The sequence below is a fragment of the Blastococcus sp. SYSU D00820 genome (assembly GCF_054050695.1).
Map to the genome: position 1 here is coordinate 1 of NZ_JBJGZW010000005.1, position 56,020 is coordinate 56,020.

54 protein-coding genes and 1 tRNA gene (1 of these 55 cut by a window edge) are annotated in these 56,020 nt (G+C 75.1%); 26 read left to right on the forward strand and 29 right to left on the reverse strand.

Translation table 11 applies throughout. The features are described from left to right. Positions 1–127 precede the first annotated feature (127 nt). Entirely contained in the window at positions 128–979 is an 852-nt protein-coding gene (gene ygiD / locus ACI79R_RS07870; protein ID WP_456573042.1) for a 4,5-DOPA-extradiol-dioxygenase, read from the reverse strand. After that, entirely contained in the window at positions 976–1,530 is a 555-nt protein-coding gene (gene soxR, locus ACI79R_RS07875) for a redox-sensitive transcriptional activator SoxR (protein ID WP_456573043.1), read from the reverse strand. The genes ygiD and soxR overlap by 4 nt, the downstream gene beginning before the upstream one ends. A 41-nt stretch (positions 1,531–1,571) precedes the next feature. Between soxR and ACI79R_RS07880 the strand changes: the two genes are divergently transcribed. The 3 genes from ACI79R_RS07880 to hflX all read left to right on the forward strand — a co-directional run bounded on the left by ACI79R_RS07880 (position 1,572) and on the right by hflX (position 4,573). Next, entirely contained in the window at positions 1,572–2,273 is a 702-nt protein-coding gene (locus ACI79R_RS07880) for an SDR family NAD(P)-dependent oxidoreductase (RefSeq protein WP_456573044.1), read from the forward strand. Beyond that, a complete protein-coding gene (locus ACI79R_RS07885; protein ID WP_456573045.1) occupies positions 2,270–3,295 on the forward strand; it encodes an S-adenosylmethionine:tRNA ribosyltransferase-isomerase in 1,026 nt (341 codons plus the stop codon). The genes ACI79R_RS07880 and ACI79R_RS07885 overlap by 4 nt, the downstream gene beginning before the upstream one ends. 126 nt (positions 3,296–3,421) lie before the next feature. Beyond that, positions 3,422–4,573: a GTPase HflX gene (gene hflX, locus ACI79R_RS07890; protein WP_456573046.1), complete on the forward strand. Its 1,152-nt coding sequence runs from the start codon at positions 3,422–3,424 to the stop codon at positions 4,571–4,573. Positions 4,574–4,575: 2 nt separating this feature from the next. Here the strand turns inward: hflX and ACI79R_RS07895 are convergent, their stop codons facing one another. After that, positions 4,576–5,298 (reverse strand): (2Fe-2S)-binding protein, encoded by a 723-nt coding sequence (locus ACI79R_RS07895; RefSeq protein ID WP_456573047.1) that lies wholly within the window; start codon positions 5,296–5,298, stop codon positions 4,576–4,578. 99 nt (positions 5,299–5,397) lie between these two features. On the opposite strand from ACI79R_RS07895, the gene acs reads away from it, so the two are divergent. The 3 genes from acs to ACI79R_RS07910 all read left to right on the forward strand — a co-directional run bounded on the left by acs (position 5,398) and on the right by ACI79R_RS07910 (position 8,936). Beyond that, the gene (gene acs, locus ACI79R_RS07900) at positions 5,398–7,362 is read left to right on the forward strand and encodes an acetate--CoA ligase (RefSeq protein ID WP_456573048.1); all 1,965 of its coding nucleotides are present in this window, start codon (positions 5,398–5,400) and stop codon (positions 7,360–7,362) included. Positions 7,363–7,486: 124 nt separating this feature from the next. Next, entirely contained in the window at positions 7,487–7,990 is a 504-nt protein-coding gene (locus ACI79R_RS07905; RefSeq protein WP_456573049.1) for a phage holin family protein, read from the forward strand. Between the two features lie 16 nt (positions 7,991–8,006). After that, a complete protein-coding gene (locus ACI79R_RS07910; protein ID WP_456573050.1) occupies positions 8,007–8,936 on the forward strand; it encodes an alpha/beta fold hydrolase in 930 nt (309 codons plus the stop codon). A gap of 170 nt (positions 8,937–9,106) precedes the next feature. Here ACI79R_RS07910 and ACI79R_RS07915 read toward each other — a convergent pair whose 3' ends face one another. From ACI79R_RS07915 to nth, 5 genes are read right to left on the reverse strand one after another with little or no spacing between them, the layout of a single operon-like run. Continuing rightward, a complete protein-coding gene (locus tag ACI79R_RS07915; protein WP_456573051.1) occupies positions 9,107–10,285 on the reverse strand; it encodes a MarP family serine protease in 1,179 nt (392 codons plus the stop codon). Between the two features lie 2 nt (positions 10,286–10,287). Next, on the reverse strand, positions 10,288–10,773 hold the full coding sequence (locus ACI79R_RS07920; RefSeq protein ID WP_456573052.1) for a cupredoxin domain-containing protein: 486 nt from the start codon (positions 10,771–10,773) through the stop codon (positions 10,288–10,290). Beyond that, positions 10,770–11,573 carry an NUDIX hydrolase gene (locus ACI79R_RS07925; RefSeq protein ID WP_456573053.1) on the reverse strand — a complete coding sequence of 268 codons (804 nt, stop codon included), beginning with the start codon at positions 11,571–11,573 and terminating at the stop codon, positions 10,770–10,772. Before ACI79R_RS07925 ends, ACI79R_RS07920 begins: the two co-directional genes overlap by 4 nt. Next, entirely contained in the window at positions 11,570–12,175 is a 606-nt protein-coding gene (locus ACI79R_RS07930; RefSeq protein ID WP_456573054.1) for a TlpA family protein disulfide reductase, read from the reverse strand. The genes ACI79R_RS07925 and ACI79R_RS07930 overlap by 4 nt, the downstream gene beginning before the upstream one ends. Beyond that, the gene (nth, locus tag ACI79R_RS07935; protein WP_456573055.1) at positions 12,172–12,966 is read right to left on the reverse strand and encodes an endonuclease III; all 795 of its coding nucleotides are present in this window, start codon (positions 12,964–12,966) and stop codon (positions 12,172–12,174) included. The genes ACI79R_RS07930 and nth overlap by 4 nt, the downstream gene beginning before the upstream one ends. A gap of 204 nt (positions 12,967–13,170) precedes the next feature. Here nth and ACI79R_RS07940 point away from each other — a divergent pair, with 204 nt between their 5' ends. Continuing rightward, on the forward strand, positions 13,171–13,410 hold the full coding sequence (locus ACI79R_RS07940; RefSeq protein WP_456573056.1) for a hypothetical protein: 240 nt from the start codon (positions 13,171–13,173) through the stop codon (positions 13,408–13,410). Between the two features lie 173 nt (positions 13,411–13,583). Continuing rightward, on the forward strand, positions 13,584–14,258 hold the full coding sequence (locus ACI79R_RS07945) for a Crp/Fnr family transcriptional regulator (protein WP_456573057.1): 675 nt from the start codon (positions 13,584–13,586) through the stop codon (positions 14,256–14,258). A gap of 250 nt (positions 14,259–14,508) precedes the next feature. Here ACI79R_RS07945 and ACI79R_RS07950 read toward each other — a convergent pair whose 3' ends face one another. From ACI79R_RS07950 to ACI79R_RS07960, 3 genes are read right to left on the reverse strand one after another with little or no spacing between them, the layout of a single operon-like run. After that, positions 14,509–15,300, reverse strand: coding sequence for an NUDIX hydrolase (locus ACI79R_RS07950; protein ID WP_456573058.1), 792 nt, complete (start codon positions 15,298–15,300; stop codon positions 14,509–14,511). Next, the gene (locus tag ACI79R_RS07955) at positions 15,297–15,773 is read right to left on the reverse strand and encodes a RidA family protein (RefSeq protein WP_456573059.1); all 477 of its coding nucleotides are present in this window, start codon (positions 15,771–15,773) and stop codon (positions 15,297–15,299) included. The genes ACI79R_RS07950 and ACI79R_RS07955 overlap by 4 nt, the downstream gene beginning before the upstream one ends. Positions 15,774–15,783: 10 nt before the next feature. Beyond that, positions 15,784–15,957, reverse strand: coding sequence for a hypothetical protein (locus tag ACI79R_RS07960; protein ID WP_456573060.1), 174 nt, complete (start codon positions 15,955–15,957; stop codon positions 15,784–15,786). Positions 15,958–16,098: 141 nt separating this feature from the next. Between ACI79R_RS07960 and ACI79R_RS07965 the strand changes: the two genes are divergently transcribed. From ACI79R_RS07965 to ACI79R_RS07975, 3 genes are read left to right on the forward strand one after another with little or no spacing between them, the layout of a single operon-like run. Next, positions 16,099–17,091, forward strand: coding sequence for an ArsA-related P-loop ATPase (locus ACI79R_RS07965; protein ID WP_456573061.1), 993 nt, complete (start codon positions 16,099–16,101; stop codon positions 17,089–17,091). Further along, complete coding sequence (locus ACI79R_RS07970; RefSeq protein WP_456573062.1) at positions 17,088–18,359, forward strand: ArsA family ATPase; 1,272 nt, start codon at positions 17,088–17,090, stop codon at positions 18,357–18,359. Before ACI79R_RS07965 ends, ACI79R_RS07970 begins: the two co-directional genes overlap by 4 nt. Before the next feature lie 41 nt (positions 18,360–18,400). Next, a complete protein-coding gene (locus tag ACI79R_RS07975) occupies positions 18,401–20,794 on the forward strand; it encodes a transglycosylase domain-containing protein (protein WP_456573063.1) in 2,394 nt (797 codons plus the stop codon). 20 nt (positions 20,795–20,814) lie between these two features. Here the strand turns inward: ACI79R_RS07975 and ACI79R_RS07980 are convergent, their stop codons facing one another. Continuing rightward, positions 20,815–21,282 (reverse strand): GatB/YqeY domain-containing protein, encoded by a 468-nt coding sequence (locus ACI79R_RS07980; protein ID WP_456573064.1) that lies wholly within the window; start codon positions 21,280–21,282, stop codon positions 20,815–20,817. 53 nt (positions 21,283–21,335) lie between these two features. On the opposite strand from ACI79R_RS07980, the gene ACI79R_RS07985 reads away from it, so the two are divergent. The 5 genes from ACI79R_RS07985 to ACI79R_RS08005 all read left to right on the forward strand — a co-directional run bounded on the left by ACI79R_RS07985 (position 21,336) and on the right by ACI79R_RS08005 (position 26,721). Next, a complete protein-coding gene (locus tag ACI79R_RS07985; RefSeq protein WP_456573065.1) occupies positions 21,336–22,247 on the forward strand; it encodes a metallophosphoesterase in 912 nt (303 codons plus the stop codon). A 59-nt stretch (positions 22,248–22,306) separates the two neighbouring features. Further along, positions 22,307–22,383 (forward strand) — tRNA-Pro (locus ACI79R_RS07990). A gap of 99 nt (positions 22,384–22,482) precedes the next feature. Continuing rightward, positions 22,483–23,808: a hemolysin family protein gene (locus ACI79R_RS07995; RefSeq protein ID WP_456573066.1), complete on the forward strand. Its 1,326-nt coding sequence runs from the start codon at positions 22,483–22,485 to the stop codon at positions 23,806–23,808. After that, a complete protein-coding gene (locus ACI79R_RS08000) occupies positions 23,805–24,896 on the forward strand; it encodes a hemolysin family protein (protein WP_456573067.1) in 1,092 nt (363 codons plus the stop codon). The genes ACI79R_RS07995 and ACI79R_RS08000 overlap by 4 nt, the downstream gene beginning before the upstream one ends. Positions 24,897–24,900: 4 nt before the next feature. After that, positions 24,901–26,721 carry a prolyl oligopeptidase family serine peptidase gene (locus tag ACI79R_RS08005; protein ID WP_456573068.1) on the forward strand — a complete coding sequence of 607 codons (1,821 nt, stop codon included), beginning with the start codon at positions 24,901–24,903 and terminating at the stop codon, positions 26,719–26,721. Between the two features lie 43 nt (positions 26,722–26,764). Here ACI79R_RS08005 and ACI79R_RS08010 read toward each other — a convergent pair whose 3' ends face one another. Both ACI79R_RS08010 and ACI79R_RS08015 read right to left on the reverse strand, forming a co-directional pair. Continuing rightward, a complete protein-coding gene (locus ACI79R_RS08010) occupies positions 26,765–27,814 on the reverse strand; it encodes an aspartate-semialdehyde dehydrogenase (protein ID WP_456573069.1) in 1,050 nt (349 codons plus the stop codon). Beyond that, the gene (locus tag ACI79R_RS08015) at positions 27,811–29,079 is read right to left on the reverse strand and encodes an aspartate kinase (protein WP_456573070.1); all 1,269 of its coding nucleotides are present in this window, start codon (positions 29,077–29,079) and stop codon (positions 27,811–27,813) included. The genes ACI79R_RS08010 and ACI79R_RS08015 overlap by 4 nt, the downstream gene beginning before the upstream one ends. Before the next feature lie 73 nt (positions 29,080–29,152). Here ACI79R_RS08015 and ACI79R_RS08020 point away from each other — a divergent pair, with 73 nt between their 5' ends. Then, positions 29,153–30,745 (forward strand): phospholipase D family protein, encoded by a 1,593-nt coding sequence (locus ACI79R_RS08020; RefSeq protein WP_456573071.1) that lies wholly within the window; start codon positions 29,153–29,155, stop codon positions 30,743–30,745. A gap of 9 nt (positions 30,746–30,754) precedes the next feature. Here the strand turns inward: ACI79R_RS08020 and ACI79R_RS08025 are convergent, their stop codons facing one another. Further along, complete coding sequence (locus ACI79R_RS08025; RefSeq protein WP_456573072.1) at positions 30,755–31,537, reverse strand: hypothetical protein; 783 nt, start codon at positions 31,535–31,537, stop codon at positions 30,755–30,757. Positions 31,538–31,973: 436 nt separating this feature from the next. On the opposite strand from ACI79R_RS08025, the gene ACI79R_RS08030 reads away from it, so the two are divergent. From ACI79R_RS08030 to ACI79R_RS08045, 4 genes are all read left to right on the forward strand, one after another. Then, positions 31,974–32,609, forward strand: a complete 636-nt coding sequence (locus ACI79R_RS08030) for a helix-turn-helix domain-containing protein (protein WP_456573073.1) — start codon at positions 31,974–31,976, stop codon at positions 32,607–32,609. A gap of 177 nt (positions 32,610–32,786) precedes the next feature. After that, on the forward strand, positions 32,787–34,526 hold the full coding sequence (gene leuA / locus ACI79R_RS08035) for a 2-isopropylmalate synthase (RefSeq protein WP_456573074.1): 1,740 nt from the start codon (positions 32,787–32,789) through the stop codon (positions 34,524–34,526). A 52-nt stretch (positions 34,527–34,578) separates the two neighbouring features. Continuing rightward, entirely contained in the window at positions 34,579–35,112 is a 534-nt protein-coding gene (locus ACI79R_RS08040) for an RNA polymerase sigma factor (protein ID WP_456573075.1), read from the forward strand. Further along, a complete protein-coding gene (locus ACI79R_RS08045; RefSeq protein WP_456573076.1) occupies positions 35,105–35,998 on the forward strand; it encodes a VOC family protein in 894 nt (297 codons plus the stop codon). The genes ACI79R_RS08040 and ACI79R_RS08045 overlap by 8 nt, the downstream gene beginning before the upstream one ends. Here ACI79R_RS08045 and mnhG read toward each other — a convergent pair. From mnhG to ACI79R_RS08085, 8 genes are all read right to left on the reverse strand, one after another. Beyond that, on the reverse strand, positions 35,995–36,411 hold the full coding sequence (mnhG, locus tag ACI79R_RS08050) for a monovalent cation/H(+) antiporter subunit G (RefSeq protein WP_456573077.1): 417 nt from the start codon (positions 36,409–36,411) through the stop codon (positions 35,995–35,997). The two genes, ACI79R_RS08045 and mnhG, sit on opposite strands and share 4 nt — an antisense overlap. Then, positions 36,408–36,737, reverse strand: coding sequence for a monovalent cation/H+ antiporter complex subunit F (locus ACI79R_RS08055; protein WP_456573078.1), 330 nt, complete (start codon positions 36,735–36,737; stop codon positions 36,408–36,410). The genes mnhG and ACI79R_RS08055 overlap by 4 nt, the downstream gene beginning before the upstream one ends. Continuing rightward, positions 36,734–37,315: a Na+/H+ antiporter subunit E gene (locus ACI79R_RS08060; protein WP_456573079.1), complete on the reverse strand. Its 582-nt coding sequence runs from the start codon at positions 37,313–37,315 to the stop codon at positions 36,734–36,736. Before ACI79R_RS08060 ends, ACI79R_RS08055 begins: the two co-directional genes overlap by 4 nt. Then, on the reverse strand, positions 37,312–39,024 hold the full coding sequence (locus ACI79R_RS08065; RefSeq protein WP_456573080.1) for a Na+/H+ antiporter subunit D: 1,713 nt from the start codon (positions 39,022–39,024) through the stop codon (positions 37,312–37,314). The genes ACI79R_RS08060 and ACI79R_RS08065 overlap by 4 nt, the downstream gene beginning before the upstream one ends. Continuing rightward, positions 39,021–39,512 carry a Na(+)/H(+) antiporter subunit C gene (locus tag ACI79R_RS08070; RefSeq protein WP_456573081.1) on the reverse strand — a complete coding sequence of 164 codons (492 nt, stop codon included), beginning with the start codon at positions 39,510–39,512 and terminating at the stop codon, positions 39,021–39,023. Before ACI79R_RS08070 ends, ACI79R_RS08065 begins: the two co-directional genes overlap by 4 nt. Next, the gene (locus tag ACI79R_RS08075; protein WP_456573082.1) at positions 39,509–42,388 is read right to left on the reverse strand and encodes a Na+/H+ antiporter subunit A; all 2,880 of its coding nucleotides are present in this window, start codon (positions 42,386–42,388) and stop codon (positions 39,509–39,511) included. The genes ACI79R_RS08070 and ACI79R_RS08075 overlap by 4 nt, the downstream gene beginning before the upstream one ends. A 120-nt stretch (positions 42,389–42,508) precedes the next feature. Further along, positions 42,509–43,168 (reverse strand): response regulator, encoded by a 660-nt coding sequence (locus ACI79R_RS08080; RefSeq protein ID WP_456573083.1) that lies wholly within the window; start codon positions 43,166–43,168, stop codon positions 42,509–42,511. Continuing rightward, positions 43,165–44,349, reverse strand: coding sequence for a sensor histidine kinase (locus ACI79R_RS08085; RefSeq protein WP_456573084.1), 1,185 nt, complete (start codon positions 44,347–44,349; stop codon positions 43,165–43,167). The genes ACI79R_RS08080 and ACI79R_RS08085 overlap by 4 nt, the downstream gene beginning before the upstream one ends. A gap of 145 nt (positions 44,350–44,494) precedes the next feature. On the opposite strand from ACI79R_RS08085, the gene ACI79R_RS08090 reads away from it, so the two are divergent. Then, positions 44,495–45,217 carry a hypothetical protein gene (locus tag ACI79R_RS08090; RefSeq protein WP_456573085.1) on the forward strand — a complete coding sequence of 241 codons (723 nt, stop codon included), beginning with the start codon at positions 44,495–44,497 and terminating at the stop codon, positions 45,215–45,217. A gap of 88 nt (positions 45,218–45,305) precedes the next feature. On the opposite strand, the gene ACI79R_RS08095 is transcribed toward ACI79R_RS08090, so the two are convergent. Beyond that, positions 45,306–47,120: an ABC-F family ATP-binding cassette domain-containing protein gene (locus ACI79R_RS08095; protein WP_456573086.1), complete on the reverse strand. Its 1,815-nt coding sequence runs from the start codon at positions 47,118–47,120 to the stop codon at positions 45,306–45,308. 269 nt (positions 47,121–47,389) lie between these two features. Between ACI79R_RS08095 and ACI79R_RS08100 the strand changes: the two genes are divergently transcribed. Continuing rightward, positions 47,390–48,178, forward strand: a complete 789-nt coding sequence (locus ACI79R_RS08100) for a hypothetical protein (RefSeq protein WP_456573087.1) — start codon at positions 47,390–47,392, stop codon at positions 48,176–48,178. Here ACI79R_RS08100 and ACI79R_RS08105 read toward each other — a convergent pair. Genes ACI79R_RS08105 through ACI79R_RS08125 form a run of 5 tightly spaced genes read right to left on the reverse strand, consistent with a single transcriptional unit; the run spans position 48,175 to position 53,421 of the window. Beyond that, positions 48,175–49,062, reverse strand: coding sequence for a transglutaminase family protein (locus ACI79R_RS08105; protein ID WP_456573088.1), 888 nt, complete (start codon positions 49,060–49,062; stop codon positions 48,175–48,177). The two genes, ACI79R_RS08100 and ACI79R_RS08105, sit on opposite strands and share 4 nt — an antisense overlap. Beyond that, entirely contained in the window at positions 49,059–50,009 is a 951-nt protein-coding gene (locus tag ACI79R_RS08110) for an alpha-E domain-containing protein (RefSeq protein WP_456573089.1), read from the reverse strand. Before ACI79R_RS08110 ends, ACI79R_RS08105 begins: the two co-directional genes overlap by 4 nt. Continuing rightward, positions 50,003–51,631: a circularly permuted type 2 ATP-grasp protein gene (locus ACI79R_RS08115; RefSeq protein WP_456573090.1), complete on the reverse strand. Its 1,629-nt coding sequence runs from the start codon at positions 51,629–51,631 to the stop codon at positions 50,003–50,005. The genes ACI79R_RS08110 and ACI79R_RS08115 overlap by 7 nt, the downstream gene beginning before the upstream one ends. 45 nt (positions 51,632–51,676) lie before the next feature. Continuing rightward, positions 51,677–52,441 (reverse strand): class I SAM-dependent methyltransferase, encoded by a 765-nt coding sequence (locus ACI79R_RS08120; protein WP_456573091.1) that lies wholly within the window; start codon positions 52,439–52,441, stop codon positions 51,677–51,679. Continuing rightward, the gene (locus ACI79R_RS08125) at positions 52,438–53,421 is read right to left on the reverse strand and encodes a methylenetetrahydrofolate reductase (RefSeq protein WP_456573092.1); all 984 of its coding nucleotides are present in this window, start codon (positions 53,419–53,421) and stop codon (positions 52,438–52,440) included. Before ACI79R_RS08125 ends, ACI79R_RS08120 begins: the two co-directional genes overlap by 4 nt. Before the next feature lie 149 nt (positions 53,422–53,570). On the opposite strand from ACI79R_RS08125, the gene ACI79R_RS08130 reads away from it, so the two are divergent. The 3 genes in view from ACI79R_RS08130 to ACI79R_RS08140 are tightly spaced (at most 26 nt apart) and all read left to right on the forward strand, a layout consistent with a single transcriptional unit that may run on beyond the window. Then, positions 53,571–54,584 carry a pirin family protein gene (locus ACI79R_RS08130; RefSeq protein WP_456573093.1) on the forward strand — a complete coding sequence of 338 codons (1,014 nt, stop codon included), beginning with the start codon at positions 53,571–53,573 and terminating at the stop codon, positions 54,582–54,584. A gap of 26 nt (positions 54,585–54,610) precedes the next feature. Continuing rightward, positions 54,611–55,579: a pirin family protein gene (locus ACI79R_RS08135; protein WP_456573094.1), complete on the forward strand. Its 969-nt coding sequence runs from the start codon at positions 54,611–54,613 to the stop codon at positions 55,577–55,579. A 16-nt stretch (positions 55,580–55,595) separates the two neighbouring features. Continuing rightward, positions 55,596–56,020, forward strand: partial view of a PPOX class F420-dependent oxidoreductase gene (locus ACI79R_RS08140; RefSeq protein WP_456573095.1) — the 5' portion only. Its footprint extends 4 nt past the window's final position; only the first 425 of its 429 coding nucleotides appear in the window; its start codon is at positions 55,596–55,598; the stop codon falls past the right edge of the window.

Consider the following 56,020-nt stretch of genomic DNA (forward strand, 5'->3'; position numbering starts at 1 on the left):
CCCCCCCCCCCCCCCCCCCCCGCCCCCCCCCCCCCCCCCCCCCCCCCCCCCCCCCCCCCCCCCCCCCCCCCCCCCCCCCCCCCCCCCCCCCCCCCCCCCCCCCCCCCCGGCGGGGGGTGGGCGCGCCTCAGATGTTCGCGCCGTCCGCGGGCGGCCCGTCCGGCAGCGGCGCGGCGAAACCGGTGCCGGCGGCCGGCCCGGTCGACGCGCCCACCGTGTAGGAGGTCATCGACAGCGATCCGTAGGAGTAGCCGTCGACGAGCACGTCGGTGTCCGCGCCGGTCGCCCCGGCCAGGCCCGCGACGTAGAGCAGCGGCAGGAAGTGGTCCGGCGTCGGGACGGCGAGGTCGAAGTCGCGGTGCCCGTCCAGCCGGGCCACCGACGCGGGGTCGTCGAGCATCAGCTCCTTGGCCCGCTCGTCGAACCGCTGCGCCCAGTCGAACCCGGCGTCGGGCAGCGCGCGGCTGACGCCGCCGAGGTTGTGCACCACGTTGCCGCTGCCGATCACCAGCACGCCGTCCTCGCGCAGCGGGGCCAGCGCCGCCCCGAGCTGGAGGTGGTAGTCGAAGGGCTTGAGCGCGTTGATCGACAGCTGCACGACGGGGATGTCGGCGTCCGGGAAGGCGTGCCGCAGCACCGACCAGGCACCGTGGTCGATCCCCCAGCTGTCGAGGTCGGCGCCCAGCCAGGTGGGCTTCACGATGTCGGCGACCTCCTCGTACAGGGAGGGCAGACCGGGGGCCTCGTACCGGACGTCGAACAGCTCGCGCGGAAAGCCGAAGAAGTCGTGGATGGTCCGTGGCTGCGGCATCGCCGTCAGGGCCGTGGCGTGCACGTACCAGTGCGCGGAGACCACCAGGATGGCGCGCGGGCGGGGCACCGAGGCACCGAACGCGCGCCAGGCCTCGGTGTACCGGTTGCGCTCGAGGGCGTTCATCGGGTTGCCGTGTCCGAAGAACGCGGCCGGCATCAGCGTCATGGGGCCTCCCCCCGTGCTCGTCGTCCTTCCCCGGATCCTTCCCCCCGGGACGCCGCGGGGCGACCGAGAGCACCGGAGCCGGCGTTGCTGGTGGGCGGCACCCGGCGCAGCGCCGGGGGCAGCCAGCGGGCACCGGGGCCCGCGGCGCCGGCGACGTCGCCGGGGTTGGACAGGGCGCAGCGGGACAGCGACAGGCAGCCGCAGCCGATGCACGACGACAGCCCGTCGCGCAGCCGCTCGAGGGCGGCGATCTGCTCGTCCAGCCGGTCCCGCCATGCCTCGGACAGCTGCGCCCAGTCCTGCGCGGACGGCGTCCGGCCCTCCGGCAGCGTGTCCAGCGCCGCCCGGATCTCGGGCAGCGAGAGCCCGACGTTCTGCGCCGCCCGCACGAAGGCCAGCCGCCGCAGCACCGACCGCGGGAAGCGGCGGGCCCCGCCGGGGGTCCGCGTGCAGTGCACCAGCCCCTGCGCCTCGTAGTAGCGCAGCGCCGACACCGCGACGCCGGACCGGGCGGCGACCTCGCCGATCGTCATGAGCTCCACGGCGCCCACCCTCTTGACCTCAAGTCCACTCGAGGCAAGACGGTACGGCCATGGACACCCCCACCGCACTGGTCACCGGCGCCTCCCGCGGCCTCGGCCGGGCGCTGGCCACGGCGCTCAACGGCCGCGGATGGCGCCTGGTCGTCGACGGCCGGGACCCCGCCCGGCTGGCGGCCGCCGTCGCCGCACTGCCCTTCCCCGACCTGGTCACCGCCGTGCCGGGCGACGTCGCCGACCCCGCCCACCGCGCCGCGCTCGCCGCCGCCGTCCCCGGCCGGCTCGACGCGCTCGTGAACAACGCCTCCGAGCTGGGCCCGAGCCCGCTGCCCCCGCTCGCCGACCTCCCCCCGGCCGCGCTCGAGCGGCTCCTGCTGGTCAACACCGTCGCCCCGCTGGCCCTGGTCCAGGCCGTGCTGCCGGCCCTGCGCCGCGCCGGCGGCCGGGTGCTCGACATCAGCAGCGACGCCGCCGCCGAGGCCTATCCCGGCTGGGGCGGCTACGGCGCGTCGAAGGCCGCGCTCGACCTGCTCAGCGCCGTCCTGGGGCAGGAGGAGCCGGAGCTGCGGGTGTACGCGGTCGACCCCGGCGACATGCGCACCGACATGCACCAGGCCGCCTTCCCCGGTGAGGACATCGGCGACCGGCCGGCGCCGGACACCGTCGTCCCGGCGCTGCTGCGGTTGCTGGAGGAGGACCTGCCCGGTGGCCGGTACCGCGCGGCCGACCTCGTGCCGGCGGGAGCGGTCCGGTGACCGCGTTCGTCCTCCCGCCGGACGCCGAGGCGACGGCGCCGCCCGAGCAGCGCGGACTGCCCCGCGACGGCGTCCGGCTGATGACCGTCCGGCCCGGCGGCATCGCGCACCGCGTCTTCCGCGACCTCCCCGACGCGCTGGAGCCGGGTGACCTCGTGGTGGTCAACACCTCCGCGACGCTGCCGGCGCGGCTGGACGTCCTCCGCCTGGACGGCCGCAGGGTGCCGCTGCACGTCTCCACGACGCTGGACGACGGCGACTGGGTGGTGGAGCTGCGCCGTCCCGGCAACACCGGGCCCGACCTCGGCGTCGAGCCCGGCTCGGTGGTGGGCCTGCCCGGAGGCGCCGTCCTGCGGCTGCTCGCCGGGTACCCGGATCCCGCCCGGGCGTCCCGGCTGTGGCGGGCCCGCCCCGATCCGCCGACCGACCTGCCGGCCCTGCTCGCCGCCTCCGGCCGGCCGATCGGCTACCGCTACCTGCGGGGCGAGGTCGCGCTGGCCGACGCCCAGAACGTGTACGCCACCGAGCCGGGCAGCGCGGAGAACGCCAGCGCCGGCCGGCCGTTCACCGACCGGCTGCTGGTGCGGCTGATGGCCCGCGGCGTCGCCGTCGTCCCGCTGGTGCTGCACGCCGGCGTCTCCAGTCCCGAGCTGCACGAGCCGCCGGCGCCCGAGCGCTTCGCCGTGCCGGAGGCGACCGCACGGCTGGTCACCTCCACCCGCGACGCCGGACGCCGGGTGGTCGCGGTGGGCACCACCGTCACCCGGGCGCTGGAGGCGGCCACCGGCGAGGACGGCGGAACCCGCCCGGCCGCGGGCTGGACCGACCTCGTCCTCGGCCCCGACCGCCCGGCCCGCGTGGTGACCGGCCTGCTCACCGGCCTGCACGCGCCCGAGGCCTCGCACCTGCGGCTGCTCGAGGCGGTCGCCGGGCCCGCGCTCGTCGAGCGGGCGTACGCCGCCGCAGTCGCCGAGCGCTACCTCTGGCACGAGTACGGCGACACGATGCTGTTCCTGCCCTGAGCGTCCGGTGGCATCCGGCGTCGCCGCCGGGCAGGCTGGTCGCACGGAGGCCCCGGGCACGCCCGGGACGGGCCAGGACGGCCCCCACCGCTCCGGACCCGGGCCCGGCGCCCGGTGGAGGCGGACATGCCAGGCACGTGGCTGCTCGGGACCCGACCCGACGAGGCTGGGCACGACGGGGACGGCGACCGCGCCCGGGCCGTGCTGCTCGGGCTGCACGCCGGCGGGGACAGCGGCGGTCCGGATCCGCTGGACGAGCTCGAGCGGCTGGCCGACACCGACGGCGTCGACGTCGTCGGGCGGCTGGTGCAGGCCCGCCAGCACCCCGATCCGGCCACCTACCTGGGCGCCGGCAAGGTCGAGGAGCTGGCCGGGCTGGTCCGGGAGAGCGACGCGTCGCTCGTCATCGCCGACGGCGAGCTCTCCCCCGGCCAGGTGCGCAACCTGGAGGACCGGCTGGGCGCCCGGGTGGTCGACCGGACCGCGCTGATCCTCGACATCTTCGCCCAGCACGCGCGCAGCAGTGAGGGCAAGGCGCAGGTGGAGCTCGCCCAGCTGGCCTACCGGCTGCCCCGGTTGCGCGGGCAGGGCACCTCGATGTCGCGCATCGGCGGCGGTCGCCAGGCCGGCGGCACCGGCGCCGGCGTCCGCGGCCCCGGCGAGATGCGGCTGGAGACCGAGCGGCGGCACCTGCGCCGGCGCATGGCGTCGCTGCGCCGGCAGGTGCAGGAGACCGCGCGGCGGCGCGAGCGCACCCGCGGCCGGCGGCGCGGCAACCGGGTGCCCTCGGTCGCGCTGACCGGCTACACCAACGCCGGCAAGTCGGCGCTGCTCAACCGGCTCACCGGGGCCGACGTCCTCGTCGAGGACGCGCTGTTCGCCACGCTCGACCCGACCGTCCGCCGGGCCCGCACCCCCGACGGCCGCGAGTACACCCTCACCGACACGGTCGGCTTCGTGCGGCACCTGCCGCACCAGCTGGTCGACGCGTTCCGGTCCACGCTGGAGGAGGTCGTCCAGGCCGACCTCGTGCTGCACGTCGTGGACGCCGGCGCGGCCGACGCGATGGCGCAGGTCACCACCGTCCGGGGCGTGCTGTACGAGATCGGTGCGCGCGACACCCGCGAGCTGCTGGCCCTCAACAAGGTCGACGTCGCACCGCCGGAGTGGCTGGCCGGGCTGCGGGCGGCCTATCCCGACGCGGTGCCGGTCTCCGCCCTCACCGGAGAGGGGATCGACGACCTCCGCGCGGCCGTCCAGGCCGCGCTCGGCGCCTGAGCTCAGCGCATGCGCCCGGCGGTGTCCTCCAGCAGCACCTGGCGCTCGACCGGATCGCGCCGCGGGCAGGAGGTGCACATCGGCTCGGCCGGCAGCCGGTAGAGCAGGCAGCACGAGGCCCGCCGGGTGAACCGGACCGGCGGCGCGCCCACGTCGACGTACCGCGGCCCCGGCAGCGGCGGGCCCACCGCGGCGGCCAGCGGCGCGGCCACCGCGGTTGCCGCCGCGACGTCCCCGACCGCCCGGCCGAGGGCGAGCAGCCGGTTGGCCAGGGAGTCGGTGGCGATCGCCCACAGCGGCCGCTCCCGGGTGCCGCCGGCCTCGGCCACCGCGGCGACGACCGCGGCCAGCGTCGTCCGCAGGTCGGCGGCGAGGTCGCCGCGGTCGGGCGCCGCCGACTCCGCCGCCACCGGCGTGCTGCCGGCCAGCAGGGCGAGGGAGAGGTCGTCGAGCCGCGCGGACAGCGGCCGGCCGGTCACCAGCCCGGCCAGCGGCGGGGTGAGCAGCACCGCCGACGCCGAGTACCACCACACCGTCGCGAGCACCCGCCGGTCGCCGGTGCGGTAGCGGACGGCGAGGTCGGCCAGGCGCTGCGCCGTCCACCCCGGGTCGGCCAGGGACGTCGCCGGGACGACGACGGCCGACGGCGGCACCCGCAGGCCCAGCGCCGCGGCGCCCGGCACGCGCCCCGCCACCGCCGCCTGGGGGCTCGCCGGACCGGTCACCCCGGGATTCTCGCCGACCGTCGGAAGACCGGGCAGACGGGGAGGGCGCGGGGGCCATACGGTGTGGTGCGGAGCACTGGACATCGGGAGGGACACCGCATGAGCGAGTCGACCGGGGTGGAGGGCCGCCGGTTCCCGGCGCCGGAGGCGCTGGCCGCGCAGGCCAACGTCGGCCCCGAGGTGTACGAGGAGGCCGGCCGCGACCGGCTGGCCTTCTGGGAGTCCGCCGCCCGCCGGCTGAGCTGGGCCCAGGAGTGGGACCAGGTCCTCGACTGGAGCAACCCGCCGTTCGCGAAGTGGTTCGTCGGCGGGAAGCTCAACGTCGCCTACAACTGCCTGGACCGGCACGTCGAGGCCGGCCACGGCGACCAGGTCGCCTACCACTGGGAGGGCGAGCCGGGCGACACCCGCACGCTCACCTACGCCGAGCTCACCCAGGAGGTCTGCCGGGCGGCGAACGCGCTGCTCGAGCTCGGGGTGCAGGCCGGCGACCGGGTGGCCATCTACATGCCGATGATCCCCGAGACGGTCATCGCGATGCTCGCCTGCGCCCGGATCGGCGCGGTGCACATGGTCGTGTTCGGCGGCTTCTCCGCCGACGCGCTGGCCAGCCGGATCACCGACGCCGGCGCCGTCCTCGTCATCACCGCCGACGGCGGCTACCGCCGGGGCGCGCCCAGCGCGCTGAAGCCGGCCGTCGACGACGCGCTGACCCGCACCGAGGGCGTGCGCAACGTGCTGGTGGTCAAGCGCACCGAGCAGGACGTCGAGTGGACCGAGGGCCGCGACCTGTGGTGGCACGACGTCGTGGCCGAGCAGTCGCCGGAGCACACGCCCGAGGCGTTCGACGCCGAGCACCCGCTCTACATCATGTACACGTCGGGCACGACGGCGAAGCCCAAGGGGATCCTGCACACCTCCGGCGGCTACCTGACCCAGGTCGCCTACACGCACTGGGCCACGTTCGACCTCAAGCCCGACACCGACGTCTACTGGACCGCCGCCGACGTCGGCTGGGTCACCGGCCACAGCTACATCGTCTACGGCCCGCTGGCCAACCGGGCCACCTCGGTCATGTACGAGGGCACCCCCGAGACGCCGCACCGCGGCCGCTGGTGGGAGATCGTCGCCAAGTACCGGGTGTCGATCCTCTACACCGCGCCGACGGTGATCCGGACCTTCATGAAGTGGGGCGAGGACGTCCCCCAGGGCCACGACCTGTCCAGCCTGCGGGTGCTCGGCTCGGTCGGTGAGCCGATCAACCCCGAGGCCTGGCTCTGGTACCACGAGCACATCGGCGGCGGGCGCTGCCCGATCGTCGACACCTGGTGGCAGACCGAGACCGGCGCGCACATGATCACGCCGCTGCCCGGCGTCACCGACCTCAAGCCCGGCAGCGCGCAGACGCCATTCCCCGGCATCTCGGCCAAGGTCGTCGACGACGAGGGCAACGAGCTGCCCGACGACACCACGGGCCTGCTGGTGCTCACCGAGCCGTGGCCCTCGATGCTGCGCACCATCTGGGGCGACGACGACCGCTACGTCGACACCTACTGGTCGCGGTTCGGGAACAACGTCTACTTCGCCGGCGACGGCGCCAAGAAGGACCCCGACGGCGACATCTGGCTGCTGGGCCGGGTGGACGACGTCATGAACGTCTCCGGGCACCGCATCTCCACCACCGAGGTGGAGTCCTCGCTGGTGGCGCACCCGACGGTGGCCGAGGCCGCGGTCGTGGGCGCCAGCGACCCGACCACCGGGCAGGGCATCGTCGCCTTCGTCATCCTGCGCGGCAGCGCCGAGCACCAGGGGGAAGGGGCCTCCGGCGACGACCTGGTGCAGACGCTGCGCAACCACGTGGCCCGCGACATCGGCCCGATCGCCAAGCCGCGGCAGATCATGGTCGTGCAGGAGCTGCCCAAGACCCGCTCCGGCAAGATCATGCGCCGGCTGCTGCGCGACGTGGCGGAGAACCGCGAGCTGGGCGACGTCACCACGCTGACCGACGACTCGGTCATGAACCTGATCAAGGAGAAGCTGCCCGCCAGCCCCTCCGACGACTGAGGCGGAGGCCGGGAGCGCAGGTTTCCTGCGCTCCCGGCCTCCGCTCACCCGACCGGGGCGCGCGCTCCGGGCCGGCATCCGGCACGATCATGGGGTCCGCACCGTCGAACTGGAGGAAGCCCCCGTGGCCCACAGCGCATCGTCGTCCCCGTCGCAGGGCCGGCCCGCCGGCGCGGAGGAGCCCTCCATCGGCACGCTCGTGCAGAGCGCGATGGCCGACGTCTCCACGCTCATCCGCAGCGAGATCGAGCTGGCCAAGGCCGAGATCGGCCGCTCGGCGAAGAAGGCCGGCGTGAGCGTCGCGCTGTTCGCCGTCGCCGGCGTGCTGCTGGCCTTCGCCGGCATCTACCTGTTCGTCACCCTGGCCGAGTTCCTCACCTGGCTCGGCCTCCCCCGCTGGGTGTCCTACCTGATCGTCACGGTCGGACTCGCCCTCATCGCCGGGCTCGCCGCACTGATCGGCCTCCGGATGATCAAGCGGATCGACAAGCCCGAGCGCACCCTCGAGTCGCTGCGCGAGCTGCCCGACGTCATGCACCGCGAGGCCCCCGGCGCCCGGCGCCGAGACCTGCCCACCATCAGCAACGGCAAGGTGGAGCGGCGCTCCCCCGACACCTACCTGGTCTGACCGGTCCCCTCCCCCGGTGACCTCGCCCGAGGAGGGGCGGCCCGACGCCACCAGCGTCCTGCTGCCGGGCCCCTGGCAGCACCGGGACCTGTCGGCCAACGGCGTCCGGCTGCACGTCGCCGAGGCCGGTGAGGGCCCGCTGGTGCTGCTGCTGCACGGGTTCCCGCAGTACTGGTGGACCTGGCGCGCGCAGCTGCCCGCGCTGGCCGCGGCCGGCCTGCACGCCGTCGCACCCGACCTGCGCGGCTACGGCGCCAGTGACAAGCCCCCGCGCGGCTACGACCTGCCGACGGCGGCCGCGGACATGGCGGCGCTCGTGCGCGCGCTGGGCGAGCGCGACGCCGTGGTCGTCGGGCACGACTGGGGTGGGCTGGTGGCCTGGACGATGGCCGCCCTGCACCCGCGCAGCGTCCGCCGGCTGGTGGTGCTGTCGATGGCCCACCCCCGGCTGCTGCGGGCCGGCATGCGCGATCCGCGGCAGCGGCGCGCCTGGCGGCACTTCCTGGGCGCGCAGATCCCGCGGCTGCCCGAGCGCCGGCTCACCCGGGCCGACGACGACCCCGTCGCCGACCTCATGCGGCGCTGGGCGGGCCCGGACTGGACGCACACCGCCGGATTCGCCGAGGCCGTGGACCGGTACCGGTCGGCCGCCCGCATCCCGCAGGCCGCCTACGGCTCGATGGAGTACTTCCGGTGGGCCGGCCGCTCCCAGCTGCGCCCCGACGGGCTGCGGTACGCCCGCCGGATGTCCGCGCCGATCACCGCCCCCACCCTGCAGCTGCACGGCGAGCTCGACGCCTGCGTGCTGCCCTCCACCGCCGAGGGCTCGGGGCGCTACGTCGCCGGCGCCTACGAGTGGCGGTCCCTGCCCGGCGTGGGCCACTTCCCCCAGGAGGAGACCCCCGACGAGGTCAACGCCGCCCTGACGCGGTGGGCCACGGCCTGACCGCCGTTCGCGCGCGAATGGCGGTCCCGCGCCGAGCCTGCGAGGCGTGGGGGGCGACGGCGGCCCCGTCGCAGGGTCCCGCGCCGAGCCTGCGAGGCGTGGGGGGCGACGGCGGCCCCGTCGCAGGGTCCCGCGCCGAGCCTGCGAGGCGTGGGGGGCGACGGGGTCCTTTATTCGCAGGCGCCCGTGGCCACCGGGTCGGTCGCCGTCTGGCCGGCCGTCGCCGCCCGCGAGACCTGCTCGTAGGTCAGCGCGTAGCCGGTGAGCGGGTCGTCGACCGACGAGGCGAAGACCACTCCGAGCACGTGGCCGTTGCGGTCGAACAGCGGCCCCCCGGAGTTGCCGGAGCGCACCTCGCCGCGCAGCACGTAGACGTCGCGCAGCACGGTCTGGTGGTTGCGGAAGTCCGGCCCACTGATCTCCGTGCGGTCGCGCACCCGCGCCGGGCCCACGAACAGCCCGCCGCCGCCGGGATAGCCCATGACGATCGCGTCGGCGCCCTGGCCGACCGGGTCGGCGGCGAAGGTCAGCGGCACCTGCGGCAGGTCGGGCACGGCGAGGACGGCGACGTCGGTCTCCTCGTCGACGTACACCGGGATGGCCTCGTACTCCTCGCCCTCGGCGAGCACCACCGGGTCCACGACGCCCGCCAGCACGTGGGCGTTGGTCATGACCCGCTCGGGCGCGTAGACGAATCCCGAGCCGTCGATCTGCCGCGAGCACGAGGGCGCCACGCCGCTGACCTTGACCACCGAGCCGCGGACCTGGTCGACCACCGGACTGCCGGCCAGCGCCGGGTCCGGCGCCGGCACCTCGGGCACCTGGGTGGGGGTGAGCGGGTCCAGCACGTCGGGCAGGCCGCGCCGGGCGATGGCCTCCCGCAGCGAGTCGTACACCGCCCGGACGACGTCGGGAACGCTGCGGTCGACCGCCTGCACCAGCGCGGACTGCCGCACCTGGCTGGCCACCTGCGGGAACGGCGCGCTGGCCAGCGGGGTGGCGACCATCCACGCGACGAGCAGCACCGCGACGGCGGACAGGCCGGCACCGGCGATCGAGTCGACGACCTTGGCCGGCTCCCAGGTGACCCGCGAGCGCACCGCCCGGCCGACCGCGCCCGCCAGCAGCTGGCCGAGGAGCGCCCCGGCGAGGACGACGACCAGCGCCGTGAACACCTGGGCCACCGGGCTCTCGACGCTGTCGACGACCGGGCCGGACAGCTGGGCGCCGAGCACCGCACCACCGAAGAAGCCCAGGAAGGACGCGGCCGAGGCCAGCAGCCCCTGGCGGAAGCCGGAGAAGGCGAACGCCAGGGCGAGGGCGATGAGGGCCAGGTCGACGAAGGACATCGTCAGCCGGCGACCGTCATCGTGCCGACCTGCTGCAACTGCACGTGGAAGCTGCACTCGAAGGGGTGGTCGCCGGTCGCGGTGACCTCGAACTCGATGGTCTGGCTCTCGCCCGGGGAGAGGACCGGGATCTGCTCGGGGATCTCCTCCGGGCCCTGACCGGGGGTGAACCGGAAGTTGTGCGTCATCTGCTCGGCGACGTTGCGCACCGTCAGCCGCACCCGCCCGGGGGCGACGGTGAACGAGTCGGGCACGAAGACGTAGTCGTCGGGGGTCTCGATGGTGACCTCCTGCACGCCCTCGGCGTCGGTGGTCACCGTGCCCAGCGACGGGTCGGCCGAGGCCTGCGCCCCGGTGTCGCCGCCCACCTGGTCGGCGTCCTCCCCGCAGCCGGCGAGCACGCCGCCGGCCAGCAGGCAGCCGGCGAGCAGCGCCGCACCCCGCCGGTGCACCCGCCGTCGCCCGCTCGTCGTCGCCGCTGCGGTCATCGCCCGGGAACCGTACGCGTCCCGGGGCCGTCCGGCGCGCGGTCGGCGACGGTCGGCGCGGCGGCGTCCTCCTCGCCCCCGGCGTCGACCGAGCCCGGCAGCGGCCCCGGCCGGCGGGCGCCCTCGGAGCGCCGCGCCATCTCGGCGATGTCGCGCGGCAGGGGCCGGACGTCGTCGCGGTTCCACGGCCGGGCGAGCCCGGCGGCCTCGAGGACGGCGTCCAGGAGCCCGGCGGTGAACCCCCACACGTACATCCCGGCCACCTCGAAGGCCGGCCCCAGGTAGCCCGAGGGGTGGCGGCTGCGGAAGCGGTTGGCCGGGTCGACGAGGTCGGCCAGCGGCACCCGGGCCACGCGGGCGACCTCGCGCGGGTCGCCGACGAGCACGTCGCGCGGGTCGTCCCACCAGGCGACGACGGGGACGACGACGTTGTCCGACGGGCCGAGGAACAGCTCGGGCAGCGTGGTCAGCACCCGCACCCCGTCGGGGTCGATGCCGGCCTCCTCCTGCGCCTCGCGCAGCGCCGTGCCGACCGGGTAGTCGTCGCCGGGGTCGGCGCCGCCGCCGGGGAAGGCCGGCTGCCCGGCGTGGGTGCGCAGGTGCGCGGACTTCTCGATGAGCAGCACGTCGGCGCCGTGCGGCCCCTCGCCGAACAGGATCAGCACCGCCGAGCGGCGGGCGGTGGCGGTGCGCTGCTGCATGCGGTGCCGCAGCGGGAGCTCCCCGGCGGAGGCGACCAGCCGCTGCAGGTAGGCCGGGAGCTCGCCGCCGGAGGGCGGCAGCACCGGTGCGGTGCTCACAGCGTCACCCCCAGGTGCTCGGCCACCAGGTCGCGGAACTCCTGCACCGAGTCGACGGGCCCGGCCTGGACATAGGCGATGCCGCCCTCGGCGTCGAGCAGGTAGGTGTAGGGCAGGCCGACCAGCCCGAGCTCGGCCATCAGCGCGCCGTCCTCGTCGAACGCGGCCGGGAAGGTGGCCCCGGCCTCCTCGGCGAAGGCGTCGGCCTGCGGCGCGCCGTCCCGGCTGATGACGCCGACGACGCCCAGCCGGTCGCCGGCGACGTCGGCCAGCTCCTGCACCAGCGGCAGCTCCTCGCGGCACGGCCCGCACCAGCTGGCCCACAGGTTGACCACCGTGGGCACGCCGGGGGCGCGGGCGAGGTCGAGGGTGCCCCCGCCCGGGCAGGGCAGGGTCATCGCGGGCAGCGTCTCGGCGCCGTCCGCGGGCCGGTCCGGCTGCTCGGGGCAGGCCCCGAGCGCGGTGTCCTCGGGAAAGCCCTCGGCCGTCGGCGCGGCCGACGGGCCGGCGGTGCCGCCGTCCCCGGTGCCCGTGCACCCGGCGAGGACCACGGCGAGCACGACGGCGGCGAGCAGGGCCGCCGCCCGGCGGGCGGTGCTCACTCGGTGTCCGAGGCGGCCGGGGTCTTGACCAGCTTCAGCGCCGCCTCCGGATCGGTCGGCCCGATCCCGTACGACGGGCACCAGCGGGCCAGGCCGCACGCACCGCAGGCGGCCTTCTTCGCGTGGCAGACCCGCCGGCCGTGGAAGATCACGCGGTGGCTGAACATGGTCCACTCCCGCTTGGGGATCAGCTCGGCGATCTCCGCCTCGACCTTGACCGGGTCCTCCTCCGCGGTCCAGCCGAAGCGGCGGACCAGCCGGCCGAAGTGGGTGTCGACGGTCAGCCCGGGCACGTCGAAGGCGTTGCCCAGGACGACGTTGGCGGTCTTGCGGCCCACGCCCGGGAGCGTGACGAGGTCGGCCAGCCGGCCGGGGACCTCGCCGTCGAACCGCTCGACCAGCGCCTGGGACAGCCCGAGGACGGAGTTGGCCTTGGCCCGGAAGAAGCCGGTGGGCTTGAGGATCGCCTCGAGCTCCTCCCGGTCGGCGCCGGCGAGGGCGAACGCGTCGGGATAGCGGGCGAACAGGCCCGGGGTCACCTTGTTGACCATCTTGTCGGTGGTCTGGGCCGACAACACCGTGGCGACCAGCAGCTCGAAGGCGTTGGTGAAGTCGAGCTCGCAGTGCGCGTCGGGATGGATCTCCGCCAGCTCGCGGGCCATGCGGCGGGCGCGGCGGGTACGCGCGAGCGGCGTCTCGTCGGGGTCGAACGGCACACCGCCGCGGGCGGCGGTCCGCCGGGCCGGTGCCGGGCGGGGCGGGACGGGACGCGCGTACACCGGCGAGGACACGCGATCGAGGGTAGGCGGAGCGGCTGACGGTGCCGGGGCCGTGTCATCATCGCGGCGGACCGCTCCGTCCTCCGGTGCACTGCGGGCGGGCCGCTGCGGGTATGTCCGCGACCGGCGTCGGACGGTGGGCGATGGCGCCCGCCGCCGGCGGACGCCCTGCCGATCGCCCTCGAGACGGGCCGAGACGAACACGAGGAGGTTGCGGTGGTCGCCCTCATCGTCATCCTGTTCCCCCCGCTGCTCATCGCCTTCCTGCTGGTCATGGAGCGGGTCGAGGAGCCGCTGCGCCGGCCGACCAGCGGTCGCGAGGTCGCCGAGTTCATCGACACCGCCTCCCCCGGCGAGGTCGACACGCTGGCCCGCTCGGGGATCCGCCGGGCCATGACGCGCTGGCGTCGACGCCGCCGGTCGCGGGTGCAGAAGGCCACGCCGCCGGTGGTCTGAGGGGTCGCCGACGACCCGCCGTCCTCACCCTTCGGGGTCGGCCGCCGTCCCACCGATCGGGTGATCGTGGGCACAGCCCCCTAGACTCACCGATGATCGACTCCCGGCGGACGCCGTGCTGGAGTCGCCGTGGGTGATCGGTGCGATACCGAGAATGGTCGAGAGGACGCGTAGTGGACGAGGTGCTGGCCCAGTCCGGGCTCTTCCAGGGGCTGTCGGAAGAAGCCGTGGCCCCGGTCGCCAGCCGGCTGGAGACGCTGTCCCTGCCGCGGGGGCGGGTGGTCTTCAACGAGGGTGAGCCCGGCGACAGCCTGTACATCGTCATGTCGGGCAAGATCAAGCTGTCCAAGCGCTCCCCCGACGGCCGCGAGAACGTGCTGGCCGTCATGGGCCCGTCCGACCAGTTCGGCGAGCTGTCGGTGTTCGACCCCGGCCCGCGCACGGCGACCGCCACCGCGGTGACCGACGTGAAGCTGGCGAAGATGCCGCAGACGGTGCTGCGCCCGTGGATCGAGAGCCACCCGGAGATCGGCGAGAAGCTGCTCCAGGTGCTGGCCCGGCGGCTGCGTCGCACGAACGACTCCGTCGCCGACCTGATCTTCACCGACGTCCCCGGCCGCGTGGCCAAGGCGCTGCTGCAGATGGCCGACCGGTTCGGCAGCCGGGAGAGCGACGGCCTGCGGGTCAAGCACGACCTCACGCAGGAGGAGCTGGCCCAGCTGGTCGGCGCCTCGCGCGAGACGGTCAACAAGGCACTGGCCGACTTCGTGCACCGCGGCTGGATCCAGCTGCAGGGCAAGTCGGTCGTCGTCCTCGACGAGGAGCGCCTGCGCCGTCGCGCGCGCTGAGCCGAGTTCCCCGACACGAACACCGTGCGCCGGGTGCCCGGTCCCGACGAGGACCGGGCACCCGGCGCACAGTGCTTGCTGCCCATGGCCGGTCGGAGGGCCGAGGGCAGCTCAGCCCGAACCGGGGACGGCACCTGGCCGCGGTGTGCCGGTCGTCCGAGCGCGGGGCCCGGAGGGCTCCCGGTCGGAGGGCCGAGGGGAGCTCAGCGCGAACCGGGGACGGCACCTGGCCGCGGTGTGATCCGGAGGATCACGATGGAAGCGGCACGACCAGGCGGATCCGGGTGCCGTCGGGCAGCACCGCGTCGCGGCCCTCGGGGGTCTCCTCGAAGGTCGGGCTGATCGGGTACAGCTGCTCGGGCGGCGAGCCGGCCAGCGCCGCCGCGACGTCGGCGAAGGGCTCGAGCTGGGTCAGCGTGTGGATCGTCGGCGGCAGCATCGGCCGGGTGCCGGCGGACAGCTCGTGCAGCGCCGCGGTCGGCGTCAGCCAGCTGGCCTCGTCGGCCTCGCCGGAGACGTGCCGGGCTTCCTGCCCCGGGGGCAGCGCGGCGGCGAAGAACTTGGTGTCGTAGCGCCGCGGCTCCACCGGCGGGGTCACCCAGTGCGCGAAGGGCCGCAGCAGGTCCGAGCGGACCGCCAGGCCGCGGCCGGCCAGCAGCTCGGCGAGCGAGAGCTCGCGGGTCAGCAGCGCCTGCCGCTGCGCCTCCCACTCGTCGCCGGAGACGTCGAGCACGCCGGCCGGACCGTCGGCCGGTCCGGCCAGCAGGACGCCGGCCTCCTCGAACGTCTCGCGGACGGCGGCGCACACCAGCTCGCGGGCGATCCGCTCGCTGCAGCGGAAGGCGACCGCCCACTCGGCCGGCGACGGGCCGGCCCAGGCGATCTCGGTGTCGCCGTCGCGCGGGTCGACACCGCCGCCGGGATAGGCGGTCATCCCGCCGGCGAAGGGCATGCCGCGGGTGCGGCGGAGGAGGTAGACCTCCAGGCCCGGGTGCCCGTCGCGCAGCAGCAGCACGGTGGCCGCCTGGCGCGGCTCGGTCACGCCCGGAGCTCCACCGTCAGCTCGACCTCGACCGGGGCACCGAGGGGCAGCTCCGCGACGCCGATCGCCGAGCGGGCGTGCTGGCCGGCCGGCCCGAACACCTTGCCCAGCAGCTCGCTGGCGCCGTTGACCACCCGCGGCTGGCCGGTGAAGCCCTCGGCGCTGGCCACGTAGCCGACCACCCGGACCACGCGGGCGACGGAGTCCAGGCCGACCAGCTCGTCGATCGCCGCGAGCGCGTTGAGCGCGCACAGCTTCGCGTCGTGGGCGGCGTCCTCGACGTCCACCGAGCCGCCCACCTTGCCGGTGCGGCGCAGGCCGCCGTCGACGAAGGGCAGCTGCCCGGAGGTGAAGACGAACTGGCCGCTGCGCACCGCCGGCACGTACGAGGCGACCGGCGCGGCCACGGGCGGCAGCCGGATGCCGAGCTCGGCCAGGCGGGCGGTCCAGCTCTGCGTCTCGGGGACGGTCACGACGGCGGCCTCAGCTCGCGGGGCGCTTGAGGTAGGCGACCAGCTGCTCGGCGCCACCGGGCCCGGGCAGGACGGTCACCAGCTCCCAGCCGTCGACGCCCCAGGAGTCGAGGATCGCCTTGGTGTTGTGGATGAGCAGCGGGATGGTCGCGTACTCCCACTTCTGCCGGACCGGTTGGCTCATGGCGCCGACGCTAGCGCAGCCCCGCGACCCCGTCCCCGGGACCGCCGCGCCCCTGCGAGCCGGTCTCCCTGCAGGGCCCCAGCGCGAGCCCGCGAGTGCTGGGCGGGCAGGGAGGTCCTTCTGCCTTCTAGGCTGGCGGGGGTGAGTACCGAACCCTTCCCCGTGCGCTGTCACGTCGTGACCGGCAAGGGCGGTACCGGCAAGACCACGGTCGCCGCCGCGCTCGCCCTCGCGCTGGCCGCCGACGGGCGCTCCGTGCTGCTCGTGGAGACCGAGGGCCGGCAGGGCATCGCCCAGCTCTTCGACACCCCGCCGCTGCCCTACGAAGAGCGCCGGGTCGCCGTCACGCGCGGCGGCGGCGAGGTCCGCGCCCTCGCGATCGACGTCGAGGAGGCGCTGCTCGAGTACCTCGAGATGTTCTACAACCTGCGCCGGGCCGGCCGGGCGCTGCGCAAGATGGGCGCCATCGACTTCGCCACCACGATCGCGCCGGGCCTCCGCGACGTGCTGCTCACGGGGAAGATCAAGGAGGCGGTCACCCGCCGCAAGGACGGCCAGCGCGTGTACGACGCGGTCGTCGTCGACGCCCCGCCCACGGGCCGGATCACCCGGTTCCTCGGGGTCACCGGGGAGATGGCCGAGCTCACCCGCTCCGGCCCCATCAAGACCCAGAGCGACGGCGTCATGGCCGTGCTCAAGTCGCCGCAGACGGCGGTGCACCTGGTCACCCTGCTCGAGGACATGCCGGTCCAGGAGACCGCCGACGCGATCGACGAGCTCACCGCGGCCGGGCTGCCGGTCGGCTCGGTCATCGTCAACATGGCCACCGAGCCGCTGCTGCCGCCCGAGGGGCTCACCCGGGCGGCCGCCGGCGAGCTCACCGGCGCCGACCTGGCGCCGGCGCTGGCCACCGTCTCCCTGCCGGACGGCGCCACGCTGGCCGACGCCCTGGCCGCCGAGGCGGTCGAGCACGCGCAGCGCTGGGCCGCCCAGGACGAGCTCCGCGACGACATCGACGCGCTGGGCCGGCCGACGGTCGAGCTGCCGATGCTCACCGGGCCGATCGACCTGTCCTGCCTGTTCGAGCTGGCCGAGCGCCTGGAGGAGCACGTGCGCAGCGAGGTCGCAGCGTGAGCGCGGACCCCACCGACGCCGGGGAGACCGCGGCGCCCGCCGAGCAGCCGCGGCGGGGTGCCCCGCGGCCGGCCACCGTCCGCCCGGCGCTGCCGATGGACCTCGCCGCGCTGATCGCCGACCCCGAGACCCGCATCGTGGTGTGCTGCGGCGCCGGGGGCGTGGGCAAGACGACGACGTCGGCGGCACTGGCCCTGGCCGCTGCCGACGCCGGCCGCAGCGTCGTCGTCCTCACCATCGACCCGGCCCGCCGGCTGGCCCAGTCACTGGGCCTGGTGGAGCTGGACAACGAGCCGCGGCGGGTCGACGTCCCGGGGGCGCCGGGCGAGCTGCACGCGATGATGCTGGACATGAAGCGGACGTTCGACGACGTCGTCGCCGCGCACTCGACCCCGGAGCGGGCCGAGCAGATCCTGGCCAACCCCTTCTACCAGTCGCTGTCCTCGTCCTTCGCCGGCACGCAGGAGTACATGGCGATGGAGAAGCTGGGTCAGCTGCGGGCCAGCGAGCAATGGGACCTGATCATCGTCGACACCCCGCCGTCGCGGTCGGCACTGGACTTCCTCGACGCCCCCAACCGGATGGGCCGCTTCCTCGACGGCACCATGATCCGGCTGCTCACCGCCCCGGCGCGGGCCGGCGGGCGGGCCGGGATGCGGCTGGTCGGCGCCGGGTTCCTCGTCTTCAGCCGGATCATCAGCAAGATCCTCGGCGGCCAGCTGCTGCGCGACATCTCCGCCTTCGTGGCCGCGCTCGACACCATGTTCGGCGGCTTCCGCGAGCGGGCGACCGCGACCTACGAGCTGCTGCGCCGCCCGGGCACCTGGTTCGTCGTGGTCGCCACCCCGGAGCCGGACGCGCTGCGCGAGGCCAGCTACTTCGTCGACCGGCTGTCGGCCGAGGGGATGCCGCTGGCCGGCCTGGTGCTCAACCGCGCCCACCCGCCGGCCAGCAGCGTGCTGTCGGCCACCCGTGCCGAGGCCGCCGCCGAGGCGGTCGCCGAGGCCGGCGGCCCGCAGGCCGAGCTGGCCGCCGGGGCGCTGCGGGTGCACGCCGAGCGGATGCAGCAGGCCACCCGCGAGCAGCGGCTGGCCGACCGGTTCACCAGCGCCCACCCGGAGGTCGCCGTCCGGGTCGTGCCGGCGGCCGCGGGCGACGTGCACGACGTCGACGGACTGCGGCTCATGGCCGCCGAGCTGACCGGCCCGGACGGCGACACGCCGACCGGGATCCCCCGGACCCGGGTGCTGCCCGCGCGCCGCGCCTGATCAGGCGTCCGACACGCCGCCGGCACGTACATTCGGTAGCGATGTCGACCTCTGCTGCACCCTCGCGCGCGTCCGTCCTGGCCAAGCTGGCCGGGTCGATCGTCCTGGCCGGCGCCCTGCTGGCCGGCATGCTGCTGCCCTGGATCGGCGGCACCGGTCTGGTGGCGCGCAACTCCGCGTCGCTGCTCGACGCCCTGCCGGTCGAGCTGACCGACGCGACCCCGGCCGGCAACAGCCGCGTGCTCGCCGCCGACGGTTCCCTGATCACCGAGTTCTTCAAGAACAACCGCACGGTGGTCACCGCCGACCAGATCTCGCCGATCATGAAGCAGGCCCTGGTCGACATCGAGGACTCGCGCTTCTACTCGCACAACGGCCTGGACGTGCAGGGCACCCTGCGCGCGCTGGCGACCAACGTGGCCGCCGGCAGCGTGCGGGAGGGCGGCTCGACGCTGACCCAGCAGCTGGTCAAGCAGACCCTGCTGGAGACCGCCGACACCGCGGAGGAGCGGGCGGCCGCCATCGAGCAGGAGGGGTCGGCCGGCCTGTCGCGGAAGCTGCGCGAGGCGCGGCTGGCACTGGCCCTGGAGGAGACCTACTCCAAGGACGAGATCCTCACCCGCTACCTGAACATCGTGTACTTCGGGCACGGCGCCTACGGCATCCAGGCCGCCGCCCAGACGTACTTCAGCGTGAACGCCGCGGACCTCACGCTGCCGCAGGCGGCGATGCTCGCGGGTCTGGTGCAGAGCCCGGCCAACGACGACCCGATCACCAACCCGGAGAACGCCCAGGTCCGCCGTGACCAGGTGCTCAAGCGGATGCTGGACCTCGGGCACATCGAGCAGGCCGACCACGACGCGATCGCCGGCACGCCGGTCGCCGTCGTCCCCGGCCAGGCGCCGCCGAACGGGTGCATCGACGCCGCCATCGGCGGCTTCTTCTGCGCCTACCTCGAGCAGTACCTGATCAACACCCTCGGCCTGACCCGCACCGAGCTGGAGAGCGGCGGCCTGACCATCCAGACCACGCTGCGGCCGGACATGCAGGCCGCCGGCGACCAGGCGGTGCTGAACACGCTGCCCATGGGCGACCCGCTGGCCGGCATGTACACGGCGGTGGAGCCGGGCACCGGGCACGTGCTGGCGATGAGCGTCAACCGGCGCTTCGGCTGTGCCGAGCCCGACTGCGAGTCCGTCGTCCTCAACACCGCCTACAGCCAGGGCTCGGGCTCGACCTACAAGGTCTTCACCGCCGCGGCCGCGCTGGAGCAGGGCTACTCGCAGTACTACACGATCACCACCAGCGACCCGTACGTCTCCCGGGTCTACAAGAACGGCTCCCGGCCGTACTCGGTGGGCAACGCGGGCAACTACCCGTCGACCCTGGACATGGAGCGCGCGCTCTACATGTCCTCGAACACCTACTTCCTCGCCCTCGAGGACGCCCTCGGCAGCGTGGAGGCGCCGGTGCGGATCGCCGAGCGCATGGGCATGAACTTCACCGTCGACTCGGCCGACACGATCATCGCCGAGAACCGGGGGTCGTTCACCCTCGGCGCCGAGCCGACCAGCCCGCTGGACCTCGCCAGCGCCTACAGCACGCTGGCCGCCAACGGCACCCAGTGCGACCCGACCCCGGTGACCGCGATCCTCGACCGCGACGGCCAGCCCCTGATGCGCGACGGCGAGCCGGTCGTGTCGGGCGACTCGTGCACGCCCAACGCGATCCCCTCCGGCGTGGCCACCACGATGAACCAGATGCTCCGCAAGGACGTCGAGCCGGGCCACAGCGGCCAGACGGGGTCGCGCGCCTACGTGCCCGGTCACCAGATCGCCGGCAAGACCGGGACCTCGCAGAGCAACTTCTCGGTGGCGTTCGTGGGCTACACCCCGCAGTACACGGCCAGCGTGATGGTGCTCAACCCGAAGCAGAACCAGAACGTCGGCGGCTTCGGCGGCGGCAAGGGCGCCACCATCTGGCACGACGCGATGGCGCCCATCCTCGGCGGCCAGCCCGCCGTGCCGTTCCCCCCGGCCGACCCCGTCACCCAGAACGGCAACACCCGGCAGGTGCCCGGCTGCTCGTCGATCAGCGGCTGCCAGGCGGCCCTCAGCGGCGCCGGGTTCGACTACGACGTCGTCGAGGTCGACAGCGACCAGCCCGAGGGCGCCGTGCTCGGCACCGACCCCGCGGCCGGCACCCGGGCCACCCCCGACCAGGTCGTCACCATCCAGGTGAGCAACGGCTCGGCCTACGTGCCGGCGCCGGACCCGGCCGCGGGCGACGGGGGCACCCCGCCCCCGGCCGACCAGGGCGGCGGTCAGGACGGCGGTCAGGACGGCGGTCAGGACGGCGGCGGTGACGGCGGCGGGGACGACGGCGGCGGCGATCCGGGGAACGGCGGCGGGGGCGGCCCCGGCAACGGCGGCTGATCCCCCGGGCGCCCGAGCCCCTAGCCGAGCTGGCGGCGGACCTCGGCGGCGATCCGGGAGCCCTCGGCGCGGCCGGCGACGGCGCCCTGCGCGGCGCCCATGACCTTGCCCATGTCCTTCATGCCGGCGGCGCCGGTGCGCGTGATGACGTCGGCGACCAGCGCGGCGAGGTCGGCGTCGCCGAGCTGGGCGGGCAGGTAGCCGGCGAGCACGCCCTCCTCGGCCCGCTCGCGCTCGGCCTGCTCGGCCCGCCCGGCGGTGGCGAAGGCCTCCGCGGCCTCGCGGCGCTTCTTGGCCTCCCGGCGGACGACGGCCTGCACCTCCTCACCGGAGAGCTCGCGCGCCTGCTTGCCGGCGACCTCCTCGGCGCTGATGGCGGCCAGCGCCATCCGCAGGGTCGCGGTGCGCAGCTCGTCGCGGGCCTTCATGGCCGAGGTCAGGTCGGCGCGCAGCCGGTCCTTGAGGTTCTGCTCTGCGGGCTCGGGCACTCCCCCAGCCTGACACGGCGCCGTCCCGCCCGGCGCCCGTACCCTCGACAACCGTGCGCTGGTACACCGCTCTCCCCACCGCGGCGATCGCCTCCGGCGCGGCCACCGTGGCCTACGCCGGCCTCTACGAGCGGACCCGCTGGACGCTGCGCCGCTTCGACGTGCCCGTGCTGGCCCCGGGGTCCGCGCCGCTGACGGTGCTGCACGTCTCCGACATCCACATGACCGCGGGGCAGCGCTCCAAGCAGCTGTGGCTGGCCGGTCTCGCCGACCTGCGGCCCGACCTGGTGGTCGACACCGGCGACAACCTGGCCGGCTTCGACGCGGTCGGCCCGACGCTGTCGGCGCTGGACCGGCTGCTGGACCGCCCGGGGGCGTTCGTCACCTCCAGCAACGACTACTACGCGCCGCGGCCGAAGAACCCGCTGAAATACTTCAAGAAGGACCACAAGCGGGTGCACGGCCTCGAGCTGCCGTGGCGCGACCTCCGGGACGGCTTCACCCGCCGGGGCTGGCTGGACCTCACCAACCGCACCGGCGAGCTGACCGTCGACGGACGGCGGATCGTCTTCGCCGGCCTCGACGACCCCCACCTGAAGCGCGACCGCTACGACCGCGTGGCCGGTCCCGCCGACCCCACCGCCGACCTCCGGATCGGCGTGGTGCACGCCCCCGAGCCGCGGGTGCTCGACCGGTTCGCCGCCGACGGCTACGACCTGCTGCTGTGCGGCCACACCCACGGGGGGCAGCTGCGCGTTCCGGGCTTCGGCGCACTCGTGACCAACTGCGGGATCGACCGGGACCGCGTCCGCTGGCTGCACCGCTGGGCGCCGCCGTCGGCGGAGCGGCCGAACGGCACCTGGCTGCACGTCTCGGCGGGCCTGGGCACCAGCCCGTACGCGCCGGTGCGCTTCGCCTGCCCGCCGGAGGCGACCCTGCTCACCCTCACCGCGCGCCCGGCGTGAGGGCTCCCCGGCCCGCCGACAGGGCCGCCGGAGCGGGGCGCTAGACTCGTCTGGCACGCCGGGGTGTGGCGCAGCTTGGTAGCGCGCGTCGTTCGGGACGACGAGGCCGCAGGTTCAAATCCTGTCACCCCGACCACCACTCAGGGGCCGCCGGAAGGCGGCCCCTGAGTCGTTCCGGGGTCCGCGCGGCGTGCCCGGGGTTGGCGACCCCCGCCCGGGGGCACCGCTCCCCCCGATGACCGAGTGGCTGTTCCTCCTCGCCGCGGTGGTGCTCACCGCACTCACCGGCTTCTTCGTCGCGGCCGAGTTCTCCCTGACGACCGTCGACCGCGGCCGGGCCGAGGAGGCGGCCGCGGCGGGTGACCGGCGGGCGGAGTCCGTGGTCGGTGCCCTGCGCGGGCTGTCGACCCAGCTCTCGGCGGCCCAGCTGGGCATCACGCTCACCACGCTCGTCGTCGGCTACCTCGCCGAGCCGGCGCTGGGGCACCTGCTGGAGCGGCCGCTGGCCGCCCTCGGCCTGTCCGGCGGTGCGGTGACCGCGGTGTCCTACGGCCTGGCCCTGGCCCTGGCGACCGTGCTGCAGATGCTGCTGGGTGAGCTGGGCCCCAAGAACCTGGCGATCGCCAACCCGCTGCGGGTGGCCGCGTTCGTCGCCCCCGGCATGCGGCTGTTCACGCGGGCCACCCGGTTCGTGGTGGAGACGCTGCAGCGGCTGGCCAACGCGATCGTCCGGCGGCTGGGCTTCGAGCCGCGGGAGGAGCTGGACAGCGCCCGCGGCGCCGACGAGCTGGCCGCGGTCGCCCGCCGGTCGGCCGAGGAGGGCGATCTCTCCGCCGTCGCCGCCCGGCTGTTCACCCGCTCGCTGAGCCTGCGCCAGAAGTACGCGACCGACGTGATGACGCCGCGGACCCGGCTGTGGACGCTGCGCGCCAGCGCCCCCGCCAGCGAGGTGATCCGGGCGGCGATCGAGTCGGGCAACTCCCGCTTCCCCGTCTACGGCTCCGACCTGGACGAGGTGACCGGCATCGTGCACGTCAAGCACGCGGTCGCCGTCCCGGAGGCCGAGCGGGACGTGCGCACCGCCGGGGAGCTGGCCGTGCCGGTGCTCGCCGTCCCCTCCTCCCTGCAGCTGGAGCGGCTCATGGACCTGCTCCGGGAGCAGGGCCTGCAGATCGCGCTCGTCGTCGACGAGTGGGGCGCCACGCACGGCGTGGTGACCCTGGAGGATATCGTCGAGGAGCTGGTCGGCGAGATCACCGACGAGACCGACCGCCCGCTGCGCACGCTGCGCCGCGTCAGCGAGGACAGCTGGCTGCTGTCGGGCCTGCTGCGCCCGGACGAGGTGCTCGACCGCACCGGCCTGGCCGTGCCCGAGGGACGCTACGAGACGCTGGCCGGCTTCCTCACCGAGCGGCTGCAGCGACTGCCGGCGGTCGGTGACTGCATCGAGGTCGACGGCGCCCGGCTGACCGTCGAGGCCCTGGACGGACGGCGGGTCTCCCGGGTGCGCGCCGAACGGTTGCCCGAGCCCGCCGCCGAGGACGAGGAGGTGGCGGCGTGAGCGACGCGGTGAGCCTGCTGGTGCTGGTCGGACTGCTGCTGGGCAACGCCTTCTTCGTCGCGGCGGAGTTCGCGCTGGTCTCCGCCCGCGTGGACCAGATCGAGCCGCGCGCCGAGGCCGGGTCCGCGCGGGCGGTGAAGACGCTGGCCGCGATGCGGGGCGTCTCCCAGCAGATGGCCGGTGCCCAGCTGGGCATCACGCTGTGCTCGCTGGGCCTCGGCGCCGTCGGTGAGCCCGCCGTCGCGCACCTGATCGAGCGGCCCATGGCGGCGCTCGGCGTCCCCGAGGGGCTGCTGCACCCGATCGCGCTCGTGATCGCGCTGAGCCTGGTGACCGTGCTGCACATGGTGCTCGGCGAGATGGTGCCGAAGAACATCACCATCGCCGGGCCGGACCGGGCGGCGCTGGCCCTCGGCCCGCCGCTGGCGATGTTCACCCGGCTGCTCAAGCCGGTCATCTGGGCCTTCAACACGACCGCCAACGGGTTCGTGCGGCTGTTCGGCGTCCAGCCCACCGACGAGATCGCGGCGAGCTTCGACGAGCAGGAGATCCGCTCGATGATCGCCCAGTCGCGGCGCGAGGGGCTGCTGGGCAGCGAGGTCAGCGAGCTGGCCGCCGGCGCCCTGACCTTCGAGCAGCACGCCGTCGAGGACGTGCTGCTGCCGATGGACCGCGTGGTCACCGTGCCCCGCGCGACCACGCCGCGGGAGCTGGAGCGGATCGTCGCCGAGCACGGCTTCAGCCGCTACCCGATGTGCGCGGAGGACGGCGCGCTGGTCGGCTTCGTGCACGTCAAGGACGTCCTGGGCGTCGAGGAGCGGGACCGGCCGATCCCGGAGGAGCACGTCGTCCCGCTGGTGCGGCTGGCGCCCGGCTCCCCGCTGCCGGAGGTGCTGGCCGAGATGCGCACGCAGGGCGCGCACCTGGGCGTGGTGAACGGCCAGGACGGTCCGGCCGGCGTCGTGGCCCTGGAGGACGTGCTGGAGCTGCTCATCGGCGACGTGCGCGACGCCGCGGTCGAGCTGTCCGGGGCGGCGGACGGCGCCCGGACCGGTGCGGGGGCGGGGGCCGGCGCCGGGGGAAGATGACCCGGTGAGCGCCGAGCCGTCGTCCGTCCCGTCCGCCGCGGCACTCCCGCCCGAGGTCACCGCCCGCTGGCAGGCGCGGTTCCGCGCGCCGCGGGTGAGCCTGCCCGACTGGGCGCTGGAGGCGCCGCACCGCTGCCTCTACGCCTCCGACGTCTCCGGGGTCGTCGAGCAGTACGCGTGGGACCGCACGACCGACGCGCACCGCCAGGTCACCGACCGCGCCAACGGCACGCTGATCGCCACGGTCTCCCCCGACGGCGAGACGATCTGGTGGTTCGCCGACACCGACGGCGACGAGTTCGGCGTCTGGATGGTGCAGCCCTTCGCCGGCGGCGAGGACCGCGTCGCCGTCCCGGAGATCGGCCCGGCCTATCCGGCCGGTCTGGAGATCGGCCGGACGCTGGTCGCCATCGGCCGCTCGACCGACGACGGCAGCGAGCTGTGGCTCGCCCCGGACGGCGGGACGCCGCGGGTGGTCTACCGGCACGCCGACCCGGCCTCCGTCGACGCCCTCACCCTGGACGACGAGCTGCTGGTCATCTCGCACTCCGAGCACGGCGACCCGCGCTACCCCGCGCTGCGGGTGCTGCGGACCTCCACCACCACCGAGGACGCGCCCGCGGTGGTCGCCGAGAAGTGGGACGGCGAGGGCCGCGGCCTGCACGCGCTGGAGTTCGCCCCGCTGCCCGGCGACCGGCGGCTGCTGGTCGGCCACGAGCGCCGCGGCCGCGAGGAACTGCTGGTCTGGGACGTCGCCGCCGACACCGAGACCGAGATCGTGCTGGACCTCCCCGGCGACGTCACCGCCGGCTGGTATCCCGACGGCTCGGCACTGCTGGTCGGCCACGACCACGCCGCCCGCAGCGAGCTCTACCGCTACGACCTCGGCACCGGCGCGCTCGAGCAGCTGGACACCCCGAGGGGCGTGGTCCGCGGGGCCACGGCCCGGCCCGACGGCACCGTCGAGCTGGCGTGGTCGTCGTCCGAGCTGCCCCCGGTGATCCGGCGGGCCGACGGCCCCGTGGTGCTCGCCGCCCCGGGCGAGGAGCCGCCGGCGGCCCATCCGGTCGAGGACCGCTGGGTCCCCGGTCCGGGCGGCGACGTGCACGCCCTCGTCGTCCGCCCGGCGGGGCCGGCGCCGTACGCGACGGCCTTCCTGGTGCACGGCGGCCCCGAGGCGGCCGACGACGACTCCTACCGCGCGCGCCGGGCGGCCTACGTGGACGCCGGCTACGCCGTCGTCCACGTGAACTACCGCGGGTCCACCGGCTACGGCAGCGCCTGGCGCGACGCCCTCACCGGGCGGCCGGGGCCGACCGAGCTCGAGGACGTCGCAGCCGTCTACGACGCTCTGGTCGAGGAGGGCTTCCTCGACCCCTCCCGCGCGCTGCTGACCGGCGGCTCGTGGGGCGGGTTCCTGACGCTGCTGGGCCTGGGCACCCAGCCGGAGCGCTGGGCGGCCGGGATCGCCGAGGTGCCGGTGGCCGACTACCTGGCCGCCTACGAGGACGAGATGGAGGGCCTGCGGGCCTACGACCGCGCGCTGTTCGGCGGCTCGCCGGACGAGGTGCGCGACCGGTACGTGCGCTCCTCGCCGATCACCTACGTGCAGGACGTGGCCGCGCCGGTGCTCGTCGTGGCCGGGGCCAACGATCCGCGCTGCCCGATCCGGCAGATCGACAACTACCTGGCCGAGCTCGACCGGCTGGGCAAGCCGCACGAGGTGTACCGGTTCGACGCCGGGCACGGGTCGCTGGTGATCGAGGAGACCATCCGGCAGGTCGAGCTGGCCCTGGACTTCGCGCTGCGGCACGTCCGGCCGTGAGTGGAGTGCGGGAGCGCAGGAAACCTGCGCTCCCGCACTCCGCTCAGCGACGCGCGATGAGCTCCGCGATCTGCACGGTGTTGAGCGCCGCGCCCTTGCGCAGGTTGTCGTTGCTGACGAACAGCGCCAGGCCGCGGCCGTCGTCGACACCCGGGTCCTGCCGGATGCGGCCGACGTAGCTGGGGTCGCGCCCGGCCGCCTGCTGCGGGTTCGGGACGTCGGTCAGCTCCACCCCGGGCGCGCCGGTGAGCAGCTCGGTGGCCCGCGCGACCGACAGCGGCCGGGCGAACTCGACGTTCAGCGACAGCGAGTGCCCGGTGAACACCGGCACGCGCACGCAGGTGCCGGAGACGCGCAGGTCGGGGATGCCGAGGATCTTGCGGCTCTCGTTGCGGAGCTTCTGCTCCTCGTCGGTCTCGAACGAGCCGTCGTCGACCACGGTGCCGGCCATGGGCAGCACGTTGAACGCGATCGGCCGCATGTACTTCTGCGGCTCGGGGAAGGACACCGCGCTGCCGTCGTGGGTCAGCTCGGCGGCCTTGTCGACCACGGCCTTGACCTGCCCGTCGAGCTCCTCGACGCCGGCCACGCCGCTGCCGGAGACGGCCTGGTAGGTGCTGGCCACGATCCGCACCAGCTGGGCCTCGGCGTGCAGGGGCTGCAGCACCGGCATCGCGGCCATGGTGGTGCAGTTCGGGTTGGCGATGATGCCCTTGCGCATCTCGGCCAGGGCGTGCGGGTTGACCTCGGCGACGATCAGCGGGACGTCGGGGTCGCGCCGCCACGCCGAGCTGTTGTCGATGACGGTGACGCCGGCCTCGGCGAACCGCGGCGCCTGGGCCCGGGAGGTCGTGGCGCCGGCGGAGAACAGCGCGACGTCCAGACCGGTCGGGTCGGCGGTCGCGGCGTCCTCGACGGTGATCTCGCCGTCACCCCAGGGCAGGGTGCTGCCGGCGGAGCGGGCCGAGGCGAAGAACCGCAGCTCGCCGATGGGGAACTGCCGCTCGGCGAGGATCGCGCGCATCACGCCGCCGACCTGGCCGGTGGCCCCGACGACGCCGACCCGCAGGCCGTCGCTGGAGAAGGTGCTCATCGTCCGGTCCCTCCGTAGACCACGGCCTCGGCCTCGTCGGTGCCGAGGTCGAACGCGTCGTGCACCGCGCGGACGGCGAGGTCGACGTCGGTGTCGCGGCAGACCACGGAGATGCGGATCTCCGAGGTGCTGATCAGCTCCAGGTTGACCCCGGCGTCGGCCAGCGCGCCGAAGAAGCGCGCGGAGACGCCCGGGTGCGAGCGCATGCCGGCGCCCACCAGGCTCACCTTGCCGATGTGCTGGTCGAAGCGGACGTCGGTGTAGCCGACGGTGTGCTTGACCCGCTCCAGCGCGGCGAGCGCGGCGGGGCCGTCGCTCTTGGGCAGCGTGAAGGAGATGTCGGCGAGCTTGCTGGCCTCGGCCGACACGTTCTGCACGATCATGTCGATGTTGATCTCGGCGTCGGCGAGCACGCGGAACAGCTGGGCGGCCTCGCCCGGCCGGTCCGGGACGCCGTAGACGGTGATCTTGCCCTCGCTCCGGTCGTGCGCGACGCCGGTGATGATCGCCTGTTCCACGGCAAGGTCCTCCATCGAGCCGGTCACGATCGTGCCGGGGAGCTGTGAGTAGGAGCTGCGCACGTGCACCGGGATGCCGTACCGGCGGGCGTACTCGACGCAGCGGAGCATGAGCACCTTGGCGCCGGAGGCAGCCAGCTCGAGCATCTCCTCGTAGGTGACGGTGTCCAGGCGCCGGGCGTTCGGGACGATCCGCGGGTCGGCGGTGAAGACGCCGTCCACGTCGGTGTAGATCTCGCAGACGTCGGCCTGCAGCGCCGCGGCCACGGCGACGGCGGTGGTGTCCGAGCCGCCGCGGCCCAGGGTGGTGATGTCCTTGGTGTCCTGGCTGACGCCCTGGAAGCCGGCGACGATGACGATCGAGCCCTCGTCCAGCGCCGACCGCAGCCGGCCCGGCGTGACGTCGATGATCCGCGCCTTGCCGTGGCTGGAGGTCGTGATCACGCCGGCCTGCGAGCCGGTGAACGAGCGCGCCTCATAGCCGTGCGTGGAGATGGCGATGGCCAGCAGCGCCATCGAGATGCGCTCACCGGCGGTGAGCAGCATGTCCAGCTCGCGACCGGGCGGGTCGTCGGTGATCTGCGCGGCCTGGTCGAGCAGTTCGTCGGTGGTGTCGCCCATGGCCGACACCACGACGACGACGTCGTGGCCGTCCTTCTTGGCGGCCACGATCCGCTCGGCGACACGCTTCATGTGCGCTGCGGAGGCGACGGACGAGCCGCCGTACTTCTGGACGACGAGGGCCACGGGTCCACAGGCTACCGACGTCCGCGCGGAGACCGTGCTTGCGTCCCCTGACCGGCCAGGATGTGATCACCCGGTGGACGATCCCGAGCGGTGGCTGCTGACCGGCGAGGAGCGCGGCAACCCCGCGACCGCGCTCCCGGCCTGGACGGCGGGCAACCTCGCGATCCCCCTGCTGCACGGGTCGGAGTACTTCGACCGGCTGGTCGAGGCGGTGGAGGCGCTCGACGAGGGCGACCACCTGTTCTTCACCGACTGGAGGGGCGATCCCGACCAGCGGCTGCGCGCCGAGGGGCCGACGGTGGCCCAGCTGTTCACCGAGGCGGTCCGGCGCGGCGTCACCGTGCGCGGCCTGGTGTGGCGCTCGCACATGGACCGGGCCTCGTTCAGCAAGGACGAGAACCGTGCGCTCGACCGGGAGATCGAGCACGGCGGCGGAGAGGTGATCCTCGACCAGCGGGTACGCCGGCTGGGCAGCCACCACCAGAAGTTCGTCGTCCTCCGGCACGACCAGGACGCCACGAAGGACGTCGCGTTCGTGGGCGGCATCGACCTGTGCCACAGCCGGCGGGACGACGCCGAGCACCGCGGCGATCCGCAGGCGGTGGCGATGGCCTCGGCGTACGGGCCGACGCCGCCCTGGCACGACGTGCAGCTGATGCTGCGCGGGCCGGCGGTGCACGTGCTGGACACCGTGTTCCGGGAGCGGTGGGACGACCCGAACAGCCCCGACACCGACCACCCGATCGCCTGGGTGCGGGACCGGCTGCGGCACGCCCGGCTGGACGGCGACCCGCTGCCCCCGCAGCTGCCCCCGCCACCGGAGATGGGGCCGGCGTACGTGCAGAACCTGCGCACCTATCCGGCGATCCGGCCGCCCTACCGGTTCGCGCCGCAGGGCGAGCGCTCGGTGGCCCGGGGGTACTCGAAGGCGATCAAGCGGGCCCGGCGGCTGGTCTACCTCGAGGACCAGTACATGTGGTCGGCCGAGGTGGCCCGGCTGTTCGCCGACGCGCTGCGGGACAACCCGGACCTGCACCTGGTGGTCGTGGTGCCGCGGGTGCCCGACCAGGAGGGCGCGTTCGCCGAGCGGCCGCAGCTGGTCGGTCGCTGGCAGGCGATCGAGATGTGCCGGCAGGCCGGCACCGACCGGGTGCACGTGTTCGACATCGAGAACCACGAGGGGACGCCGATCTACGTGCACGCCAAGGTCTGCGTCGTCGACGACGTGTGGGCCAGCGTGGGCAGCGACAACTTCAACCGGCGCTCGTGGACCCACGACAGCGAGCTCTCCAGCGCCGTCCTCGACACCACCCGCGATCCGCGGGAGCCGCGCGACCCGACCGGCAGCGGGGACGGCGCGCGCACCTTCGCCCGGGACCTGCGGCTGCGCCTGGCCCGCGAGCACACCGACCGCGCCGAGGACGGCAGCGAGGACGACGACCTGCTCGACCCGGCGCGGTTCGTGGCGACCCTGGAGGCCGCGGCCGACGCCCTGGACGCCTGGCACGCCGGCGGCTGCCAGGGGCCGCGCCCGCGGGGCCGGCTGCGCCACCACGAGGCCGAGCGGCTGTCCCTGACGACCCGCCTCTGGGCCACCCCGGTGTACCGGCTGCTCGACGATCCCGACGGCCGTCCGCTGAAGCTGCGGCTGCGCGGGGACTTCTGACCCGTCGCGTCAGCCGTCGCGCGGCTCGCCCGCGAGCGCGTCGAGCAGGGCATCCAGGCGCTCGTCGTCGGACTGCGCGAGCGCGGCGAGCTCCCGGTCGAGCTCGGCGTCGGCCAGGCCCAGCGAGTCCACGTGCGCGCTGAAGCGCTGCATGGTCCCGGGCCCGAACGCGGCGTCCACCTGGTCCTGGAGGTAGATCACCGCGGGGTCGACCTGGGCGGAACCCATCGCGGCCTCGACGGCCAGCCAGGCACGCACCAGGTCGGCGTGCCTGCGGTGCCGGGACCGTCGGGCGTTGCGCGCGAGCTCCTCCTCGAACTCCGGCGTCCCAGGCTCGGACGCCGTCCAGAAGTAGGGGCCGGCGTCCGGGTCGAGGTGCGGCAGCGGGTCCGGGCACGGGTGGTGGGTCGTCAGGTGCAGCCGGCCGTCCTCCTCGAGGAGGAAGCGGTGCGGGGTCCGGTCGACGCCCACGAGCGCTGCGTCCAGGCTGAGCAGGAGGGCCTCGTAGGCGCGCCCGGCCGGGTCGCCGCCGGGCCACCAGCGCCGGACGGTCTCGGCGTCGTGCGCCAGCGCCGCCGCCCACTCCTCCCCGTCGAGCTCGAGCCGGTACGGCGGGTCGACCGGCTGCCCGCGGTGGGCGCTGACCAGCCACTCGACCGGTGCCGGGCTCCACTCGTCGACCGGCTGCCCGGACACCGGCCCGGTGACCACCGTGCCCGTCCGGCGCAGGTCGGCCAGGAACCGGTCCAGGTCGTATCCGCGGGGCCCCCTCTCGTGCGGCGCGTCTCCCATGGCCCCGATGCTGCCCGATGCGCGCCCCGGTGCCCCCGGCACCACGGCTCCGGAGCCGGCACCTTCCTCCCGGGAACCTCGTGCTCTGCCCACCCCTGGGGGCAGAGCACGAAGGACAGCCCGACAGTGCTGCCTCCCGGGCGCTCGTGCACTGCCCACCCCTGGGGGCAGAGCACGAAGGAGAACGTCACAGTGTTGCCTCCCGGACGCTCGTGCTCTGCCCGCCCCAGGGGGCAGAGCACGAAGGAGAACCCCACAGTGTTGCCTCCCGGACGCTCGTGCACTGCCCACCCCTGAGGGCAGAGCACGAAGGAGAACCCCACAGTGTTGCCTCCCGGACGCTCGTGCACTGCCCACCCCTGGGGGCAGAGCACGAGGTTCCACAGGGGAAGTCGTCCCCTCCGGACCTCGCCGGCCGACCGGCACGCTCGGTCGCGTGAGCGAGCTCGACCTGCCCGGCGTCCTCCGCCGGATCCGCCGGGCCGCCGACCTCTCCCAGCGGGAGCTCGCGGAGCGCCTGGGGGTGTCCAAGTCCGGCGTGGCGGCGGCGGAGTCGGGGACGCGCGGGATGGACGCCCGCGCGCTCGGCCGGGCCGCCGCGCTGGCCGGGCTGCGGCTGGCGCTGCTCGACGCGCAGGGCACCGAGGTGCCGGTCATGGACGGGAACGCCGTCCGGGACATGGGCGACCGCCGGTTCCCCGCCCACCTCGACACCCGGTACGGCGACGAGCACTGGTGGCACGACGACCACCACTACGGCCGGCCGCGGCCCTGGTACACCTTCGACCGCGCGCGGGAGGTCCGCGACGCCGGACGCCGGCACGCGGGCACCCCGGCCGACCACCAGCTCCCCCGCCCCGGCGACTCGCCGTGGGACAGGGCCGCGGCCCGCCGGGAAGCGCAGTGGCGGGCGCGGGACGAGGAGCTCCGCCGGCGCTTCGAGGCCGGCGAGTTCGCCGCCCTCGACCTGGGCCCGGCCTGCACCTGCCCGCCGTCCTGCGACGACCTCCTGGCCGCGACCGGGGAGCTCGACCACGCCGCCGACTGCGTGTGTGGCTGCGACGTCAGCTGACGCGCTGCTACCGTGGTCCCGTGCGCGGCAGCCTCCTGCTTACCCGCCGCGGCGAGGCCCTCTCCTAGGTCGGCCCCCTCGCCGCGGAGAACTGCCGTGGCCTGGTGCGTCCCCGGCGCCTGCTGACCGCCCCATCCGGAGCTGAGTCCAGCCCGCGCCAGAGGAGCGAGATCCCCCGTGAGCAGCAACGCCACCCACCCGCACGTCCGCAACCCGCAGCAGCCCTCGCCGATGCCGATCGGCCGCTACGCGCCGTTCACCCCGGTCGAGCTGCCCGACCGCACCTGGCCGGACAAGGTCACCACCGTGGCCCCGCGCTGGTGCGCCGTCGACCTGCGGGACGGCAACCAGGCCCTGATCGACCCCATGTCCCCGGACCGCAAGCGCCGCATGTTCGAGCTGCTGGTCCGCATGGGCTACAAGGAGATCGAGGTCGGCTTCCCCGCCGCCAGCCAGACCGACTTCGACTTCATCCGCCAGCTGATCGAGGAGGACGTCGTCCCGGACGACGTCACGATCCAGGTGCTGACCCAGGCCCGCGACGAGCTGATCGAGCGCACCTACGAGTCGCTGCGCGGGGCCCGGCAGGCGATCGTGCACCTGTACAACTCGACCAGCACGCTGCAGCGGCGGGTGGTCTTCAACTCCGACCGCGCCGGCATCGTCGACATCGCCGTCCACGGGGCCCAGCTGGTCCGCAAGCTGGCCGAGCAGATGGGCGACACCGAGATCCGGTTCGAGTACTCGCCGGAGTCCTTCACCGGCACCGAGCTGGACTTCGCCGTCGAGGTCTGCAACGCCGTCACCGACGTCTGGGAGCCCACGGTCGACCGGCCGACCATCCTCAACCTGCCGGCGACGGTGGAGATGGCCGAGCCGACCGTCTACGCCGACCAGATCGAGTGGATGCACCGCAACCTGGGCCGCCGCGACGCGGTGGTGCTGAGCCTGCACCCGCACAACGACCGCGGCACCGCCGTGGCCGCCGCCGAGCTGGGCTACCGCGCCGGCGCCGACCGCATCGAGGGCTGCCTGTTCGGCAACGGCGAGCGCACCGGCAACGTCGACCTGGTCACCCTGGGCCTGAACCTGTTCAGCCAGGGCATCGACCCGCAGATCGACTTCTCCGACATCGACGAGATCCGCCGCACCGTCGAGTACTGCAACCAGCTGGGCGTGCACGAGCGGCACCCCTACGGCGGCGACCTGGTCTACACCGCCTTCTCCGGCTCCCACCAGGACGCGATCAACAAGGGCTTCAAGGCGCTGGAGGCCGACGCCCAGGCGGCCGGCAAGCCGGTCGACCAGATGCCCTGGGCCGTGCCGTACCTGCCGATCGACCCCAAGGACGTCGGCCGCAGCTACGAGGCCGTCATCCGGGTGAACAGCCAGTCCGGCAAGGGCGGCGTCGCCTACATCATGAAGACCGAGAACCACCTGGACCTGCCGCGCCGGCTGCAGATCGAGTTCTCCGCGGTCGTCCAGCGGCACACCGACGACGAGGGCGGCGAGGTCACCGCCGAGCAGATGTGGGCGGCCTTCTCCAACGAGTACCTGCCCGACCCGCACGCTCCCTGGGGCCGGTTCTCCCTGACCGGCCACCGGCACCAGGCGCACGGCGAGCAGCTGGACGAGATGGTCGTCGAGCTGGTGGACGACGGCGTACCGGTCACCGTCCAGGGCCGCGGCAACGGCCCGATCGCGGCCTTCGTCGACGCGCTCAAGAGCCTGGACGTCGACGTCCGGGTGCTGGACTACACCGAGCACGCGCTGTCCGCCGGCGGCGACGCCCGCGCCGCGGCCTACGTCGAGTGCGCCGTGGGCGACCGGGTGCTGTGGGGTGTCGGGATCGACCCGAACATCGTCACCGCGTCGCTGCGCGCGGTCGTCTCGGCGGTCAACCGGGCCCAGCGGTAGGAGATCCGGCGGACGGGCGTCGGAGAACTCCGGCCCCGGACGACGAAGGGACATGAGCAGCCCGGGATCGCGCGCGGTGGGACCACCGCCCGATCCCGGGCTGCTGTCGCTCTACGACCGGGCGCTGCCCGAGGTGTACGGCTACCTGCTGGCCCGCTGCGGCTCCCGCACCCTCGCCGAGGACCTCACCGCCGAGACGTTCCTCGCCGCCGTCCGCGCCGAGGCCGACGGCGGGGCGCCCACCACCGTGCCCTGGCTGGTCGGCACCGCCCGGCACAAGCTGGTCGACCACTGGCGGCGGCAGGAGCGCGAGCAGCGCGGCCTGCGGGTGGTGCACGGCGAGGGCCCCGGCGACGTCGAGGACCCGTGGGACGTCGAGCTCGACGCCCTGCGCGCCGGGCAGGTGCTGGCCACGCTGAGCCCCCAGCACCGCGCCGTCCTCACCCTGCGCTACCTCGACGACCTGCCGGTGCCGCGCGTCGCGGCCCTCGTCGGCCGCACCGTGCACGCCACCGAGGCCCTGCTGGTGCGGGCGCGGATCGCCTTCCGCCGCGCCTACGAGTCCACGGGGGGCAGCGATGACTGACCCGTTCGAGCGGCTGCGCCGCCCCGCGCCGCCGGTCGACCCCGACCCCGGCTTCGCCGCCGACCTGCGCGACCGTCTCCGCCGCGCCCTGCTGGCGTCCCGGCCCACCCCGCTCCGTCGTCCCACCCCCACCGCTGGAGGTCCGCCGATGTCCCCGCTGGTCCCCTACCTCGCCGTCCCCGACGCCCGGGCCGCGATCGCCTGGTACGCCGACGCGCTCGGCGCGCAGACCGTCGGCGACCCCGCGGTCATGGACGACGACCGCATCGGGCACGCCGAGCTCACCGTCAGCGGCGCGACGCTCTACCTCGCCGACGAGTACCCCGAGCTGGGCCTGAGCGCCCCCGAGCCCGGGCACGTGTCGGTCACCCTGCACCTGTCGGTGCCCGACGTGGACGGCGTGGTGCAGCGGGCCGCGGACGCCGGCGCGACCGTCGAGCGGCCGCCCGCCGACGCGCCGTACGGGCGCACCGGCGTCGTCGTCGACCCCTTCGGCCACCGGTGGATGCTGCAGACGCCGGCCGCCGCCCCCGCCGCGCCGCGGCCGGCGGTGCGGCCCGGCGACGCGGTCTACCTGACCCTCCAGGTGCCCGACGGCGCCCGCGCCCGCGACTTCTACGAGGCGGTGCTCGGCTGGTCGATGCACGCCGGCCGGGTGCCCGACGGCTGGGAGACCGACACCCAGACGCCGATGGTGGGCATCGGCGGCGGCGCGACCGAGACCGGCATGGTGCCGATGTACGCCGTCGACGACATCGAGGTCGCCGTGGCCGCGGTGCGCACCGCCGGTGGGGAGGCCGGCGAGGTCGAGCAGCAGTCCTACGGCCTGTCGGCGCTGTGCCGCGACGACCAGGGGCTGCCGTTCTGGCTCGGCCAGTTGAGCTAGCGGCGCCGCGGGATCCCGTCGGCGTCCTCGGGCGGGGCGTCGCCGGGCTCGTCGCCGACGTAGGCGACGTCGGTGTGCTCGGCGCCGTACTCGTCGACCAGCAGCAGGTCGCGGCGCACGTGCCGGCGGCGGTAGGCCACCCGGCTGATCAGGTGCGCGCTGATCGGTGCGGTGACCAGCTGGCAGACGGCGACCAGCAGCAGCATCCAGCTGGCCGACCAGCCGTGCAGCCGCACCGCCGCGCCGATCATGACCAGCAGCACGCCGAGCACCTGCGGCTTGGTGCCGGCGTGCATCCGCGACAGCACGTCGGGGAAGCGCACCAGGCCCAGCCCGGCGGTCAGGCAGAGGAACGCCCCGGCGAGCAGGCAGCCCAGCGCGACGACGTCGAGGACGGTGCTCCAGACGCTCACCGGCCGCCCTCCAGCTCCTCGGCCGCCACCGGCAGCCCGCGGTCCCGGCCGTCACCGGTGCGCGAGCCGAGGAGCATCCCGCCGACGTAGCGGGCGATGGAGACCGAGCCCACGAAGGCCAGCAGCGCCACCACCACCAGCACCGGCACGACCGTGGGATCGCGGGAGAGCCCGGCGTGCACGGCCAGGCCCACGGCGATGATCACCAGCAGGGTGTCGGTGGCGACCACCCGGTCCAGCAGGGAGGGCCCGCGGGCCAGCCGCACCAGGGCCAGCAGCGCGCCGGCGCCGACGAGGCCGTACAGCAGGTACGTCAGCACGGTCACGGCGTGCTCCCCCCGGACCGGCGCTCGAGCTCGGTGACGTCGCGCTCGAGGGCCGCGACGTCGCCGTCGGCGCCGAAGGCACGCACCAGGCGCTCCTCGACCACGAGCACCCGCGCCTTCTCCCGGTCGACGTCGTCGTGGTCGCGGACCCGCAGGAGGTGCAGGGCGATCTGCCGGTGCTCGCGGTCCAGGTCGAGCACCAGGGAGCCGGGCACCAGCGAGAGCGACTCGGCCACCATCGTCAGGAGCAGGTCGGAGTCGGTGCGCAGCTGCACGCGGACGATCGCCGAGCAACGCTGCCCGCCCGGGCGCAGCGCCTCCCAGGCCACCTGCGCGCCCGAGACGGCGAGGTCGGCGAGGAACCCCCCGAGGAACCGCACCAGCGGCACCGGCCGCACCCGCACGCCGCCGACCACGTGCGGCAGCGGCAGGAAGACCAGCACCGTCAGCGCGACGACGACGCCGGAGATCAGGTTGGCCCAGGACCAGGTGCCCCAGAGCAGGAACCAGACCAGCACCAGCCAGGCCAGCAGCGGGAGCTGGTGGCGCAGCCGGGTGACGGCGGGCTCGACGGTCATCCCGGCTCCCCGGGCAGCTCGGACACCGTCCGGATGTAGGGCGTGCGGTCGATCAGGTCGACCGAGGCCCGGTCGGCGATCCCGTACAGCCCGCCGGCGACGAGGGTGAGCGCGACGGTCACCGTGGCCAGGGCCGCGGTGGCCGCCACCATCGCGCCGGGCAGCGGCCGCAGCGCGCGCACCGCGCCGGCCGCCGGCGCGATGTCGGGGTCGGCGGCCTGCGCGACCCGGGTGTGCCGGCGCCAGGCGGCGGCCCGCGCGGTGCGCCGGTCCGCGGCGGCACCCGCGGGCACCAGCGCGTCGCCGTCCCCGGCCGACTCGCCGGTGGGACTGCCGTCGGGCCCGGCCTCGGCGGCCGCGGCGGCGGGGGTGTCCTCGACCGGCGCCTGCGTCGGCGGCCGCCAGAAGGCACGGGTCCACACCCGCGCGACGGCGACGAGGGTGAGCAGGCTGGTCACCACGCCGCCGACGACGAGCGTGTAGGCCAGCGCGCTGCCCTCGGCGACGCCGGCCTGCAGCAACCCGAGCTTGCCGATGAACCCCGACAGCGGCGGGATGCCGGCGAGGTTCATGGCGGGCACGAAGAACAGCAGCGCGAGCAGCGGGGAGCGCCGGGCCAGCCCGCCGAGCCGGTCGATCGCCGTCGTGCCGGCCTGCCGCTCGACCAGGCCGGCCACGAGGAACAGCGTGGTCTGGATGGCGATGTGGTGAGCCACGTAGAACACCGCGCCGGCCAGCCCGGCCGCCGTCCCCAGCGCGATGCCGAACACCATGTAGCCGATGTGGCTGACCAGCGTGAACGACAGCATCCGCCGCAGGTCGGTCTGGGCGAGGGCGCCGAGGATGCCGATGACCATGGTGGCCAGGCCCGCCCACATGAGGACGTCGTCGAGCGCGTCCCCCGGGAACAGCAGCGTCTGCGTCCGGATGATCGCGTAGACGCCCACCTTGGTCAGCAGGCCGGCGAAGACGGCGGTCACCGGCGCGGGGGCGGTCGGGTAGCTGTCGGGCAGCCACGCCGACAGCGGGAAGACGGCGGCCTTGATGCCGAACGCCACCAGCAGCACCGACTGCAGCAGCAGCTGGGTGCCCTCCGGCAGCTCGGCCAGCTTCACCGCGAGGTCGGCCATGTTGACCGTGCCGGTGGCGGCGTAGACCAGCCCGATGCCGGCCAGGAAGACCAGCGAGCTGGTCAGGCTGACCACGACGTAGGTGATGCCGCCGCGGATGCGCGGGGCCGTGCCGCCCAGGGTGAGCAGCACGTACGAGGCCATGAGCAGGATCTCGAAGCCGACGTAGAGGTTGAACAGGTCACCGGCGAGGAAGGCGTTGCTCACGCCCGCGACCAGCACGAGGAACGTCGGGTGGAAGATCGACAGCGGCGTCTGCTCCGACCCGTCGGCGGCTCCCTGCCCGACGGCGAACAGCAGCACGCCGAGGGCCACGGTCGAGGCGACCACGAGCATCAGCGCCGAGAGCCGGTCGACGACCAGGACGATGCCCATCGGCACCGGCCAGCCCCCGACGGCGATCGCCTCGGCGCCGCTGGCGTCGGCGGCCAGCAGCAGCACGACGGAGACGCCGAGCACCGCGGTGAGGATCGCCAGGCTCAGCGTCCGCTGGATGCGCGGGTGCGGGCCCATCAGGAGCGTCGCCGCGGCGCCGAGCAGCGGCAGCAGCACCGGGAGCGGCGCGAGGACGCCGATCACCGGCTGCCCGCCCCGGCCGGCAGGTCGACGTCGTCGGCGGGCGTGCCGGTGTCGCCGGCGCGGCTGTCGGCGTGACCGGCCGGTCGGTCACCGGGCGCGAGGTCGCCGGGGTCGAGCTCGTCGGCGTCGGTGCCCGAGCGGGCGGCCACCCGCCGGTCCTCCTCGTCGGTGCCGACGACCTCCTGGTTCACCAGCCGCCAGGACCGGTGGATCATCGCCAGCACGAACGCCGACACCCCGAAGGTGATCACGATCGCGGTGAGGATGAGCGCCTGCGGCAGCGGGTCGTTCATCTCCTCCGGCTCGGCGACGCCGAGGATCGGGGCCAGGCCCGCGACCCCGCCCGATGACAGCAGCAGCACGTTGGTCGCGTTGCCGAGCAGCAGGAAGCCCAGCAGCACCCGGGTCAGGCTCCGGTCCAGCAGCAGGTAGACGCCGGCGGCGTAGAGACCGCCGATGACGACCGGCAGCACGATCGTCGGGGTCATCGCACGACCACCTCCCCGGGGCGCAGTTCGATCGGGTCGTCCTCGTCCTCCTGGCGGTCCAACTCGGCGCCGAGGCTGCGGAGCACGTCGAGCACCAGGCCGACGACGATCAGGTAGACGCCGATGTCGAAGAACAGCGACGTCACGAGCTTCACGTCGCCCAGCACCGGCAGGGTGGTCTCCAGCACCGCCGTCTGCAGCACGCCGGCGCCGAGCAGCAGGCCGGCGACGCCGGTGGAGCCGGCGAACAGCAGCCCGCCGCCGAGGAGCAGGCCGGGCGCGACGGGGGCGGCCTCCCCGAGCTCGTAGCGGCCGCCGGCGAGGTAGCGGAGGACCAGCGCCAGGCCCGCGACCAGCCCACCGGCGAACCCGCCGCCGGGCTGGTTGTGGCCGGAGAACAGCAGGTAGACCGAGAAGACCACGATGGTGTGGAACAGGATCCGGGTGACCACCTCAAGCACGACCGAGCGCCGGGCCGGGTCCATGGTGCCGCTGGCGGCCAGCCACAGGTTGCGCGGGGCGCGGCGGCCGGCGGGCGCCCGATCGGGCGCGAGCGTGGCACGGTCGGCGCGGTCGACCCCGCCGGTGCGGCCGCGCAGGAAGACCAGGCTGGCCACCCCGGTAGCGGCGACGACCAGCAGCGAGATCTCGCCGAGGGTGTCCCAGGCGCGGATGTCGACGAGGGTCACGTTGACCACGTTGCGGCCGCCGCCGAAGGCGTAGGCCTCCTCCGGGTAGTCGACCGACACCGGCGTCGCGGTGCGCGCGGACATCGCGACCGCGCCCACGACGCCCATGAAGGCGCCCACCGCCACGGCGATCACGCCGCGGACCGTGCGCTCGCGCGGCCGGTGCCGCTCGCTGATGTCCTTGGGCAGCTTGCGCAGCACCAGGACGAACGACACGAGGGTGAGCGTCTCGACCAGGAACTGGGTGAGGGCGAGGTCGGGGGCGCCCTGCAGCGCGAAGAGGACGGCGACCCCGTAGCCGGTGACCCCGACGACGAGGACCGCCGACAGCCGCTGCCGGATGCGCAGCGTCAGGGCCGCCGCCACCACCACGACCAGGCCGACCATCGCCTGCACCGGGGTGTCCCAGGCCCGCCACTCCCCCGGCCACGGCGCCTGGGTGAGCAGGATGCTGCCCGGCAGCGCCAGGACGACGACCAGGATCGTGCCGAGGTAGGCAGGCAGCGAGCCGCGCTGGGTGGTGCCGGTGACCAGCACGGCCAGCCGGTCCAGCCCCTGGAGGGTGTTCCAGTAGCCCTTGTCCGCCGAGGCGCCGACGGCCAGCCGGCGCTGCAGCCGGTTGACCGGCGCGCGCAGGGCGAACAGGGCGGCGCCGCCGAGCAGGCTCAGCGCCGAGAGCGCCAGCGCCGGCTGCCAGCCGTGCCACAGGCCCAGCTTCTCCGCCTCGGGCGCGAGCAGCGGCAGCTCGTCGGCGTACGCCGCGACCAGCGGCTCCAGCCCGGGGCTGAGCACACCGCCGAGCAGCCCGGCTCCGGCGAGCACCGCGGGAGCGGCGAGGAACAGCGCGCCCGGCGGGTGCTCGACCGGGGTCGGCTCCACCCCGGGCTTGCCGGCGAAGGCGCCCCAGACGAAGCGGGCGCTGTAGCCGGCGGTGAACGCCGAGCCGAGCACCAGCACGCCGAGCAGCACGGCCGCGGCGGTGCGGTCGGGCAGGCCGGCCTCCCAGAGGGCGGCGAAGGCCGCCTCCTTGCCGACGAAGCCCAGCAGCGGCGGCAGCCCGGCCATCGAGGCGGCGGCCAGGGTGCCGACGACCGCGAGCACCGGCAGCCGCCGGCCGAGGCCCGAGAGCCGGCGCAGGTCGCGGGTGCCGGTGGCGTGGTCGACGACGCCGACGGTGAGGAACAGCGTGGACTTGAACAGCGCGTGGGCCAGCGTCATCGCCAGGCCCGCCGCGGCCAGCTCGCGGCTGCCCCCGCCGACCAGCGCCATGAGGAAGCCCAGCTGGCTCACCGTGCCGAAGGCGAGCAGCAGCTTGAGGTCGGACTGGCGCAGCGCCCGGTAGCCGCCGACGAGCATGGTGGCGGCGCCGAGGCCGATGACCAGCGGCCGCCAGCCCGGCACGTCGGCCAGGCCGGGGGCGAACCGGGCGACCAGGTAGATGCCGGCCTTCACCATCGCGGCGGCGTGCAGGTAGGCGCTGACCGGGGTGGGCGCCTCCATGGCCGCGGGCAGCCAGAAGTGGAAGGGCACCATGGCCGACTTGGTGATCGCGCCGACGAGCAGCAGCACCGTGCCCGCGGTCATGACGCCACCGCTGCCCGGTGCGGCCACCACCTCCGACACCAGGAACGAGCCGCTGGCCTGGCCCACCATGATCAGGCCGACCAGCATCGCCAGCCCGCCCGCGGTGGTGAGCACCAGCGCCTGGCTGGCCGCGCGCCGGGCGGCCAGCCGGCTGCCCGAGCCGCCGATCAGCAGGAACGAGAAGACGGTGGTGAGCTCCCAGAACACGTAGAGCAGGAGCAGGTCGTCGGCGACGACCAGGCCGAGCATCGCGCCGGCGAAGGCGGTGAGCGAGCCGGCGAACCGGCCGGTGCCCTCGTCGCCGGGCTCGAAGTACCGGGCGCAGTAGACCAGCACGAGCGCGCCCACGCCGGTGACCAGCGCGGCGAAGAGCAGGGCGAGGGCGTCCAGGCGCAGCGCGATCGACAGGTCCAGCGCGGGGATCCACGGAACGGTCTCCCGGACCGGGGACCCGCCGACGACGCCGCCCAGCCGGGTCAGCACCCAGACGAACGAGGCCGCGGGCACGAGCGCCAGCGCGAGGAAGGCCTGCCGCCCCCACCACCGCACGAGTACGGGCGCCAGCACGGCGGCCAGCAGGTGGGCGAGCAGCAGTGAGGTCACGTGTCTCCGGGAGTCGGGGGGGCGGCTCGGGGACACCACTGACGTCGGTCGTCGACGGCCGGCGGTGACCTCAGCGTACCCGGGCGGCGTCCCCCGCCCGCCCGGTCGCGGGGAGGCGCCTCAGCTCCCGGGGCGCACCAGCCCCGACTCGTAGGCGAAGGCCACCGCCTGCACGCGGTCGCGCAGCCCCAGCTTGAGCAGCACCCGGGACACGTGCGTCTTGACCGTCGCCTCGCCCAGGTACAGCCGCGCGGCGATCTCCGCGTTGGACAGCCCGGCGGCCACGAGCGACAGGACGTCGGTCTCCCGCTCGGTCAGCGCGGCCAGGGCGCCGGCCCGCTCGGGGTCGGGCGTCGGCGCCCCGGCGAAGGACCGGATGACCCGCAGGGTCACCGCCGGGTCGAGCAGCCCCTGGCCGGCGGCGACCGTGCGGACGGCGGCCACCAGGTCCTCCGGCGGGGCGACCTTGAGCAGGAACCCGCTGACCCCGGCGCGCAGCGCGGCGGCGACGTACTCGTCCTCGTCGAAGGTGGTCAGCACGACCACGCGCGTGGGCAGGTCGGCGGCGACGATGCGGCGGGCGGCCTCCAGCCCGTCCATGCCGGGCATCCGGACATCGAGCAGGACGACGTCGGGCCGCAGCTCGGTGACCGCGCGGACCCCCGAGGCGCCGTCGTCGGCCTCGCCCACCACCTCGATGTCGGGCTCGGCGGCCAGCACCATCCGCAGCCCGGTGCGGATCATCGACTGGTCGTCGACCAGCACCACCCGGATCGTCACGCCGGCACCTCCGCCGCAGCACTGGTCACGGGCACGGGGAACGACGCCCGCACGCGGTAGCCGCCGCCCCGCACCGGGCCCACCTCGAGCCGGCCGCCGGCGACGGCGACCCGCTCGCGCATGTGCAGCTGCCCGTGCCCGCCGGGGGCTCCGCCCGGTGGCGCGGTCACCCGGGGCCGGCCGTCGTCGGTGACCGTCACCGTCACCCGCTCCGGCGTCCAGTCCAGCTCGACCCGGGTGGCCGCGGCGCCCGCGTGCCGGACGACGTTGGACAGCGCCTCCTGCACCACCCGGACGGCGGAGACGTCGACCAGCTGCGGCAGCTCCACCGGGTCGCCGGTCTGCACCAGCTCGATCGGCATCCCGCCGGCCCGCAGCTCGGCGAGCACGGCGTCCAGCCGGGACAGCGACGGCTGCGGCGCCGGCTCCGCGCCGTTCCCCCCGCCGACCCCCTCGCGGAGGATGCCCACCACCCGGCGCATCTCGTCGACCGACTCCCGGCCCAGCCGCTCCAGCCCGCGCAGCACCTCCTGGGCGTCGGGCCGGTCGGGCAGCAGCCGGCGCAGCCCGCCCATCTGCAGCACCATCACGCTCACCGCGTGCGCCACCGAGTCGTGCACCTCGCGGGCGATGCGGGCCCGCTCGGCGACGGCGGCGGCCGCGGCCACCGCCTCCTGCTGCTCTGCCAGCCGGGCGGCGAGCACCTGCAGCTCGCGGGAGCGTTCCTGCGCCTGCCGGACCAGCAGCCCGACGCCCCACGCCGTCCCGGTCACGAGCAGGTAGAACAGGCCCTCCCACGTCGAGGACGTCGCACTGATGCCCGTGGCCACGACGATCGCGGAGGACACGCCCGCCGCGCGGGCCCCTCGGCGCACCGGGAGCACGGCGGCAGCGTGGCCGACCAGCAGCGCCATGCCGACGAGCTGCGCCCCGCCGGGGCCGGGCGTGCCGAGCGCGGCGTTGCCGAGCACGCTCAGCGACCCCAGGACGGCGACCGTCTCGGGCCACCGCGCGCAGACCGCCACCAGCGCGCCCACGGCGACGCCGGGGAGCGCGGTGACCAGGGGGAAGGAGAACTGCTGGTCGGTCGCGATCTCCACGACCGAGAGCACCGCGAGCACGAGGCCCACCACCGGCCAGGTCAGGTGGCGCAGCGGCGGGGACGGGGACCAGCGCGGCATGTCAGCAAACTAGGGGCCGCACGGCTGCCCGGGGATCCCCCACGCGGCCGAACGACGGCCCTCCGGCATCCGCCGCGAGACGGACGCCGGTCGGTGCGTCGCGACGGACGCGCAGGTCAGGGCGCCGTTCCTAACTTCTACGGCCATGACGACCAACGCACTCCCCACCGCCCCGACCACCCGTCCGGCCCCCGCCGCCGAGCCGGCACCCGCCCGCAGCGCCGGGTCGCTGATGCTGCCGATCGCCGGCGGCGCGCTGATCGCCGGCTCGCTGCTCTACGTGGCCGGCCTCGCGACCTCGCCGCCGTGGGACTCCCCCGCCGACGCCGACTACATCGCCTCGCTGGCCCGCGACGAGGGGCAGACGACGCTCTCGGCGGTGCTGCTGCACTACGGCAACATGGCGCTGGGCCTGGCCTGGCTGGCCGCACCGGCGCTGGTCCGCGGCCGGAAGGGCCGGATCCCCACGATCGTGGGGGCGCTGATGTCGGCGATCGGCCTGGTCACCGTGGCCGGCTTCGTGCTCTACGACTACTGGACCGCCGCGGTCGGGCGCGAGCTGCCGGCCGACACCGCCCTGGACCTGTTCGGCACCGTGCAGGCCAACCCCGGGGTCGCCGTGGTCGGCCTGATCACGCTGTTCGGGATCCTCGGCCCGATCGTCGCCGCGGCGGGCCTGATGCGGGCCGGCGTCCTCAGCTGGTGGCTGCTCGCCGCGCCGATCGCCTGCACCGTGGCCTCGGCCCTGCTGGTCTTCTCCCCGCTGCCCTACGCCGGCTTCGCCCTCGTCGGTGCCGTGCCCACGGTCGTCGTCGGCCTGCGGATGCTCCAGCGCCGGCGCGCCGAGGCCGCCGTCCCGGCCGCCTGAGCCGGACGGCATGACCGTCCCCCCGCGTCCTCGTGCTCTGCCCACCCGGGTGGGCAGAGCACGAGGTGCTGCGAGCACACCCGCCGGCTCAGCCCTCGGCGGTCTCGGCGGCGGCCAGCCAGTCGCTCTCGACCTGCTCCTTCTCGGCCAGCACCGCCCGCAGCCGCTCGTCGAGCTCCAGCACCCGGGCGTGGTCGGTGGCCGCCGCGGCGAGGTCGGCGTGCAGCCGCTCCTCCTCCGCGGTGAGCTTCTCCAGCCGGCGCTCCAACCGGGCGGCCTCCTTGCGGGCGGCGCGCACCTCGGCGGCGGAGGGACCGGCGGGCGCGGCGGCCGCCGGATCGCTACCGGCGCCGGCACCGGTCGCCTGGGACAGCGCCGCCTCCCCCGCCCGGCGGCGGGCCAGGTACTCCTCGACCCCGCCGGGCAGCGCGGCCAGCGAGCCGTCGCCCATCAGGGCCACCACGGAGTCGCAGACGCGGTCGACGAAGTAGCGGTCATGGCTGACCACCAGCACCGTGCCGGCGAACCCGTCGAGCAGGTCCTCCAGCGCGGTGAGGGTGTCGATGTCGAGGTCGTTCGTGGGCTCGTCGAGCACCAGCACGTTCGGCTCGCCCATCAGCAGCCGCAGCAGCTGCAGCCGCCGGCGCTCACCGCCCGAGAGGTCGCCGACCGGCGTCCACTGCCGGGAGGCGGCGAAGCCGAAGCGCTCGGCGAGGGACGACGCGGAGATCTCCTGGTCACCGATCCGCGCGATGCGGGCGACCTCCTGCACCGCCTCGAGCACCCGCAGCCGCGGCGGCAGCTCGCTGACGTGCTGCGACAGGTACGCCGGGGCGACGGTCTGGCCCTGCACCACCCGGCCGCGGTCGGGGGTCAGCTCGCCGAGCAGCAGCCGCAGCAGCGTCGTCTTCCCGGCGCCGTTGACCCCGACCACGCCGATCCGGTCGCCCGGGCCGACGTGCCAGGTGAGGTCGCGGAACAGCGGGCGCGGGCCGGCCGGCGTCTGCACCGCGTAGTCGACGTCCTCGACGTCGAACACCGTGCGGCCCAGCCGGCGGGCGGCGAAGCCCTTGAGCGCCATGGTCTGGCGCGGCGGCGGCTCGTCGGCGATCAGCGCCTCGGCGGCCTCGATGCGGAACCGCGGCTTGCTGGTGCGCGCCGGCGGGCCGCGGCGCAGCCAGGCCAGCTCCTTGCGCACCAGGTTCAGCCGGCGCTCCTCGGTGACCGCGGCGACCCGGGCCCGCTCGGCGCGGGCCAGCGTGTACGCGGAGTAGCCGCCCTCGTAGGCGTGGACGGCGCCGTCGGCGACCTCCCACGTGGTGGTGCAGACCTCGTCGAGGAACCACCGGTCGTGGGTGACCACCAGCAGGCCACCGCTGCGGCCCTTCACGTAGTCGGCCAGCCACGCCACGCCCTCGACGTCGAGGTGGTTGGTCGGCTCGTCGAGCACCAGCAGGTCCAGCGGCCGGATCAGCTGGGCGGCCAGGGCCACCCGGCGCCGCTCGCCACCGGACATCGGCGCCACCGGGCTGTCCAGGCCGAGGCGGTCGAGCTCCAGGCCGGCCAGGACGCTGCGCACCGCCGGATCGGCGGCCCACTCGTGCTCGGAGGCGAACCGGCTGGCCGGCAGCACCACGTCGCGGACGGTCGTCCCCGGGGGCAGGGTGCCGGACTGGTCCAGCACCCCGAGGGCGAGGTCGCCGCGGCGGGTGACCCGGCCGGAGTCCGGCGGCTCGGCGCCGGTCAGCACCTCCAGCAGCGTCGTCTTGCCGCCGCCGTTGCGGCCGACGATGCCGATGCGCTCGCCGGCGGCGATGCCCAGCGAGACGTCGTCCAGCAGCACGGTGGTGCCGTGGGCCTTGGACACCCGCTCCAGGTTGACCAGGTTCACGGGCGCGCTCATCGGCGACCAGTATCCCCGCGCCGCGGCGCCGTCCCGCCGCCGGTCCCAGCACGGCAGGGACGCCGGTCCCTGGCCCCCGGGACGGCGCCGGAGCCAGGCTGGTCCTGCGCATCGCGGGCCAGCCCTGCCCGCCCCGACCAGCCACCCGCTAGTGGCCCGCAAGGGCTGCCCAAGTGCGCTCCGGAGAGTCGGGACCAGCCGGCCACCGGGCCGGTCCCGCCCCCGTCCGGGGGCAGCACGGACGCCCTCGGGCGAGACAGGAGGACGACATGGCTGCGGCCGCGGCGCACGACGAACGGCTGAGCTCCCTGAGGCACGGGGTGACCCGGCCCCACCGCACCTCCCCGCCCTCCCGCACCCGGCCGGTCCGGCTGCGGCCGGCCGCCGCCTCGGCGTCGGTGTGGTGGGCGCGCATCGCCGACTCCGGCCCGGGCTCACCCGAGCACTCGCTGGTCGGCGTCAACTCCGACCGCTTCCCCGACGGCACGCCGGTGGACATGACCGCGATCCGGTCGCTGGGGCGCCGGCCGGCCGGCTGGCTGGTGGACCTGCGCTACCGGACCCGGGACGGCGCGGTCACCGGTGTCGAGGTCTCCGAGGACGTCGCCGACCTGGCCCCGCCGATGTGGTTCGCCGAGGTCTCGCACGCGACGAGCAACATCCCGGCGACCTCGCTCATGGCCTTCCGCGGCTCGGCGTTCCGGCCGGGCTCGCTGGTGGCCCCGCACCAGGTGGCCGCCCGCGGCGTGCGGATGACCGACCGGGTCGGCGAGATCCGCTGGTACACCCGCTCCGGCCTGGTCGACACCGTGGTCGTCGACCCCGCCCTGCGCCGGCGCGGCGTGGCCTCGGTGCTGGTGACCGTCGCCGAGGCGCTGCGGGTGATGCGCGGCTGGGCGCCGGTGCGCAGCGACGGCCGGCTGACCGACCTCGGCGCCGCCTGGCTGGAGGCGGCCCCGCCCGCGTGGCGGTCGCGGCTGGCCGACCGGACCGAGGTGCTCCCCGACGACGACGAGGACGACGACGGCCCGACCGGCGTCGCGCGACTCCTCCGCTAGGCGAGTCGGGTGACCTCGACGGTGACGGTGTGCCCCTGGCTCCCGGCACCGGAGAAGATCCCCTTGAACGGGGAGACGTCGCCGTAGTCCCGGCCGCGGCCGAGCGTCACGTGCCGGGTGCCGACCTCGGTGGAGTTGGTGGGGTCGAAGGCGCACCAGCCGCCGTCCCACCACTCCACCCAGGCGTGGCTCTCGCCGGTGACCGTCTGGCCGACGACCGCGTCGCGCCGGGGGTGCAGGTATCCGGAGACGTACCGGGCCGGGAGGCCGATCGCCCGCAGCAGGCCGACGGTGACGTGCGAGATGTCCTGGCAGACGCCCTTGCCGTGCCGCCAGGCCTGCATCGCCGTCGTCTTCACGTGCGTGGCGCCCGACAGGTACTCGATGTGCTCGCGGACCAGCCGGCAGACCTCCTGGCCGGCGGCGTGCGGATCGCGGTCGCCGACCGCGGCCCGGATCTCCTGGGCCACCTCGTCGTCGATCGCGGTCAGCGTCGTGGGGCCGAGCAGCTCGCCGTACTGGTCGCGCACCTCGGCGCCGCGCAGCCGCTCCCAGCCGACGTGCTCGTGCTCGGCGGGCTCGGGGCCGGCCTCGACGATCGAGGTGCCGGTGACCACCAGCTCCTCGTGCGGGGTGTGCAGGTCGAAGGCGGTGACCGTGGAGCCCCAGTAGTCGCGGTAGGCGAAGGCGGTGGCCGCCGGCTCGATCTCGACCCGCGAGCGCAGCGTCGTCTGCCGGCTGGAGTTCTCCGGGGTCAGCCGCGCCTCGTTGTAGGAGGAGCGCACCCTGCCCGCGTAGTGGAACGCCGAGCGGTGCACCACCTGCAGCCGCCAGCGCGACGTCCGTCCCGCCGGCTGCTGCTGCGCCTGCGACTGCGCGCTCACGCGACCCCCTCCGGCACCCAGACCTGCGGCGCCTGCTCGGTGAAGAACCGGTTGGTGACCGCGGCGCTGGCCAGCGAGCAGGTGCGCTGCAGCTCCTCCAGCCGCGCGGGCAGGTGGGCGAGCAGCTCCGGGGTGCCCATGAACTCCAGCATGGTGCGGGCCCGGCCCACGATCCGGTGCGCCTCGCCGGCCACGCCGATGCGGGTGGCGTCGCGCACCGTGCTGCGCTCGAGCTCGGCCAGGCAGCTCTCGGCCTGCTCCAGCGCGGCGAACACCGACCGCGGGAACAGCCGGTCCAGCAGCAGGAACTCCGCCGCCCGGCTGGAGTCGACCACGCCGCGGTAGGTGCGCAGGTAGGGCTCGTAGGCGCCGGTGGAGCGCAGCACCAGCGTCCAGGACGGCGCGGCGTCCCCGGCGAGCACGCGCGTGGAGATGATCCGCGCGGTCATGTCCACCCGCTCCAGGGAGCGGCCGAGGATGAGGAACAGCCAGCTCTCGTCCCGGCTCATCGTCGAGTCGGCCAGGCCGAACACCATGGCCGAGCGCTCGCGGACGAACCGGAACAGCGAGTGCGGGCCGTACCGGCGGGCCATCGTGCGCTGCTGCGGCAGCGCGTTGTGGGTGACGTTGAGCGACTCCCAGATCTCCCCGGAGAGCACCTCGCGGGCGCCGCGGGCGTTCTCCCGCGCCGCCGAGAGCGCCCCCACGATGGAGCTGGGGCTGTCCTTCTCGAACGCCAGCGTGGCCAGCACGCGCTCGGTGTCGGCCTGGTCCTCCGCGCACGGGCTGCCCATGAGCGCCAGCAGGTTGGCGCAGGCCCGCCGCTCGTCGATCCAGGGGTCCTCGACCAGGCGCTGGGTGTGCACGTCGAGGATGCGGGCGGTGTCGTCGGCGCGCTCCACGTAGCGGCCGATCCAGAACAGCGACTCGGCGATGCGGCTCAGCACGATGCGGCCCCCCTCTCCGCCATTCGCGCGCGAATAGCGGGGTCCTCCGCCTGTTGCTGTTGCTGGGACTGGCCGACGACGGTGTCGTTGAGCGGGCCCGGGTCCTGCGCGGGCGGCTCGTCGGGCAGGTCGGCGGCGGTGAACTCGATGCGGGTGAGCTCCGGCAGCTCCTCCCCCTCGGCGGCCGGCCGCGGCGGGCTGATCACCCAGGTGTCCTTGGACCCGCCGCCCTGGCTGGAGTTCACCACCAGCTCGCCCTCGGGCAGCGCCACGCGGGTCAGCCCGCCGGGCAGCACCCACACCCGGTCGCCGTCGTTGACCGCGAAGGGCCGAAGGTCCACGTGCCGCGGCGCGATCCGCCCACCCACCAGCGTGGGGCTGGTCGACAGCCCGATCGGCTTCTGCGCGATCCAGTCCCGCGGCCGGGCCCGCACCTTGACCGCGAGCTCCTCGAGGGTGCGCTCATCGGCGCGCGGGCCGATGACGATGCCCTTGCCGCCCGAGCCGTCGACCGGCTTGAGCACCAGCTGGTCGAGGGAGGCGAGCACCCACTCGACGACGTCCGGATCGTCCAGGCGGTGGGTCTCGGCGTTCTGCAGCACCGGCTCCTCCGCCAGGTAGTAGCGGATGAGGTCGGGCACCCAGGTGTAGAGCAGCTTGTCGTCGGCCACGCCGTTGCCGACGGCGTTGGCGATGGTCACCCGGCCGGCGCGGGCGGCGTTGAGCAGCCCGGCGCAGCCGATCACCGAGTCGGGGCGGAAGTGCACCGGGTCGAGGAACTCGTCGTCGATCCGGCGGTAGATGACGTCGACGCGGCGCTGGCCGTCCGTCGTCCGCATGCTCACCTGGTTGCCCGCGCAGACCAGGTCGCGGCCCTCCACCAGCTCGACGCCCATCTGGCGGGCCAGCAGCGCGTGCTCGAAGTAGGCGGAGTTGTAGACGCCCGGGGTGAGGACGACGACCGTCGGGTCGGCCACGTTGTCCGGCGCGGAGGCCTTGAGCGCCGCGAGCAGGCGGGTCGGGTAGTCGTCGACCGGCTGGATGCGGTGGTCGGCGAACAGCTCGGGCAGCACCTGGCTCATCGCCGCCCGGTTGGTGATCACGTAGCTGACGCCGGACGGCGAGCGCAGGTTGTCCTCGAGCACCCGGAAGTCACCGGCCTCGTCGCGCACCAGGTCGATGCCGCTGACGTGCACCCGCACGCCGTTGGGCGGCACCAGCCCGTGCGCCTGCCGGTGGAAGTGCGCGCTGGTGGTGATGACGCTGCGCGGCACGACCCGGTCGGTGAACACCTGCCCGGCGCCGTAGACGTCGTCGAGGAAGGCCTCCAGCGCGTGCACCCGCTGGGCGACGCCGCGCTCGATCACCGACCACTCCTCGGCGCCGATCACCCGCGGCACGATGTCCAGCGGGAACGGCTGCTCCTCGCCGGCATGGGCGAAGGTGACGCCCGCGTCGCGGTAGGTCTGGGAGAGCAGGTCGGCGCGCGCCGACAGCTCCTCCCCGGCCATCGGCTGCAGGGACGTGTAGAGCCCGGTGTAGGCCGGCCGAGGTACGCCGGCGGCCCCGAACATCTCGTCCCACTGCTGCCCCAGGGGGTAGCCGTCGAAGAGATCCGCCATGGCGGCGAACCTAGTTCGGGCGTGTGTCCCGCGCGTTTCGAGCGCTCAGACCGCCGTGGCCACGCCGAGCCACGGCACCAGCGCGCCGTCGCCGATCAGCCGGCCCACCCGCCCGGACTGCTCCTGCGCCTGCGCCCACGCCGGGTGGTCCCCGTGCCGCCGCTCGATCTCGGCCTCGACGGCGTCGGCCCGCTCCGTCCACTCCGGCGGGCTGTCGGAGAGGTCGGCCCGCGCGGTCGGCCCCAGCCGGAACCCGGCGCCGTCGAGCAGCGCCAGCAGCTCCTCCTCCGACGGGAAGACGTTGCCCTCGGGCAGCGGCGGCGGCAGCGGCCGGTCGGCCACGAACACCAGCAGGCCCAGCCGGCCGCCGGGCGCCAGCACCCGGCGCAGCTCGGCGAGCGCCTCGGCCTTGTCCTCGGTGGTGCACAGGACGCCGAGGCACCAGGCCGCGTCGAACGAGCCGTCGGCGACGGGCAGGTGCTGGCTCAGCGCGACCACCGCCGGCAGGCCGAACAGCCGGCGGGCGGCGCGGACGGCGTCGGCCATCGGCTCGGCGCACACCGCCCGCAGGCCCCGCTCGGCGGCCAGCCAGCCGGCCGGGCCGCCCACGCCGGCGCCGTCGTCCAGCATCCGGCTGTCCGGGCGCAGCTCGAGCCGGTCCGCCAGCCAGCGCAACGCCGCCTCGCTGCCGCTCCCCCGGCATCCGGCCGGGATCGCGTGCTCCGGGCCGAGCGCGCGCACGGCCTCCTCGGTCCACCCGGCGACGGTGCCGAACTCGGCCTCCATCGCCTCCGGTTCCAGCCGGCTCACGGTGCCCCCTCCCGGATCCGTGCGGCGACGGCGGCCTTGACCTGCGCACCGTCGTCCTCCCCGGCACCCGACGCCAGTCCGGAGAGGTTGACCCCGACCACACCGGGGACGGCGAGCAGCGCCCGCGCCTCGGCCACCGCGGCGGCGATGCCGGCCTCCCGCGGATCGGGGGCGGCGAGCACCCGCTCGACCGTGGCGTCGTCCAGGTGCAGGCCGGGAAAGCGCTGCAGCACCCGGGCCGAGCGCTCGTCGGTGTAGACGGCGACCGCCGCGACGAACGGCAACGTGGCGCCGGCGGCTCGCGCCGCGGCGGCGAAGGTCGCCACCTCGGCCGCGGTGCGCACGTGGTTCAGCACGCACAGCTGGGCGCCGGCGCGCTGCTTCTGCGCCACCCGCGCCGGGCGCAGGTGCACCGGCGGTGCGGCCGGCGACTCCGGGACGGCGACCGGCAGGCCCATCGCGGTGGCCAGCGCCGCCAGCCGGGGCCCGTCGAGGTCGAAGACCTGCGTCGCCCCCGGGCGGACGTCGGGCCCGCGGGCGTCGCCGGTCACGCAGAGGACGCCGTCCACGCCGACGGCGGCCAGCCCGGCGAGCTCCTGCTCGAGCACCACGCGGTTGCGGTCCCGGCAGGCCAGCGTCGTCCAGAGGCGGCCGCCGAGGTCGCGTACCGCCGCGGCGACCACCGTCGGCGGGAAGTCCGGCCGGTTGGCGTGCTCGCCGACGAGCAGGCCGTCGGAGACCGGCGCGAGCGCCTCGACGACCCGGCGCAGGGAGCCGGGGTCGAACGGCGTGACGCTCAGGTCGGTGAGGACCAGGGGCCCGGCGCCGACGCGGTCGAGCAGGCTCCCGGGCCGCGGCGGCGGCAGCCGCTCGACCGGCTCGGGCCAGCCGACCAGCGGCGGATCGACGAAGACGCACCGGAAGTCGGCGACCTCGCACCGCCCGTCGTCCCGGACGCCGCCGCAGGGCCCGAACACCATGCGCTTCGGGCACCCCGGGCGGACGGCGGGCTCGGCGGGCACCGTGCAGCCCTGTCCGCTTCCGGCGGGGGTCAAACGGCAGGGAAGACAACGGGCGCCGCGAGCGCTACAGTCGCCACTAGTTGAGCTCTCAACAGTTGGAGGCCGACATGCCCGCCATCACCGTCGAGGACACCACCACCCTGCCGCGGGTCCCCGCGCCCGCGCCGCGCACCGTGCGCCGCCGGGTCCGCTCGGTGACCACCGCACCGCAGGGCTTCGAGGGCGAGGGCTTCCCGGTCCGCCGCGCCTTCGCCGGGGTCGACCTGCGCGACCTGGACCCGTTCATCCACATGGACCAGATGGGCGAGGTCGAGTACGCGCCGGGCGAGCCCAAGGGGACGTCGTGGCACCCGCACCGCGGCTTCGAGACCGTCACCTACATCATCGACGGCACCTTCGAGCACGCCGACAGCCACGGCGGCGGCGGCACGATCAGCAACGGCGACACCCAGTGGATGACCGCCGGCGGCGGCGTCCTGCACATCGAGCGGCCGCCGGAGGCGCTGGTGGCCAGCGGCGGGCTGTTCCACGGCCTGCAGCTGTGGGTGAACCTGCCCGCCGCGCAGAAGTGGGTCGAGCCCCGCTACCAGGACCTCCGTGCCGACGCCTCGGTGCTGCTGGCCAGCCCCGATGCCGGCGCCTTCCTCCGGGTCATCGCCGGTGAGGTGGCCGGGCACCGCGGTCCGGGCTCCACCTACACGCCCATGGCGATGGTGCACGCCACCATCGCCCCCGGCGCGACCCTCGACCTGCCGTGGGACCCGGGCTTCAACGCGCTGGTCTACGTGCTCTCCGGCGCCGGCTCCGTCGGCCCCGACGGGCACCCGGTGCGCACCGGGCAGCTGGCGGTGTTCGGCCCCGGCGACACGATCACCGTCCGCGGCGCCGACCGGCAGGAGTCCCGCACGCCGGCGCTGGACGTCGTCGTCCTCGGCGGCCGGCCGATCCGCGAGCCGATCGCCATGTACGGCCCGTTCGTCATGAACACCCGCCGGGAGGTCATGGACGCCTTCACCGACTTCCAGGCCGGCCGGCTGGGGTCCGTCCCGGCGCAGCGCGTTCCGCACGGCGACGTCCGGGGCGAGACTGGCAGCCGGACCGACGAGGCGCCGTCGGCCTGACGGCTGCGACCCCGGGAAGGGACGCCATGAGCAACCTCGACCGCCGGCCACCCGCCCGCGAGCTGGGCGGGCTGGCCGGCACGACGGCCGGCCCGGTGCTGGACCTGCTGCCGGCCAAGGAGGTCGACCTGGGCGAGAGCACCCGCGTGCGCCGGCTGCTGCCCACCCTGGGCCGGCGGCTGGTCGGCGCGTGGGCGTTCGTCGACCACTACGGCCCGGACGACGTCGCCGCGGGCCCCGGCATGCAGGTCGCGCCGCATCCGCACACCGGGCTGCAGACGGTGTCCTGGCTGATCCAGGGACGGGTGCACCACCGCGACTCGCTGGGCAGCGACGTCACCTTCGGCCCCGGCGAGCTGGCGCTGATGACCGCCGGGCACGGCATCGCCCACTCCGAGCAGTCGCCGGTGGAGCACCCGCGCTACCTGCACGGGGCGCAGCTGTGGGTGGCGCTGCCGGAGTCGGCGCGGGACACCGCGCCGGCCTTCGCGCACCACGCCACGCTGCCGCGGTTCACCAGCGACGGGCTCACCGCCACCGTGCTCATGGGCGAGTTCGGCGGCGGCACCTCACCGGGCACGGCGTACACCCCGCTGGTGGGCGTCGACCTGGACCTCACCGCGGGCGCCGACGTGGAGCTGCCGCTGGAGCCGGACTTCGAGTACGCGCTGCTGGCCTCCTCGGGCGACTCGACCGTCGAGGACGCGCCGCTGGCGCACGGCTCGATGGTCTACCTGGGCACCGGCCGGCGGTCGGTGCGGATCCGCGCCGCCGCGGCCGGCCGGCTGCTGCTGCTCGGCGGCGAGCCGTTCGAGGAGCAGCTGGTGATGTGGTGGAACTTCGTCGGCCGGTCCGGCGAGGAGATCGGCACGTTCGCCGAGCAGTGGAACGCCGAGGACCCCCGGTTCGGCGCGGTCGTCGGCTACGACGGCGACCGGCTGACCGCACCCCCGCTGCCCCCGGTGCCGCTGCGGCCCCGCGGCCGCCAGCGCTGAGCACGGGGAGCCGGCCGTGACCACCGACCCCCGCCTGCTCGCGTTCGTCGCCGGCCGCACCGCCGGCGTGCTCGCGACGATCAAGCGCGACGGCCGCCCGCAGCTGTCGAACGTCGCCTACACCTACGACGCGCAGGAGCAGCTGTTCCGCGTCTCGGTGACCGCCGACCGCGCCAAGACCCGCAACCTGCGGCGCGACCCCCGGGTGTCCCTCCACGTCGCCTCGCCCGACGCCTGGACGTGGGCGGTCGTGGAGGGCACCGCGGAACTCACCCCGGTGGCCGCGGATCCGCACGACCCGACGGTCGACGAGCTCGTCACCTACTACCGCGGGGTGGGCGGCGAGCACCCCGACTGGGACGAGTACCGGGCGGCGATGGTCACCGACCGCCGGCTGGTCGTGCGGTTCCGGCCCGAGCACACCTATGGGCAGCTCCCCGA

Excerpts from the sequence above, each read along its gene's own strand:
- ygiD (WP_456573042.1), bottom strand. The coding sequence starts at position 979 with ATGACGCTGATGCCGGCCGCGTTCTTCGGACACGGCAACCCGATGAAC.
- ACI79R_RS07880 (WP_456573044.1), top strand. The coding sequence starts at position 1,572 with ATGGACACCCCCACCGCACTGGTCACCGGCGCCTCCCGCGGCCTCGGC.
- hflX (WP_456573046.1), top strand. The coding sequence starts at position 3,422 with ATGCCAGGCACGTGGCTGCTCGGGACCCGACCCGACGAGGCTGGGCAC.
- acs (WP_456573048.1), top strand. The coding sequence starts at position 5,398 with ATGAGCGAGTCGACCGGGGTGGAGGGCCGCCGGTTCCCGGCGCCGGAG.
- ACI79R_RS07915 (WP_456573051.1), bottom strand. The coding sequence starts at position 10,285 with ATGTCCTTCGTCGACCTGGCCCTCATCGCCCTCGCCCTGGCGTTCGCC.
- ACI79R_RS07920 (WP_456573052.1), bottom strand. The coding sequence starts at position 10,773 with ATGACCGCAGCGGCGACGACGAGCGGGCGACGGCGGGTGCACCGGCGG.
- ACI79R_RS07960 (WP_456573060.1), bottom strand. The coding sequence starts at position 15,957 with ATGAGCCAACCGGTCCGGCAGAAGTGGGAGTACGCGACCATCCCGCTG.
- ACI79R_RS07975 (WP_456573063.1), top strand. The coding sequence starts at position 18,401 with ATGTCGACCTCTGCTGCACCCTCGCGCGCGTCCGTCCTGGCCAAGCTG.
- ACI79R_RS07995 (WP_456573066.1), top strand. The coding sequence starts at position 22,483 with ATGACCGAGTGGCTGTTCCTCCTCGCCGCGGTGGTGCTCACCGCACTC.
- ACI79R_RS08010 (WP_456573069.1), bottom strand. The coding sequence starts at position 27,814 with ATGAGCACCTTCTCCAGCGACGGCCTGCGGGTCGGCGTCGTCGGGGCC.
- ACI79R_RS08025 (WP_456573072.1), bottom strand. The coding sequence starts at position 31,537 with ATGGGAGACGCGCCGCACGAGAGGGGGCCCCGCGGATACGACCTGGAC.
- ACI79R_RS08040 (WP_456573075.1), top strand. The coding sequence starts at position 34,579 with ATGAGCAGCCCGGGATCGCGCGCGGTGGGACCACCGCCCGATCCCGGG.
- ACI79R_RS08045 (WP_456573076.1), top strand. The coding sequence starts at position 35,105 with ATGACTGACCCGTTCGAGCGGCTGCGCCGCCCCGCGCCGCCGGTCGAC.
- ACI79R_RS08060 (WP_456573079.1), bottom strand. The coding sequence starts at position 37,315 with ATGACCGTCGAGCCCGCCGTCACCCGGCTGCGCCACCAGCTCCCGCTG.
- ACI79R_RS08070 (WP_456573081.1), bottom strand. The coding sequence starts at position 39,512 with ATGACCCCGACGATCGTGCTGCCGGTCGTCATCGGCGGTCTCTACGCC.
- ACI79R_RS08085 (WP_456573084.1), bottom strand. The coding sequence starts at position 44,349 with ATGCCGCGCTGGTCCCCGTCCCCGCCGCTGCGCCACCTGACCTGGCCG.
- ACI79R_RS08090 (WP_456573085.1), top strand. The coding sequence starts at position 44,495 with ATGACGACCAACGCACTCCCCACCGCCCCGACCACCCGTCCGGCCCCC.
- ACI79R_RS08095 (WP_456573086.1), bottom strand. The coding sequence starts at position 47,120 with ATGAGCGCGCCCGTGAACCTGGTCAACCTGGAGCGGGTGTCCAAGGCC.
- ACI79R_RS08100 (WP_456573087.1), top strand. The coding sequence starts at position 47,390 with ATGGCTGCGGCCGCGGCGCACGACGAACGGCTGAGCTCCCTGAGGCAC.
- ACI79R_RS08115 (WP_456573090.1), bottom strand. The coding sequence starts at position 51,631 with ATGGCGGATCTCTTCGACGGCTACCCCCTGGGGCAGCAGTGGGACGAG.
- ACI79R_RS08125 (WP_456573092.1), bottom strand. The coding sequence starts at position 53,421 with ATGGTGTTCGGGCCCTGCGGCGGCGTCCGGGACGACGGGCGGTGCGAG.
- ACI79R_RS08130 (WP_456573093.1), top strand. The coding sequence starts at position 53,571 with ATGCCCGCCATCACCGTCGAGGACACCACCACCCTGCCGCGGGTCCCC.
- ACI79R_RS08135 (WP_456573094.1), top strand. The coding sequence starts at position 54,611 with ATGAGCAACCTCGACCGCCGGCCACCCGCCCGCGAGCTGGGCGGGCTG.